We start from the raw sequence: 57,671 nt of genomic DNA, 5'->3' as shown, positions 1-57,671 counted from the left end.
CGTAATTAAAGATATGGCTAATGATAATAATAAACTTTCGGTTTTACTCGTAGATGATGAAGAACGCTTTCGTCAAGGGTTACGTACTCTCCTAAATTTTTATAGTATTAATTCTGCGTTACCTGTAGAAGTTATTGGTGATGCAGATTCTGTTGATCAGGTTTTAAAGTTTACAACTCAGAAATGTCCAGATTTAATTTTGCTGGATATGCAATTGAAAGGATGTGATGGAATTACAGTTCTGGCACGTCTTAAAGAAGCTGCTTACAGTGGCAAAATTTTAGTATTGTCGGCTCATCAAGAAGACGATTGGATTTTTAGAGCAATGCAGGGAGGAGCCGCAGGTTATGTGTTTAAAAATCGTGTGGCAACCCAATTGTGTGAAGCTATTGATACTGTAACTAGGTCAGAAATTTATTTACCTTCAGAAGTTGCTAGTCGATTTTTCCGGTTTTTTCAGGCTTATTCAGACTCTTGTGTAAAAGCATGTCATGAGGTGCATTTAACCGAAAGAGAGCAAGAGGTTTTATACTGGTTAACTCAAGGTGCTTCTAATGAAGAAATCGCTAAACATTTGTATGTAACAGTTGCTACTGTTAAGGCGCATCTCACCAGTATTTTTGAAAAATTGAAGGTTACTAGCCGGACTCAAGCGATTGTGACTGCCCTCAAGCTAGGATTAGTTCATGCTTGAGCGCGACTGAAGTAGTCGGCGCAATTCACGAAACTTTTTGTATATGGCTTCATTTGAATCTTTTTATCAAGAATACCCCTGCTCGTACAATTCTCCCTTAAGTTGCGATCGCCCCTTTCAAACGGCGCAGCAAATCAAGGGTGCTAAGTTTTGCTTGGAATGTGGTTTTCCAGCAACTTTACCACAGGAGGGTGAGATTAAAGGAAGTCAGGGAACTTATCAAATAACTAGTTTTGTTGGCGTGCGCGGTTTAGGCCGTTTATACTCAGGTGTTCAACTTAAAGACAAACAACCTGTAATCATCAAAGAATACCTGCTCCCCAATCGTTCTTTTAATGAAAGTGAGACTCAAAAGCGTCAAGAGACTTTTAAACGTGTGGGTGGGGTAAGTTTAGCCGATAGTCGAATTCAAAACTTTCGTCTGGTGGAAACGAAAGAAGCGATCGCAGATCAAAAAGGAGAGCGCTGTTATTTAATTACTCAAGGCATAGAGTCATCCCAAACTTTAGGTAAATATCTCATAGAAAAGGGAGCAATGACATCTCTTGAGGTGCGTGAAGTACTAAATCAAGGTTTACAAACTCTCCAGTTTATCCACACTCAAAAGCTGCGTTTTCCCTCCAATCAAACACAACTGGGTATCACTCACGGCAATATCAATTTAGATAGTACTTTAATTAAAGTAGAAAATAATCAAAAATTTTCTATATATTTTTGTGATTTAGCTATCTGGGAAAACTTATTTATCCCACCGATTATTCCTCAACCTGCTGCCGCCAGACCTGAGCAAGATTTAGAATCATTAGGATTATTAGCGTTTTATTTATGGGTAGGGCGGACAACTAATTTTTCATCTAACCAGCCTCTCAATCCTAGAGATCATCAACAATGGCCGGATACTGATAGCTATTTAAAGCAATTTATTTATCGTTTAATTGGGCTGGAAACTCCCTTTGAAAGTGCAGAAGCGGCTCGTAAAGCACTACTAGAACTTCCTCAAGAAGATCGTGCTAAAAGTTCAAGTTCAGTGCGATCGCCAGGTTCTCAAGAACTAAAAAAGCCTTTGCCAACGCCCTTAATCTTGTTATTAATCCTATTTCTATTACTACTTGGCGGGGGAATTTGGTATTGGCTTTGGGGTAGGAAGACAGATAATCCTAATCAATATATCCAATGGTCTAGACTTGTGCGGAATTTTTCCGAAGTCCCCAACGTTCCTTCTGGACAATTTACTTATACAGGAGAAAAAGATAGTACATGGAGTTTTGTTTTAACGCAATTAGTAGACAACAGTCGTTTAGGAGATTTATTGACCAGACCAAAGCCAGATGCTACAGCAACATTTGACTATAAATCTGTTTTGTCATCAAATATAAATAATCCGATTAAAAGTATCGAAGAAGTTCAAACAAACAAAAAAGATTTTGCAATTACTAGTTTAGTAGACAATATTACAGATAAACTTGCGAAAAAACCAGTAGCCTATGATGGTTTACTTGTTTTTGTCGCATTTAATAAAAGAGACTCAAATCTTGCCAATGCTCTTGGGGGACAAATCAATCTTGAGCAATTGCGTCAAATTTACACAGGTAAAATTACTAATTGGCAGCAGATTAATCCTAAACTTCCAAATCTGCCTGTGAAACCTTTTGCCCCAACTGAACCGGAAGCAATCAGTAAATTTCAACAAATAGTTCTGCAAAATGCCCCTCAAGACGAAGCTTTATTTGCAGCCAAAGTTACTAAACTTGATACAACAAAAACCCAAAACCTGATACGCAGTGAAACTTTAGATGGGCGAACTACTGGTATTATCAGTTTTGGGATTATCAGTAAAACTTCGAGTCAGTGTACTGGCTATCCTTTAGCGATCGCAGATGCTAAAAAGTCCGCTATTCAACCTCTGTTTCAAAAGCGCGATCGCCGCTCAATTAATCCCTCAGATGATTTGTGTCAACATGATGATTATTATGTTGATGTCACAACCTTCCAAAGCTACCCCTTGGGATACCCTATTTTTGTAGTGTACCCTAAAGACAGCAACCGCCTACCTGGTGGTTCTACATTTGCCCAGATGCTAACTACTCGTCAGGGTCAGTGTTTACTTAGTAAAGTAGGTCTTGTAGCTTTACAACCTATGCCTGATGATATAAAGTCTTATGCCTGCAAATCGGTGCCCTAATCCTAGTTGCGAATATTTTAACCGCGCCCTGCCGAACAATGCTAAGGTTTGTCCCTGGTGTTCTACCCCTGTGGGTAATGTAGTTTCTTCTACACCACAACCACCTAGTCAACCTCCACCTATTCAACAACAGCCTAGTCAACCACCTGTTCAGTATCAGCGGCCGCCTACAGACCAACCTAACTACCAAGCTCCCCAACAAGCCCCAATAGATTATTCAACAGTCTATCAGCCACGAGTTTCCTATCAACCAACACCACCTGTTTATACCCCTCCACCTCAAAGAGCGCCAGCCTTAAAGCTGATTCATAGCACTGGCAGAGAATTTCACCTGATTGGGGAAGGAGGTTATATTGGTCGCCGCAGTCAGAGTCCAGGAATAGCGCCGCCAGAAATTGACTTGACCGGCATTCCCAGTGAGGGAATAGTCTCTCGTCGTCATGCGCGAGTCGATTGGGACTGGTCGCAAAATTCCTACATGATTGTTGATATGAGTACAAATGGTATTTATTTAAACAACAATACTTTGACTCCCGGTATGCAGTATCGCCTACTTAACGGTGATTCACTGCGATTTGGTCAGGATAATCTAGTTAATTTCACTGTATATGTTGTGTAGTAGAAAGCTGAATTTATAACTTTAAATTAATAAGACTTGGGGCTTGACAACAAGCTTAAGCCCTTTGTTAAAGGTAGACAAACTTTTGGGCTAAATAATTTAGTAAACCTGCTGTTGACGACTCATTTTTACCTTCTTACAGCGATTTCAGGTAAATGAACCACAAATAGACCTCACTTCCATTCCTCTCTCCTAAAAGGAGAGAGGCTTTGATTTTCTCCCCAACGCTAGTAGGGAAGGGGCTGGGAGTTAGGTCTCATAATTGTGGTCTAAATACATGAAAACTGCTGTAAATCCATAATTCGGTCATTAGCCATTTTCGGTTATTCACGGACAATGGACAAATGATAGTGGACAAAGGACGAAGGACAAAGGAAAAATGAGCAATGTATTTCGGGAATTTCTGCAAAAAGTAGGCAGTGGAAACCACACATCTAAGAATTTAACTCGTATTGAAGCAGCCACCGCTACTAAAATGATGCTGCTGGGTGAAGCGACACCAGCCCAAATTGGAGCCTTTTTGATTGCTCACCGAATCAAGCGTCCTACGGGAGAAGAGTTAGCCGGAATGTTGGATGCTTATGAGGAACTGGGGCCAAAACTGCAACCCATAGCCTCTGGGCGACCAGCGATCGCTCTTGGCATCCCTTATGATGGTAGGACACGTACAGCACCAATTAGTCCCGTCACAGCTTTACTACTCGCCGCAGTGGGACAACCAGTGGTAATGCATGGTGGCGATCGCCTCCCCACGAAGTACGGCTTACCTCTGATAAATATTTGGCAGGGTTTAGGAGTCGATTGGACTACTTTACCCCTAGCACAAACTCAACAAGTGTTTGAGCAAACGGCAATCGGCTTTATTTATCTACCTCAGCATTTTCCCTTAACTACAAGTCTTTGGGAGTACCGCGACCAACTGGGCAAACGTCCGCCGTTGGCGACAATGGAGCTAATTTGGTGTCCTTATGCTGGGGATGTTCACGTAATTGCTGGGTTTGTCCATCCACCGACAGAAGGGATGTTTCAGATAGCTCTAGGACTGCGAGGAGTGACAAAATTTACATTAGTCAAAGGATTGGAAGGTAGTTGCGACTTACCGCGCGATCGCACTGCAATCATCAGCTTATCTTCATCCGTAGCACCCCAAGAGGTAGAACGATTGCACCTCGTACCGCGCGATTACGGCTTTACTACCAAGAACGTACCCCTTGGAACTACTGAAGAACTGGTGGCGGATATTCAAGAGGTTTTGGCAGGTAAACCAGGTGAATTGATGCAAACAGCCTTGTGGAATGGCGGATTTTATCTATGGCGCAGTGGTATTTGTTCAGATATGGCAGAAGGTTTAGCTAAAGCAGAAGAATTATTAACCAATGGTGCAGTAGCAGCTAAACTCCAAGAACTGAGTCAGGTAGTAAATTCAGTGTCAGCAGATATACCCTTTAGGGTGTCAACGACTTCTCCAAAATAGATTTTTGTTCCAACCAATCTTTACCTACTTGGATACTGATATCCGATGCAAGGTTGCCAGTGCTTTCCACCCGCACTTCTCCAAATCCCAAAGTGCCGCGAATTGACTCGGCACTGTCACCATCTCCCTGTTGGGCGACAATATGAGTTACATCTAGAGGTTCGCCCCATGCCTTGGCCACATAGATATTGCGATATCCAGATTTTTCCAAGGCTCTAATTAACGGTTGCAGGTTAGAGCGATCGCCACCTGTACTATCTTGAATTGCTACACGCAAAGAGCGGGGGTTAGTTGTAGTTGCCAGCTGTTCCTGTTCTGACTCCAAACCAAAGTGTTGAGCCATCAGTTTCGCAATTCCATCTTTGTTGGGCAACCAATAGCTAGCATCAAACTCATTCTTTTCGCTAAAGCGACCTGGCAGCATTAACATTTGCATATTAGAGCGATTTGTCCGCACCCCAAAACCCATTAGCGCTACTAACTCTTCAACCGTCAAGTTAGTATCAATGTGGTCTTTCACGACATCAAGAACTTTCGGTAATTGAGCAACAGTAGCCGGGTTGAGTGTTTGCTCCATCAAAGCACGCATGACCATTTGCTGGCGCTGAATCCGACCAATATCACCGAGTTCGTCATGGCGAAAACGCAGTAATTGCAATGTTTGCTCGCCATTGAGGTGCTGCTTACCAGCCTTCAAATTGATGTACAAATGCTGAGAATCATCTTGATATTTCATATCTTTAGGAACGTAGACAGTCACGCCACCCAAAGCATCAATTAGCTTGGCAACTCCCAAAACGTTAATTCGGACATAGCGATCGATTCCTGCTCCTCCTAAGAGATTACTAACAGTTCTGGCAGTCAAAGCTGGCCCACCGTCAACATTGGCAGCATTAATTTTTTTCACTCCATACCCCTCTATTTCCGTGCGGGTATCTCTGGGAATGGAGAGCATATTTATTTTTTTCGTCTCTGGATCGAATTTGACCAAGAGCATCACATCAGAAAGACCATCAAAAGAGTTGACTTGGGGCAGGTATTTGAGATTTTTGGTATCTTCAGGAGGGTTTTGGATATCTGGGGGAAGTACGCTCATTCCCATCACCAAAAGATTCACTGGACGAGTTAATTCTGAAAATCGCAGCACACCTCCAGAAATGCGATCGCTATCAAAGGCCGCCTCATCCTTTGGAGTTAGCTGCGCTTGTTGCAAAGGCGTACTCGTCAAAGACACTGCTAAAAGCGCCCCCGCAGTTGCTGATACCATCGCAATACCACCCATACCTACCCAAAACCACAGCCACCGCCCTGATGTTGAGCTTTGGGGAATTTTTTTATTGGATTTTGAGGCTTTTCCCGACTGGTTTTCTTCCGCCGAACTTCTTTGAATGGTCACAGACTTCCTCACACTTACTCACTAATCAAATTCAGTAATTTTGCAGACTAAAAACACCTAAACAAATTAACCCATAATAGCTAACTCTTAATTATCGGTGCTAACTTTTTTAATGTAGTGTCAACCACAACACTTATAGCAGCATTTATTCTTTTTTTGGGACAACCTGGAGATGTTTTACTGAAGTATGGCAATAATAAACTGGATTTGACTAGATATATAAAGAAATCAGCCAGAAATTTTCCAAAATTCAGTAAAAACACCGACAATTTATCGCCTTAAAAAATTAAGATAAATACTTGCCAAGCACTCGTTCAGCTAAATTACTAAACCCTGGTAAACGACTAGATTTGCCCTGCATTAGGCGCAAAATCAACCAAATACTTACTAAAAAGTAACCTGACGTGAGAAAGCTATTGAGGATAAATAGACGTAGCGGAAAAAAATCTGAAGTTGCTGCCCCGGTAGCCAATAATAAATAACTCAACAACCAAGTAAGTGCCAAAGTAATAGACAGACGACTAATAGCAAGTTGTTCCCGATTACCCTGGCCTCGATAGAGCGTCCACAAGGATGGAAAAAAGCCGACGATCGGAACTAAATGTAAAAGCAACTGTGTTTTAGGCATTGGGTACTGGGGATTGGGTACTGGGGATTGGGAATTGGAAGAAGACAAAAAAGAGACTTCTGGAATAATTCTTCCTTGTCCTCCTTGTCCCTCTTCTTCCCCCAGTCCCCAGTCCCCAGTCCCCAGTCCCCAGTCCCTATTGTCTTTCGGTTCAAAATTCTTCATTGGGGTTAATCTAACTCCTAAACTAGAAGGATGAATAAGATTCATATAGTTAGAGATAATAAGCTGTAAGGAAAAATTTCATTTAGTTCTATTCCGCAATCAGCTCAAAATGCAGACACGTAAGCTACTCGACTGGTGGCAAACATTTACTCCAATAGCGCGAATCGGGGCGATCGCGCTATTTGCTCCGCTGCTAGTTATCAATGGTTGGGCAATTTCGGTATTTTTCAATTATTTCCATTCTCTCATAGTCATTTTAGTCGGAGCCTCAGTGCTAGCATTTCTGCTCAACTACCCCGTGAGCTGGATGGAGCATCATGGTGCTAAGAGAGAGCAAGTTGCTATTTTAGTATTTCTCTTGGCTTTATCGATTTTATTGGCGTTGGGTGTGACACTTTTTCCCTTGGCTCTTACCCAAGCTGAACAACTGGTGGCTCGTTTGCCAGAGCTGATCGACTCTGGACGCTCTCAGTTAATGATATTAAACGAAAAAGCTGAGACTTTTGGCTTACCGATTAACCTCGATGCTTTGGTGGTGCAAATCAACGATCGCGTCAAAGGACAATTACAAGCGATCGCCGGACAAGTTTTAAATCTAGCTGTACTGACAGTTACTAGTCTGCTAGATATTCTCTTGACGATGGTTTTAACTTTTTATCTTTTACAGCATGGGGGTGAACTCTGGGAAAGTTTAGTGGAGTGGCTACCTAATAAATTTCGCGAGCCTTTCTCTAAAACAGTCCGCCTAAGTTTCCAAAATTTCTTCATCACCCAGTTGATTTTATCTACCTGTATGGCTTCAGCCCTTATTCCTACCTTTTTGTGGCTGAAAGTGCCGTTTGGATTGTTATTCGGACTAACTATTGGCCTGATGGCTCTCGTTCCCTTTGGCGGTTCTGTAGGCATTGCCCTGACTACACTGTTGGTAGCGTTGCAAGATTTTTCAATGGGTGTGAGAGTGTTGATCGCAGCGGTAATTGTACAGCAAATTCTCGAAAATTTAATTGCCCCTCGAATTTTAGGCAGTTTTACCGGTTTAAATCCAGTTTGGATTTTAATTTCGGTCTTAACAGGGGCAAGAATTGGCGGACTGTTAGGTGTAATTGTGGCAGTACCTACAGCTGTTGTGATTAAGACTGCTTTAAGTGCCTTGCGTCCTAGTACCGGAACAAACGACAGCGCCATTGGGGAGATAACTGCATCCGTTCCAGGAAATGAGTCCTCGAAAGCCGACGACAACAAAACTTTGAGCATTTCTGAAGCAACATTGCCTTAATACAAGAAGGCAGGAGCAGGAAGTGTATCATCAGTTATTTATCAGGAACGGTAAGGGACAAGGGAAAGGGTAAAAAGCTATTGCTTCTATGGTGGGAGACTATTATTAACCTTTTTCCCTTTACCCCTCTTATTTCTTAAATTCTGTTGCAAGCGATTGTTTAATATCAAAATTTTCCAAATACTGTGAAAAGTCAGCCTTTGCCACAAGAAATGAATGCCAGTTGGTGTTTCGCTTCAATATTCTAAATAGCTTTTAAGCTTTTAAATAAATCTAACTTTCAGAATCATTATCTAATTTAGAATTTAGGAAAGGAAACTACTTTGCAAGAAGTGCTTTTAAATTGCAGCAGGAGTGAAATTGCTAGGTTCTACACTTGCCGATCGATACCATCTCCCTGAATAATCACCTGGGAACCTGACTGAATTAATTGCCGAATTTGTGGACTTAATTCACGCCTTAAGATTACAGCTTGAAATGAACTCTGCAAGAATTGCTATTTGCTGAGTAAATTGGGATATAGATGCGGAAAATTTTTCTGGGTAAACTTGACCAGCAAATGGTAATGAAAAACTATTATCAAGATTTTTTAATTCGTGATTGGGTGAAAAGCGATCGCACAAGAGCCGCCGAAGTCATCAGTTATGTATTATCAGAATACGGTCTGGCTTGGGAACCCAAGGGTGCTGACCAAGATGTGCTGCGAGTTGAGGAATGTTATTTAGCTACTGGGGGAGAGTTTTGGGTAATTGAACACCAAAGTCAGTTAGTAGGTACTGGAGCATACTACCCCATACACCGAGGTGAAAAAGCTGTAGAAATCCGCAAAATGTATCTTTTACCCAGCATTAGGGGTTTAGGATTAGGGAAATATTTGTTACAACAGCTAGAAGCAGCGATCGCAAAGCGTGGTTTTCAACAAATTTGGATTGAAACCGCCAGTGTTTTGGTGGAAGCAGTCAAGCTGTATGAAAACAATGGCTACACTCCAGCAACAGGAGTGGAAACAACAAGGTGCGATCGCGTGTATGTTAAGTCATTGATCAATAGTCATTAGTCATTAGTCATTAGTCATTAGCTAAAAACAAACGACAAAGGACAAATGACAAAGGATAAATGACAAATGACAAATGACAAAGGACAATTTTAAATGCACGCTTGGATTAAAAATCTCACAGGCTTACTCAATCTTTTTCTTCAATCCCATTGCCCTCTATGTCAACGCGCAACTTCCCAAGAATTCTGTCAAAACTGCACCAGACAACTGCAAAAATGTCAACGTAAAGACCCGATTTCTCTATGGCAAGAGCCTATACCAGTGTTTGGCTGGGGGGAATATGGTGGCCCAGTGAAACGAGCGATCGCAGCGATGAAATATGAAAATCAACCCCAAATAGCTCGTCCTTTGGGTCAATGGTTAGGGGAAGCATGGTTGTTAAATTCACCGAAGCGAGATAGCCAGCCTGTAGTAGTTCCTATCCCACTTCACGCTAGCAAACAAAAACAACGTAAATACAATCAAGCCGCACTGATAGCACAAAGTTTCTGCGAAATAACTGGATTAAAATTGAAACTAAACGGTTTAGCAAGAGTGCGAGAAACTGAAGCGCAGTTTGGTTTGTCGGTATCTAAACGAGAAAAAAACTTGAACCAAGCTTTTGCTATTGGACAAGAATTTCGCCATCGTCCTCCAAATGCCCCAGTGCTGTTAGTGGACGACATTTATACTACTGGTGCTACTGCCAGGTCTGCTGTGCAAACACTTCGTCAGTATGGAATTGTGGTCTTAGGATTAGTAGCTGTAGCCACTGCCGTCAAAGACGGATAAATTAAGAAGCAATAGGCAAGCTTTGACGGATAAGTACATAAATTGACCTAATTACCCTATTTTTGTAGAAAAATTGCTTGAAATGTATGAATAAAGTTTTTGCGGCAGGTTTAAAACAACTCATCATCATTCCTGCCACATTGCTGGCAATAGGCATTAGTACAAGTGCAGTTGCTCAAAATAAATTGTATAGTCCAATTCCTTTATCTAACAGTACTGAAATTGACGATCGCCTTTCAGACAAAGATATTCCCACAGGTCAAGGTGGGTTTGCCCGTGATTACACTGTGAAGTTGCAGAAGGGCGACAATTTAGCAGTTGACCTGTCATCGGAAAACTTTGACAGCATCATCACACTGCTAGCACCTGATGGTTCGACTTTGGCAGAAAATGATGATGGCCCTGATGGGAGTAGCAATTCCTTACTCTTTACTCGCATCGTAGAGACAGGGAATTATGTTATTCGTGTCCGGTCTTTTGGGGAAACTGGGGTTGGGGCTTTTAAACTCAAAGTGACAAAGTTGCAACCGATTAAATAAAGTTAGGAGTTTGGAGTTAGGAGTTTGGAGTTTGATTTTTAACTCCTCACTTTTGACTCCTCACTCCTAACTTCCTACAGTCAGTACGCAGAGAAATAAGGCTTCAGTCCACTCAACGACTGCGCCGTAGGTATCTCCAGTGTGTCCGCCTAGTTTATGGTTGAACCATGCACCAGTTAAAGTGGCGATCGCACTTCCAGCAATTATCATTGCCAGTGCGAGAAATAGTTGCTGTCTATTTATCAGCCAAAGTAAACCACTCAAACTAAACAACAATAATAATCCTGGTAACAAATCTTTGTAAGAACGAATGGCTTGTTTGTGAAATGCGCCTTTACCAGTTGCTTTCAGATAAGGGTATCGGGCGATAGCTAGCTGTTGTCCCCAACGTCCCCAGCCACAAGCAGCCATCAGCAACAACCAACGGTTTTCTGGCATATCTGTCAAAGCTGTTATTTTCAGTAGCACCAAGGCGATCGCAGCCATTGCTCCAAAGGCTCCTGTAGCACTATCTGCCATTACCTCCAGTCGCCGATCTGGGTCGCCCACTGCTAAACCATCGGCAGTATCCATTGCCCCATCTAAGTGCAATCCTCCAGTTATGGCAATCCAAACACTTACTACTAAGGCACTACGAGTTAACACGGGCATCCCCAGATAATCCATCCCCGTATCCAGAAACCCTAAAATTCCCCCAATCATCACTCCAACAAGCGAAGCAAGACGTGCTACTCTTTGAAAGTTCAATCCGTTCAAATACGGTAACGGAATACTTGTGTAAAATATAATACTAGCTGCCAGCTTTAACAGCAGCTTTTTCCACCACTGTTGCTGTTTCGTCATCTGAATTACATTAATTTTTGGTAAATTGCTGGATAATAGTCATAATTTCGGTAGAACCGACATCAGTAGACTTTAAAACTTTAAATAAGATTTACTTCTATTAAACATTCTCGTTGAAAATTTTGTTATGCTGGTCTAAGTGGTAAACAAATATTTTTGAGTATTTTTTTATACAAAAACGACTAACTTAGGAAGTTAAAATTCCATCAAGGAGCAAAATTTCTGTTTTGTATTCGTTAACTAAAAACTTACTCCAAATTATTAGACGATTGCCCCATAAAATTGATATTTTTTTAAATGTAGGGAGTAAAGAAGCTATTCAATTATGACAGTTTAGCTATGTTGTTGCTCTCCTTAGCTCAATCGCAATTTTCCTATGAGTCATCATCTACCCGACACCAGGATACCAGCTCCGTGCATTATTAACACGGGCATCATTGTGAATAAGCTCGACATCCGGCGATTGCTGGCAGATTTAGGTCGAGTCCACTACATCTACACCCAAGAAGATAAGGTACTGAGCGAGGGTGAAGGGGATGTGATGGAAGTTTTTGCCAATCCGCAAAGGTCTACCTTAGTCGCTAACCGCGCGCTATATCTGAATGTTTGTAGTTTTGATTACTTAGAACTAAAACAGTCGTCGCAACAAGAAACCTACTTCGATTTGATGCAAGAAGGATTGTGTCTGCGGTTAATTCCCCGCTCGACACCTTTACAAGAGCGAAGAGAGCGAAGCTTCAATGTCAGCGCTATAGAAGCGATGATGGAACAAGTACTCTCAGCCAAGTGGGATGCAGAAATTGACGATGACTGTTCTGATTCTTTCTAAATAACAATTATTTAGAGTATATACTCGTAAAGTTGGTAACTAGGTTAGTAATGAATGCTTAAGTGTTCGCTAAAACTCAACTACCAATCTTGATGTTTGTCCATAATTTAGCCAAATATTATTAATTTTGCCCTAATACCATTTGATTTTATGGCTGCTAGTACCGCAAGGCAAAAGCCAAAAGTCAAAAAACTTTCATTTTGGGCTTTCTGGCTGTAATGAAATGGTGAGGCAGTCGCTCAGAGGGAGTTCCCGCCATAAGGAACTGCCGTTAGCGTAGCGTTAGCGAGCTTGCGAACGTCACCCGTTAGCGTCGGCGGCAAGCGAGTCATCGAGCGTCAGGGGTGGTTTATTTCTGCTGCGTTGTACTAGTTAGGGATTTTTGAAACTCTTTACCGATTAGTGTTTCACAATCCAAAATCTAAAATCTAAAATTCCAAATGGCATGAGTGCGAATTTTTCTTTTCAATGTCTTGCTTGCTGTAGTCAGACAAAAGCTAGAGCAGGAGTGTTTTTCACCCCTCACGGTCTTGTAGAAACCCCCAGATTTATGCCAGTAGGAACGCTGGCTAATGTCAAAACTATTACTCCATCTCAACTACGAGATACTGGGGCACAAATGATCTTATCCAATACTTATCATCTTCACCTACAACCAGGAGAAGCGATCGTGGCTGGAGGTGGTGGGTTGCATAAATTTATGGGGTGGAACGGGCCAATGCTCACAGATTCAGGTGGGTTTCAGGTCTTTAGCTTAAGCGAGATGCGAAAAATTACTGAAGAAGGCGTAACTTTTCGCTCGCCCCATGATGGACAAATTATTAAATTAACACCAGAGCGCTCCATTGAGATTCAAAATACTTTGGGGGCAGATGTGATTATGGCCTTTGATGAGTGTCCGCCTTACCCAGCGACTCGCCAAGAAGTAGAAACTGCAACTGAGCGCACTTACCGCTGGTTAGAACGCTGCATAACGGCTCATCAACGCAGCGATCAGGCTTTGTTTGGGATTGTGCAAGGGGGCGTATATTTGGATTTGCGTTGCCGTGCAGCGGAAGCTTTGGCTAAGTTGGATTTGCCGGGATATGCCATTGGTGGCGTGAGTGTGGGAGAACCGCCAGAATTGATGGCTGAGATTGTCAAAGTAACAGCACCACTTTTACCCCCCGAAAAGCCGCGTTACTTGATGGGTGTGGGAACTTATCGTGAAATGGCGATCGCGATCGCATCTGGTATAGATTTATTTGATTGCGTCATTCCCACTCGCTGGGCAAGACATGGTACAGCGATAGTCCAAGGCGGACGCTGGAATTTAAAAAATGCTAAGTTTCGTGAAGATTTTACGCCATTAGATGAAACTTGTCCTTGCTACAGTTGTCAAAATTTTAGCCGTGCTTATATATCTCATTTGGTGCGATCGCAGGAAATTTTGGCTTATACCTTGTTGAGCATTCACAACATTACCGAACTAATTCGCTTTACGCAAAAAATTCGAGAAGCAATATTAAGCGATCGCTTTGTCGCAGAATTTGGTCACTGGCTCACCGAAGAAAGCAAAGATGAGAAATAGAGAGTCAAAGAACAGAGGATTAATGACAAATGACAAATGACAAATGACCAATGACCAAACCATGTTAAGATACTTCTCAATTATGAAAGCTGTGTTGGATAGGTGGATTTAAACAAACATGGAAGCAGCACTTTTATTAGCAAAACTGCCAGAAGCTTACCAAATCTTCGATCCTTTGGTAGACGTTCTCCCAGTTATCCCGGTATTCTTCTTGTTGCTTGCTTTCGTTTGGCAAGCAGCTGTGGGATTTAGATAAGTTAATCTATTGTTCAATTTATAGGACAGGTAGACTACCTGTCCTATTTTTTTGCAGTGTCGTATTTGATAAAATTAATATTTATTAATATTTTGCAATAAATTATTATAATAAATAAGATATTAATCAAGCTATGTCAATATGAAGCCTTGAAAGCCAAGCTTACAGTCAAGGAGGAATCAATTATGGGTAATATCAAATTCGTTAAAGAAAATAAAGAAGTAGTGGCAGCAGATGGCGCTAATCTCCGGCTCAAGGCGATACAAAATGGCATTGATATATATACATTGATTGGTAAAATGACCAATTGCGGTGGTAATGGTCAGTGTAGTACTTGTGTTGTTGAAATAGTCGAAGGACTAGAAAATCTTTCCCCGCGCACAGACGTAGAAAACCGGAAATTCAAGAAAAAGCCAGAAAATTACCGCCTTGCCTGTCAAACTTTAGTGAATGGCTCAGTCAGCGTAGTCACGAAGCCTTAAGTTCTCAAATCTGTCATTATATCCAGTCAGTAGTCAAAATACTTACCAAAATTGAGTTTCCTCTCTACGAGACGCTACGCGGACATTTTGAATACTTCGACAAGCTCAGTACAAGTTTTGAATTTTGAATTGGTATAACTCTGTCATCGATAATGCTATCCTAATGTTGTTGACTGGAAATTTAAGAGAGGCTTTCTTGCCATGCAAGTTAATGACCTGGGGTTCATAGCGAGCATTTTGTTCGTACTAGTCCCCGCCGTGTTTTTACTAATTCTTTACATCCAAACTGCTAGCCGCGAAGGTGGAAAAGATAGTTAAGAGTTTGTGTATAAAATAAATAACCCCTGCGCCAATAGTGTAGGGGTTTTTATTTATCAACTATCCATTTAGTGCTGTTAGCGTAGCCTATGCTGAGTGCCCAATAGTAAAGACAAGAAAAATCTTACTTCTTTACTATTTTATTACAACAATTATTATACTCAGCACTGTTTACTTTAAGAAGCGATTGTCCGCGCCAACAATACCGGACAAGTGGCATTGACTCGAACATAGTCAGACAAGGAAGATCCGATGAGCCGATCTATATCAACAAAACTCTTAGCGATCGATGGCCGACGATCTGGAGAACCGAGCAATAATAAGTCTATATTCAACTCTTCAGCCAACCGACAAATTTCTTCACCAGGTTTGCCACTGCTGATATAAGAACGAGATTGGATGCCTTGTTTTTCAGCTTCTGCAACAGCGGCTGCTAAAACTGGATTTTGAGCTGGGTTAACCTTGGTTATTTCCGATTTTTTACCGCCGAAATCTGTACTAATATTTGCCAAAATTAATTCGCCACCTGGAATATCTCGCAGTAAAAACAATGCCAATTTCAAGCAATTTTTTGCTGAATCAGAGTTATCTATTGCCACCATAATTCGCTTAATTCTTTTAACATAAATGTCATCTTTTACCAGCAACATGGGGCGAGAAGATAACTGGAAAACATACTGACTGACTGAGTTTGATAAAATCGATTGCAGCCGCTTCAGTCCGCGCGAACCCATAATAATCAAGTCAGCATCGATTTCATCAGCGACCTGGCAAACTACATCTTTGGGATCGCCTTCACGTAAAATTGAAGAAACTTGGCTAGGATCTAAGTTCAAGGTTTGAATGGCATTCGCCAGAATTTTACCCCCATTTTCCCATTTAGTTGTCATGGTAGCAGCAGCATTTTGTGCTTGAACAACATGCAAAATTGTAACTTTTGCAGATTGAATTGAAGGGATTTCTTTCAGGGTTTTGAGCATTTCTTCTGCGTGTCCCAATCCCGATACAGCCAGCAAAATTCTTCTGATCATTTTACGTAATTTTTGTGAAGTTTACTTTTGTTTTCGCTGTTGGTACTTGGCTCTGGTCGGATTTTCACCACTTTGCTTGACAACCTAGTTAGGAAGTTGGCACAAATAAACTTTGTTTTTTAGTATTTAACACTCAAATAAATGACAAAGGAGAAAAAACTAAACAAATATTTAACTTTATTTGCACTTAGTACTTCAACTCTAAACTAGGCTTCAACTATTCAGTATACTCTTAATTTAGTCTAATGAACTTAATAAATTATGATGTTAGTTATTATTTTTAATCTATGTTTACTTTTATTAATTATAGATAAGTTAAGTATTGCAAATAAATGCCAAAATAACTCTATAGGAAAATTGATTTAGTATAACCTTTAACAGGCGATCGCTTCCCACTTAATATAGTCTACGCTCCTTTTGAGTTTCCCATATTCTCTAGCTTTTTAAGCCTTTTGCAGTTTTAGTAACTCAGATAAGATTGCTATATCGGAACACCCGCAAAATGTGGGATAACAAGCTCCGAATTCAGATATTCTAATAGTCGAAATTATATTTAATACTATATTGAAACCCCCCAGATTCTATTTGGAGGGTTTGTTTGATTACTTGTGAGATTTGCTTAACTTGGATGTGCCCCTGGTTGTCCGTTTTGGACTATAAACGAAGCTAAGGTTTTGACTGAAGCATTCAAGTCAACGATGCTTGATACAACACGATAGTCGCTTTGCCAGCGTTTTGGAGTCAGGTTGCAGCGGACGTATCCTCGGTAAGCACCATCAAAGAACTTAGTATGGGGATTATTAGTTAGGGCAGCTTGAGATGGAGCGATGAATGAGGTGGGAAAGTCAGAGGTGATTGAAGTTCCTACGAACTCAGTGCCTACAGTCGGCGAGTTTGGGTTATTAAAGTCAAGCTTTAGGTCGTGTACCCAACTAGAATGAATATCTCCAGTAATTACCACTGGATTAGAGGGTTGGCGCTGGTTGAGAAAACTCAAAAGCCGATTACGCGCAGCCACGTAACCGTCCCACTGATCCACATTGAAGACACCAACACCTGGATTACTATTGAAATTGTACTCGGCTAGCATGGTCTGTTGAGCAATCACATTCCAGCGCGATCGCGATTGGTCTAACCCTTTTCGTAGCCACTGTTCTTGCTCTGAGCCGGTCATCGTAGCATTTGTATCAAAAGCTTGGGGACAGCGAGGCTTAAGTCCATCATCACAAGGTTGGTTAGTGCGATACTGCCTAGTGTCTAGCACATTGAACTCAGCTAAATTACCGAAAGTTAATCGCCGATAAAGCAGCGTGTCTGCTCCCTTGGGCAATGAAGACTGACGTAAGGGCATGTGTTCGTAGTAAGCCTGGTAAGCATTAGCTCGCCGTTTTCTAAAAGCCTCTTGGGTTTGGTTGTCTTCAGGGGTTAAGTTGGCGTAGTTGTTGTCAACTTCATGATCGTCCCAAGTGACAATCCAGGGAAAAGCCGCATGAGCAGCTTGCAGATTCGGGTCAGTTTTGTACAAAGCGTGGCGATCGCGATAGTCTTTAAGAGTGATAATTTCTGGACTATTATGCTGGCGGGGCCCACCAGACTGTGGCCCGTATTCGTAGATGTAATCACCCAGATGAACCACAAGGTCGAGATTTTCCTCAGCTAAATGCCGATAAGCTGTATAGTAGCCATTTTGCCAATCTTGACAGGAGACAAAAGCAAAGTTCAGTTGTTGGGTATAGCTATAAAAAGCTGGTGCTGTACGAGTCCGCCCAATAGGACTAACTTCCTTACCTGCTTGAAATTGATACCAATACCAATGGTCAGGGTTTAGCCCACGGACATCAACGTGGACTGAGTGTGCTAACTCTGGTGTTGCTAGTACTGTTCCTCGCCGCACAACCTGTTTCATGTTTTCATCAAGGGCGACTTGCCACCGCACTGGAACATTTACCAGTGGCATTCCGCCTCCAGAGAGTGGATTGGGAGCCAGTCGTGTCCAGATAACAACACCATCCGGCAAAGGATCGCCAGAGGCAACACCAAGACTGAACGGATAGCTAGAAAACCTTGATTTAGCCAATACCGGATACCATTGGCTAGCGATTGTTAACCCTGTTAAGAATCCTGCACCCAACAAAAAATTCCGCCGTTTGCACTGATTTGCTAGCAGGCGTGTACCATCCATAAGTTCCATATTCACCCCTTCCCAGATGTAAATACAGTTGGCATTCAGGAGGGTCAATTGCCAAAAGCACAAATAATGGCTTGATTTGACTTGTTTCCTAATTGCTGCTCAACCAAACACAAGCAACCTACCAAACCAGGATCAAGTAGAAATTAAGATTTTGTTAAGTTTAAAATTGAATTAGGGGATTGGGCATTGAAACTGGGAGAAATTTGTGGCAGATTTAAACCCACCATCAAAATAGTAAAGAATTTATGACAGTTAACGATGCAGTTTTGGGAGGAATTGAAAGAGTTAAGCAATTGCTGGCGCATGGAAAGGTTGAACAAAAAATTGATGCCCTTCTAGATGCTTTTGAGTATGGGGAAGCTGGCTTAGACTTGATTATTGAAGCTTTACAGAACTCAGAGGTTGATGTTCAAGAGGCAGCTTATTGGCTACTTCAGGAAAGTACAGAGCCAAGAGCTAAACTGGCATTACAGCTATACAATCCATATTTATTTTTTGAGTATCTTTTTACTATTGAGAGGTATACAGATGAAGTTCCTGGGATTGATCGTATTTTTATTAATAATGTAGATAAAGAAGTCTCAGTAACTGTTGCTGATGATGGAATAGTGAAAATATGGAATATTCAGACACAACAAGTAACTAACACATGGAAGCAGGAAAACCCAACGAAATTTACTCAAGTTATCTTCGCTCCAGATGACCTAATATTAGGACTTTCGCATTCTAATGATTGTGCTGAGGTGTGGGATCTAAAAATAGGGTAGAAAATCTTCACCACCGGTCATCATGCAGAAAACTTTTGGACTGTTTCTTTTAGTCCAGATGGTCAAAAACTTGTAAGTACTGGTGATGCTAATATTTTTGTATTATGGAATATTCATCAAATAGAGGAAAATTCCTCTATTGAGATACCTGAATATCTTCATCGCCGTATTTCCATATACTCAAACTCACAAACCTTGGTCACTTATACCAGTGACACAAACTATAATATTACTCTGGAATTGTGGGATTGGCAGACAGAACAGGTATTTTGCACAATTAATACCCAATCAAGGTTTATTCCTGATGTTGATATCAGCCCAGATAGACGGTTATTAATTAGTAGTAGTCGAGAAAATGGAACTATTAAAGTGTGGAACATTCAGACAGGACATGAACTTTGTCGCCTCATAACTAATTTATCATTCATTGATTGTCATGCAATTAGCTCAGACGGACAGAGACTATTTGTTTGGATTGGAGGCAGTACATTTACAGCTCAGGTATGGGGATACCCCAGCAGTTCTGGTAGGGCGGACACGGACGAGCTACGTGAAAAATGGGACAAAGCGCAAAACTTTGTTAAGATGCTTGCAATAATTTAGATTTTATAATCTTCTACAAGCAAGTATCCGCGTCACCACTCTCGGAATCCACAGTGATTTGAGATAGTTTTACTTCAAAATTCCGAATTATACTTTACAAATTACGAATTATTTAAAATCTGCCATTTCCCTGAACAATGTGCTTAACGGTAGTCAAAGTTTCCAGGCTGATAAATCCCCGGCGATGACCTTTTTGATTAGACATACCGAGAAATACTGAATCTCCCCGCGAAGGGTTGCGGGAAAAACGCGGGGAAGTGTTGATGTAGGTAGAGGCACTGTTAACTCCCAACGCAAACTGCCGACTTTCCTGGTAAGATTCAGTCACGATGGAGTCAGCATGACCACTGCTGTATTCATTAATCCAGGCGATCGCACCCTCTAAGCTATCCACCAGTTTAAAAGCTACTGTCCTCGTTAAATAAGGGTTTCCCCATTCGCCTTCTTTTACCAGCTGCAACTGAGGAAAGGATTGGACTAGTTCTGCATCTCCTTTAATTTCAAAGCCTTTTTCCATCAAGCTGTTCCACAAGACTGCTAAAGATGATGGCAAGGCTTGACGATGAATTAGTACTTTTTCAATGGCGTTGACTTGATCGGGTTCACTTTGATGACTATTAAGAATCATCCAGCGCACCATTTCTAAGCTGCTATTGAGCGACCAATAAAGGTAACAGTTACCCATCGCCGACTTTAAAACTGGGCAAGTTGCCTGTCGGACTACCTGCTGCACTAAGCTAGTACGTCCGTAGGGAATAACTAAATTCACGTACTGGTCTTGGGTGACTAGATCCCGAACAGAAGCCCCATGTTCTGCTGTGATCAGTTCTAGACAGCCAGGAGCTAGGCCAACTTCTGCGATCGCATTTTGCAGTACCTCAGCGATGACCGCGTTGGAATGGCTAGCTTCGGTACTGCCTTTGAGAATTATACAATTACCAGTTTTGATACAAAAACCCGCTGCGATCGCCCCTAAATCGGGAAACGCCTCATAAATAAATCCAATCACTCCCAAAGGCATTAATTGGGTATAACTCTGGGAATCTTCCAGTTGATAATCAGCGGTTCTGACGCGTCGCAGCGGATCTGATAATTCCCCCAACCGTTGTAAAATGTCCACTGTCATCTCTAGCCTTGTGGGAGTCAGCTTCAGCCAGTCCAATATCAATTCAGGCACTGCCATTTCCCGACTAGCCTCTAAATCCAAGGTATTGGCTTCTAGAATGTCGTCAAATGAGCGCTCAATCGCCTTTGCCATTGCCAATACTGCACGACTTCGGTCTGCTCCCTTTGTGAGCGCCAACTTTAGGGAAGCTTGATAGGCTCGTTGGGCACTAGTAATCGGTTCGGGGTGGTCATACAATTCAACAGTCATTGAGTTAACGTCTGTAGGTAAGCCAAACCATTAGTGCTGGTAAGATAGCCAATAGCACCGCCACCATTGCCCAAGCAATAATGCTGGAACCATTTGCCAATCGCAGTGCTAATGGCAGCCATATAATCACTAGCACGAAAATAATCCCCAGCGCTATAGGCAAATAGCTTTCTCCCAAGCGGGGATGGACAACATGCCAACTATTTCCCATCCAACGCCAAGCCCGTTTGTAGGGATAGGTGGTGGAAAGCTGTTCTAGGACATGACCATTATCTTCTACAACAAAGATTTGCTGACAGCGATCGCAACCAAATGCTTCTGTCAGCGTAATCGGAATTAACTGACCCCGGCGACGACAGGGACAGGGGTATTCGGTATTGAAATCGATTTTTTCGGGTTTTTGAGATTGCACAAGCGTTCTAATAACTTGAGCGTGTTTTACACGAACTACGAGAATATAATGCCTTGGTAAACACCTTAAAGGCTTCTGTCTTTATATACATAAAAAGGTGATGCAAATATTGCCCTGATTACCAACAGTAGATGCAGCTAACTTTAAGTATCCTACTAATTGCCACAGTACGGAGTTATCTATTTTTAATCTTTCCCCGTAGTTGGCGATCTTGTTTAAAAATTTCCTTCTCTTCATCTGTCGCTTTCAAGGTAATGTGGTTGCGTTTTTGGGGATTTATTATGCGCATAGGTGGCGACCACTCCTAAAGCCAATCCTTTGGGAAGGCTAGGCTCGTAACAACACGCATTAACAAACCCGCTAATTTCCCTTTGGGTCACTATATATTACAATCAGTTATCAAGGTTAGATCGGGATTGTCTCCAATCTCTATGCCTTGGAGTTCACAGGCGTTTCCAGAGCAGAAACTGCTAAAACATATTTAGTGTCTAACTCTTTGTCCAAATATATAGATTGTGGCTAATTTTAACCGATCTGTCCACATTTGGAGCAGTTTACAAGAGTGCAGAGGTAATCTACGAACACTTCAACGCACCCTAAAAACACTAAACCTCTTGGAATTGTTAAATTCAAGAGGTTTTAGTTGGAAGCGGGTAACGCGATTCGAACGCGCGACATTCACCTTGGCAAGGTGACGCTCTACCACTGAGCTATACCCGCGATCATCACCCAAATACCAATATCTCAGATTTATCTGTAATTGTCAACCCCTTAATTTAGTCATTGGTCATTGGTCATTGGTCATTAGTCATTGGTCATTGGTCATTGGTCATTAGTCATTGGTCATTCGTCATTAATGAATAACAAAGGACAAATGACTAATGACGGACTAGCTGAGTTCTTCTGACTCGACAGTTAAATTGCTAACGCTGGCACTTGGAAAAGAAGGTGGCAGAGACTGGCTACTACGAGAATATGGCTCTGCTAGGTTAGAACGCAGTTGTCGCATCAGGCTAGCCATTTCTAAAGCATTCAGGGCGTAATCCCAGCCATGATTACCTTTTATGCCTGCCCGTTCTAGGGCTTGCTGCATAGTATCTACTGTCAAAATGCCAAAAATTACTGGCACTCCAGTTTGAAAGCTAGCGGCAGCAATGCCTTTAGAAACCTCTGAGGATACGTAATCAAAATGGGGTGTTTGTCCTCGAATCACTGCGCCAAGACAAATTACAGCATCATAACGATGGGAAAGTGCTAATTGGCGAGCTACTAAAGGTACCTCAAAACTTCCCGGAACCCAAACATAGTCCACCTGATTACCTTGGGGATTAGGGTCTACACCGTGGCGTTTTAAACAATCTTGACATCCCTCTAGCAGCTTTCCGGTAACGAGGTCATTGAATCGACCAATCACCACTGCAAACCGCAAAGGCTCCGTTTGGGTAAAAGTTCCCTCGAAAACTGCCATGACTGCCTCTTTATCAACTATACTTCTGGCCAATATACATTTCTTATTTAAATGTAGAGGAGCAGGAAAGCGCGGTCCAAATTAAGTTAGTAGGAAAAAGAAAAAATCCCTTGTTTCCCTTAACCTTTGACCTAGGCTTTTCTGCCCCTCTATTTCTTATATTATGTGCCTGCGCCAGAGCGAAGCCGTCGCCTACACGACAAAAAAGTTTAACAAACCAACTAAAAACACCAAACCAATCCAGACCCCAGAACCAAGCCAGAGCAGTTTTTTAGATTCATTCCAGTTTTGGGGAGTGGCATAAGCAACCGGAACGCCTACAACGAGGACAAAAGACAACACTACTAGACCGATCAAGGCAAATTGGAATATTATGGTCATTTTTGCTTCTCCCAATACAGCGAAATACTAAGGATAGAATATCCTAAAGGGCGACACTGACACTTTCTTATTATTTTTAAGCTAGCAGAAATTGCAACATTTTTGTCATTTGTCCTTTGTCTAAACACCAATGACTAATGACTAATGACTCTTAACTATGGATTTAATTCTTTGCCACACAACAGCAGATTTTGACGCATTAGGAGCAGCAGTAGGGTTGACGCGCCTACTATCGGGAAGCAAGATTGTGCTACCTGGCGGCTCTCATCCTACTGTACGGGATTTTTTAGCATTACATCGGGATGAATATCCACTGATTGAACGCCGTTCGGTGAATCCAGAAAAAATTCGCTCTCTGACCGTGGTGGATACACAGCAACGCGATCGCTTGGGTAAAGCTGCCCAGTGGTTTGATTTACCTACTGTAAGAGAGATTATAGTTTATGACCATCACTTAGGACAAGAATCAGATATTCCCGCCACGCGATCGCATATTGACTCAGTAGGAGCCACCACAACTTTAATCGTCGAGCAATTGCAACAACAAGAAATTTCCTTGACTTCTGCTGAAGCAACTGTGATGGCTTTGGGTATCCACGTTGACACTGGCTCTTTAACATATGACCAGTCCACAGCACGGGATGCTTTAGCTTTGGCTTGGTTGATGCAACAAGGGGCTAGTTTATCAGTAATTTCCACCTACCGTGACCCTGGATTATCTCCGCAATTGCAGCAGCTATTAACTGAATCTCTGGAAAGTTTAGAATATCTCTGTCTACATGGATATACGGTTGCTTGGGTAACTTTGAAAACTGAGGTTTTTGTGCCGGGGCTATCGAGTCTAGCTTCGGAACTTGTGGAATTAACCGAAATTGATGCCCTACTGCTGGCTAATGAGTATCCTTTAGGTGAAGAGGATTCACGGTTAACGGTAATTGGGCGATCGCAAATTCCCAAAACGAATCTTAACCTATTATTTCAACTCTTGGGTGGCGGCGGTCATTCGCAAGCTGCATCCTTAAATCTAAGGGGAGTTAATTCGCAGGCAATATTAAAACAGCTTCTTGACGGGATAAAAGCACAAATTCCCCATCCCCTCACTGCTAGAGATTTGATGTCTTCTCCTGTCCGCACGATTCTGCCTGAAACCACAATTGCCGAAGCCCAGCGCATTTTATTACGCTACGGACACTCTGGTTTATTCGTAGTCGATACTCAAGGGCAACTAGTAGGTATTATTTCACGGCGGGATATTGATATTGCCTTACACCACGGATTTAGTCATGCGCCAGTCAAGGGCTACATGACCAAGAATCTCAAAACGATTACACCAGATACGACATTGCCACAAATTGAGTCGCTGATGGTGACTTATGATATTGGACGCTTACCAGTATTGGAAAATGAGCAGTTAATGGGCATTGTGACGCGTACTGATGTCTTGCGAGAATTACATCAAGAAAGGGATGAAGACGAAGAGGACGAGCAAAAATTCAAAATTCAAAATGACGCTCACAGACTCGCTAACGCTGCGCTAACAAAATCTAAAATTCCTCTCAGGACTGAATTGCAAAATCGCCTCGCTCCCCAACTGTGGCAATTACTCACTACAGCATCGCAAGAGGCAGAAAAACGGGGTTGGCATCTTTATTTAGTGGGCGGTGCGGTGCGGGATTTGCTATTAACAGAAGCAGTAGCGGGCACTTTGATGATTAAAGATATCGATCTTGTAGTTGATGGCTTTCATAAATCAGCAGATGTCGGTGCTGGTGTGGAATTAGCCAAGGCACTCCAACAACTTTACCCTATGGCTCGCTTAGAAATCCACGGGGCTTTTCAAACTGCGGCTTTGCTGTGGCACAAAGACCCAGAATTAGATTCTTTATGGGTAGATATTGCCACCGCTAGAACAGAATTCTATCCTTATCCAGCCGCAAATCCAGAAGTTGAGGCGAGTTCTATTCGTCAAGACTTGTATCGTCGAGATTTTACCATCAATGCGATCGCCTTGCGCCTGACTTCTCCTCGGACTGGTGAATTACTCGATTTTTTTGGTGGATTACTAGATTTACAAGCTAAACAAATTCGGGTTTTACACGCCAACAGCTTTATCGAAGACCCCACCCGCATTTTTCGTGGCGTGCGCTTTGCCGTGCGCTTCGGATTTCAGATAGAATCGCAAACTGAAGAGTTTATCCGCTATGCCATCAACAGTGGTGTTTACGATCGCACTGCTCAAGAGAATAGCAGAACTCCAGCCCTGCAAACTCGACTGAAAACAGAACTAAAACACATCCTAGAAGCCCCCTACTGGAAATCGGCTTTGCAGTTGCTAGATAACTTAGAGGCATTGCAATGCATCCATCCTAGCCTGAAGCTAGATGTGGAAGTCCTACGACAATTACGTTTGCTAGAACGCTGTTTGCGGCGATTTGACCCACAACCAACCCTCATTCATTGGGAAATGCGTTTAGAAACGTTAATCGCCCATCTAACACCAGAATATCGGGCAAAAGTGGCAAAAAATCTGCAATTGCAAGAAGATGGCATTAAACGCTTGCAAAACTTGGTTTGTGCTCAAACTGAAGTAATGGAATCTTTGCCTAAGTGCCAAAGTCCTAGTCAAGTAGTACAGTTATTGCGACAGTATGATTTACCAATGCTGATTTTAATTGCTGTGCAAAGTTTGCGATCGCTTAGACATCAGATTTGGGAATATTTAACTGTTTGGGCTAATGTGCAGCCACTACTGAATGGCAATGATTTAAAGAAACTGGGTTACAAACCAGGGCCTCAATATCGACAAATATTAGATGATATGCTTGCAGCTACCTTGGATGGAGTAATTAAAGATAAGACTGAAGCTAAGGAGTTTTTAGCACAACACTATCCTAAATGAAATAGCTCTGGTCTAAATTGTATCTGGATTGATATTTAACTCCCGCAGTTTTGCTGCTAAACGTTCAGCTTTTTGTTCGGCTTGTTCAGCTTTTTGTTCAGCTTGTTCAGCCTTTTGTTCGGCTTGTTCAGCTTTTTGCTGTACCTGTTCTGCCGTTTCTTCTGGCGTTGGTACTAGTTGTCCATCTCGTGTAAAAAACCGCAATAAACCTTCATAAACTCCTAAGTATAACCCTAGCTGATGACTCCACAAATACCCTTCTTCACTTGCTTGTAGAGGTTGATATTCTCCATCTACTAAATGAAATCCCGCAAATTCTTGTGTGTAAGGGTCGAACCAAAAATAGTCGGGTGTGCGGAAAGTGTCTTGATAAATTGTTTTCTTTAAACCTTTGTCAGTATTAGCTGTTGAGTTAGATAAAATTTCTAGAATTACATTCGGATATTTACCATCTTCTTCCCAGACTACCCAACTTTTGCGGGTTTTACGTTCAGTTCCCAGCACAACAAAAAAGTCTGGCCCCCGGAAGTATTCTGATTTGCGTTGGCGCGGACTGTAGTAGATAGTCAGATTTCCCGCCGCATAGAAATCATTTCTATCTCGCCACAACCATTCCAGACAGGTTAAAAGTAAAATTATTTGCCGTAAATGCAGTTCGCTTTCCAAGGGAGGTTCGTCACTATATAAATCACCAGGGGGAAATATAATATCTTGGCAGATGCCTTCTTGAGAATCTAATTCTTGAGCAATGGTCATAGAATGGATATGGCATCAAGTAGTTATCAATTTACTTTAGCAGTTTTGTAGTTAGCGATCGCCTAGCGTACCGTAGGTAATCGCCTATTTGTAGGGTAAGGGTAAATAAACTATTCTGTCTTGATATTCATCGTCTTCTGATGCCAAAGCAACTATTATGAGTTCTTCTATATTTTCACCAATACTTAAATTTTGATTGAGGATAAAAATTCCTGGTACGTGACGATTAACAGCAATATGTTCAGCTAAATGTACTGGCATAGAAGTTCAGTTGTTTGTCACTAATATAAAATTATTCTCCTCACACCAACACAGAATTTAGAGACCATTTATAAAGTAAATCTTTAGACAACAAGACGACGCAACATAACACGAGTCATAACAGCGTATATGGCAGCTTCACTCATTTCTGGAAGACGTTCATAATCCTTACTAAGACGATGATATTGGTTAAACCATCCAAATGTTCTTTCCACAACAAGCGCGTTTGGGTAAAATCTCAAATTCTTTTCCTGTACGCTGCATTACCTCAACATGAGCTTGAATCATCAACCACACTGCGAGGGCAAACTTATCACCGTTATAGCCGGAATCAACCCACATTACCTCGACTTTTTCCAAGACTTCAGGATGTTCTTCTAGCAGCTCCATCAAAGCATAAGCTGCAAGCACTCAATAGGGGAGCGTTTCCTTCACTTACAACAACTTTGAGCAATAGCCCAAGACTATCAACTATCGTGATTGCGTTTCCTCCCCTTAACTAATTTGCCACCATCAAAGCCGTACACATCCCCCTTTTTTCCGTCGTTTTGACCGACTGGCTATCTGCTGCGATGCCTACGGCGAGCTTCGCTAACGCTGTAGGTTGAGTTGACTTGCCCATTTTTTGACGAACTTGATCGCGCAAAGTATGATTCATTTGCTCCCAAATACCTCGTTTTTGCCATTTGCGATAGTAACTGTAAACAGTTGTACTGGGAGGAAAGTCCCCTGGAAGCATATCCCATTGGCAACCTGTCTTTAGATGGTAGTAGATAGCATTGCATACTTCTCGCATATCCGTTGTTCGCGGATGCCCACCATGTTTAGCTGGTGGAATCAAAGGCGCTAAGATTGCCCATTCTGAGTCGCTAAGGTCTGTAGAATAAAGCTTTCGCTTCATTACTTTCTATGTAGATATACTGCATAAACAGTATCCTATCGTTGCCTTTCTACTTGATAACTCTTCTTTAGATTTACTTTATAAATAGTCTCTTATGGATCGAGTGTACTTTTTGGTGGAGTTCCTGATTCTCCTACCACTTTGATCGCAATATCAGGTTCTCGTAGTCTAATTTGATTTGGATATACAGGATTGACATTTTCATCAATCAGATATTGCAGTGTTATGCTTGCTGTTTAGCTTGTCTTTTAATTCGGAGTTGGCGCAGTTTTTCTGACACTGGCGGGGGATTAAGCCTCTGTTGTTCTCGCATTCTATGACCGTGTTCTATCCAGTTTTTGATGTAAGCACTGACAGTTTCTTTGTTTTGCAGATAATAAAGAATTGTTGCATATACTTGTTCTAAAGATATTGTTTGATAAATTTGGGCAATTTCTTCTGGAGAACGTCCACAATCAATGTATTCATAAAGAATTGTTTCAATACCAATTCTTGAGTCTTTCAGTCTAATGTCTTCAGAAGAGAGAAAGTTGAAATACTCTGCGATATGTTTGGTAGACATAGATTGACCTATATTCATAGTTAGTTATTATATATAGTAATCTTTTTGTTCAAGCGATAAGCTTGACGGCATAGCGATCGCTTACAGCACTACATTAACGCTTTGCAAAAAAAGGCTTCGCATTCTTAAATTAGCCAAAAAAAAAGAGACTGTGGCTTATCTTCCTCACAAACAAGACCAGATCCCCGACTTCTCAAAGAAGTCGGGGATCTATTTCATTACGGTTTGATTAAAGATTCTTCAGACTGGCGATATTTAGCAATTAACCTACGTTTTTTTAGGGGTGAATAAAGCAGCATGGAAAGTGCAGGTAAACTAGTTGCGGTTAGTGCTAACAAAATAAATGGATTTAAAAAACCTGCTATTATTCCAGTTCCTACACTAGCTCCAAATCCTAATATTAGTAATATCAGCACAGTTGTAAATGAGTCTTCAGCCAAATCTATAACCCATTTCACAGCCCAACCCACAGCCCAACCCACAGGCAAAAGCACAGCCCAAACCACAGCCCCAACCACAGCCCAACCCACAGTCCCACCCCCAACCCAACCCGCAATCCCACCCACAGCCCCACCTACAGCCCCACTCACAAAGGCTCCTGACTTTAGTTTGGAATAATCTTTCCCAAACCCATACATAAGTGAGTAAATACCGAAAAGAAGCAGAATCCTCCCCGACTCATTTCCAATCATTTGTAACAACCAACTTGCAAAAGCACTTCCCGCATAAGGAAAGCAAGTCGTAGCCATAGCTACCACCACAGTCATTAAAAACAGCCCAATTAAACTACCAAAGGGTATCTTTCGCTTTTCAATCGGGAAAGCAGCCGTCTGCACCTTCACCGTTAAAGTATGAGTCTGTGGATATGCATTACTGTGCAATATCAGTTGACGTTTATACTGCCTATCCGCCATCAATTTACTCGTATCCACCTGAACTCGACACTGAGTATGATTCCCGATAAACCGAGCAGGTGTCACCGCAATCCAAGCATGATCATCTGGCGTATGCGGTGGGTCATGAGGATGGGGTGCAATTTCCCATCTACCTTGTAGTAAAGTATCTGCTATAGGATTTTCAATAGTAATACTTTGTGTTAGTTTTTCCCCTAATCGGTTCGCTTTGAACTCCAGCACTGTTTCACTGAAATCAACTCCCGCTACACGAATAACATCAAGAGGCTTGAGTGCTTCTAAAGCTGATTGTGCATTAGCGAAACGGTTTTTCTGTAGTGGTTGTACCATCTTTTCCAACCAACCCAGAAACCTTAGACTTAACCGAGGTAAAAGATGGTGAAACTTGATTAAATATGGATCATCTTGATCTTGCAATTGATCTATTTTGGTTGATTTGATTCCTGTCAGTAAGCAAATCAAGGTTACACCCAAACTATACAAGTCTGTAGCGTCTGTTGGTTTAAACATTTGCTCTGGCGGAATAAAGCCAGGAGTACCTCTAAATACACTACTCGCTGCAACTTCCTGGCTACCAACACGAGCAAAACCAAAGTCAATTATATAGACGTTGAGTTGCTGATCTACCAAAATATTTTCCGGTTTAATATCTCGATGAATTATCGGCGGAATCCGATTTTGCAGATATACAAGAATTTCTAAAGCTTTAACTGCAATTTGTTTAATTTCCTCTGGTGCAAAGCTGCGGGTTTCTGCTAAAGATGGGGCATTGATATATTCTTGAACTAGACAAAAGCCATCAGGTCGCTCAAAAGAACTCAGATAGTGGGGAATACCAGAATGATTAAGTTTCTCTAAAAATTGAATTTCTTGTTCGCAAGCTCTAAACCCCGACCAACTAGAACCAGCTTGAGCAAAGCAAAACTGCTTGATTACTACTTGTTCCCCTGTATTAACTTTTGATGCTAGCCAAGTAATCCTTCCTCCTTCCCGATTACGTCCTAATTCTCGCAAAACTTGATAGCCGTGTTCGCTGAAATCTGGATAGCTCATAGTTCAAGGGAAACAAGTAAAATCTGCCAAATTTGCTCTGTATTACGCAAATACACTTAAATTAGCAGGGGTGATTCAATTAATCAACCTTTTTAACAATAGTTATTTCTTCTTGTGGGATGGGCGTCTCGCCCGTCCTGGGGCAGGCAAGATGCCCACCCCACAAGAGTATTTAAGACAGAAAAAAACTGCTGTAAGTCTTTCTAGTAGGGCTGGGGAGTGTGGAAATAGAAAAAGCGATCGCATTCTCACTTTCCGAAATACCTTAGTGCTACACTGTAGTCAATATCAAACCTCATCACAACTCCAATGAGATAGCACAAATGAAGTAGTACCAAACACCTGTTGCACTAAAGCAACAAATGTCAACGAAGAATAAACGCAACTAGTTTGACAGGGTTACTTCACATAGTCATGCACTAAAAATATTGTCATCATTCCTATCTATATAGAACCGTTTGACGATTGTCTGCGGCTGAGTTTTTTTTGTGTCTAATTTACCCGTAAATTTTGGAAATATGCGGGTGGAAGTTTGCGAATTGAGGTTTGAGAATAATGCCGAAAAAATCAATATTGTTAGCTGAGAATTTAGCCTATGACCTCAGCGTAGATAGAACTTTGTTTCAAGGAGTTCATGTGAATATCGACGCGGGCGATCGCATTGCTTTGGTTGGTCGCAACGGGGTAGGAAAATCAACACTTTTCAAGAAACTTGCAGGCCAAATTAACCGATATACAGGTTCAGTTTGCTGTAATGGTATTGTCTATTATTTGCCACAAATCAGCACTATCAGACAAGAAATTACAGCAGATACAGTACTTAATTTTTTGATTTCTATCTCTGATGAATGGTGGAAGATTGAGGATATTTTGCAAACACAATTCCACACCAAAGTTGACTTATCTTTACCAATTGCTAACTTGAGTGGTGGAGAACTTACTAAACTGTTTTTGGCGATCGGTTTAGCTCAAAAGCCAAACTTGTTATTGCTTGATGAGCCAACTAATCACATGGATTTGCAAGCATTAGAAAGCTTAAGACAGTTTCTTTTGAATTTCCCAGGTGCGTATGTAATTGTCTCTCACAAGCCTTTTTTCTTAGACCAAGTAACAGAAGTTACGTGGGAACTTACACCTGTTGGCTTGAAAATATATGGCGGTAATTTCTCGTACTATCGAGAACAGAAAGAAATAGAGTTAGAGGCAGCATTGCGATCGCACGAAGTTGCCAGAAAGGAACTCAAACGTACCCAAATCACAGCGATGCAAGAACAGCAACGCGCAGCCCAATCTAGTCGCAACGGTCGCGCCAAGTTTCTGAATGGTAGTATTGATAGAATGGCAGCAGGACTGATTAAAACCAAAGCTGAGGTGTCTACCGGAACTGCGAAAAAGAAACATGAAGCAGCAGTAGCAAAGGCTAATCAAAAGGTTACACAGACGAAGGTCAAAACTACCAAAGTAACCAGTATTCAGCTAGAAGAAAAAAATCAAAAACGCCGAAATCTAATTAATATCCAGGGTGCAAATCTTAGGATATCAGAGCGTCTATTGATTCAAAATATTCAACTGCATATATCATCTGGCGATCGCATAGCCATTATCGGTGCAAACGGTTCTGGTAAATCGAGTCTGGTAAAGGCAATTTTGGGAATGGAAAACCAAACAGCGGTTTTAGAATCAGGTGAGGTTTTGCTCACACCAGCGATGAAAGCTGTATATCTCGATCAAACCTACGAATTGGTAAATCGCCAATACACAATTCTAGAAAATATGCAAGCTGCCAATCCCGATCTCAGCTATCAGCATTTACGTCAACAACTGGGACACTTTCTCTTTAAATATGATGACGTTCACAAAAGCGCCTCTGTACTGAGTGGAGGTGAATTAGCAAGATTAGCGATCGCTATGATTAGTATCTCAGAAATCGATCTACTGATTCTCGATGAACCAACTAATAACCTAGATATTGAAACTGTTGAACAAATAGTAATAGGTATCAATGATTACCAAGGAGCGCTTTGGGTAATTTCCCACGATATAGATTTTCTCAGCCAGATTAACATTACCCAAGGTTTCAAGTTGAGGGAACAAACTTTGCAAATGACAACTTATTTACCAAGTACACCAGAGCAATATTATCGAGAGTTGCTGGAATACAATCAATAAAGCGATCGCCTTATGTAAATTTCTAGTAAATTTCTACCTCAACAACAGAAGCCGTAAAGCATACAGGCAAGTTATAATTCTCTTGCGGTGCAACGTAACAAAAATTTATGAGTAACCCCCTTGTACAAGCCTTTTTCGTAGGCAGAGCGGTAGCAGAAGTAGTTAATGAGCGTTTAGAGGTCGCCTTGACCGATGCTTTGAGCGATCTGGGCAAATTTGATGCAGAAGCTAGAGAGCAGCTGCGCCAATTTACAGAAGAAGTTTTAGAGCGAGCAAATCGGGCAGCAGAAACAGCTAATGCCAGTCAACCTACCCCAGGTACTGGGGTAGCCAGTTCTGATTCAGGTGACTTGCAAGCAGAGATTGATGAATTACGAGCTGAAATTGCCCTGTTACGAACAGAATTGCAACATTATCGTAGAACTTCTGCATAAATTTTAGTCATTGGTCATTGGTCATTAGTCATTAGGCTAAGAATTATGCACAAATGACAAAGGACAAAGGACAAATGACACTTAAGAAAGAATAGTTTAGGAATCAGAGTGTCTTTTCTTCCAAGTGATTCGGTCGCAAACCAACGGTAAACAAAGTATATGGAACAAGGTTATTCAGAGAAGGCATACCGTTGGAATCGGGAAAAATACTCTAGCAAACGGCGTTTTGTGGACATTTGGTCTTTTGTCTTGACCTTACTGTTCAAACTTTGGCTATACAACAAATCTTGGAGTTATCCGGGAGGTGTGACTGATGTCAAGCAAGCTGCAAGACGCAAAACCCAAGCAGTCTGGATTCGCAATACTCTATTGGATTTAGGGCCAACCTTCATCAAAGTTGGGCAACTGTTTTCTACCCGTGCTGATATATTCCCTGGTGAATATGTAGAAGAACTAGCCAAATTACAAGACAAAGTACCGGCATTTAGTTATGAGCAAGTAGAAGCGATCGTTGAGAAAGAACTAGGCAAGAAAATTCCTGAACTTTTCCATAATTTTGAACCTATTCCCTTAGCTGCTGCTAGCTTGGGGCAAGTACACAAAGCTATACTACATACTGGAGAATCAGTTGTTGTTAAGGTGCAACGTCCTGGGCTAAAGAAGTTATTTGAAATAGATTTACAGATTCTCAAAGGAATTACCCGCTACTTTCAAAACCATCCCAAATGGGGACGTGGACGAGATTGGTTGGGTATTTACGAAGAATGTTGTCGCATTCTTTGGGAAGAAATTGATTATCTTAACGAAGGTCGTAACGCCGATACTTTTCGCCGGAACTTTCGCGGCTATGATTGGGTGAGCGTCCCCAGAATATACTGGCGTTACGCTACTTCCAGAGTTTTGACTTTGGAATATCTCCCTGGAATTAAAATTAGCCAATACGAAGCTTTAGAAGCAGCAGGTTTGGATCGAAAAGCGATCGCTCGTCAAGGTGCTCAAGCCTACTTACTACAATTGCTCAATAGTGGCTTTTTCCACGCCGATCCTCATCCAGGCAATATTGCCGTTAGTGCAAATGGCGCTCTGATATTCTATGATTTCGGCATGATGGGGCGGATTAAGTCCAACATCCGCGAAGGATTGATGGAAACACTTTTTGGCATTGCTCAAAAAAATGGCGATCGCGTTGTGCAATCTTTAATAAATTTAGGTGCGATCGCCCCAACTGATGATATGGGCCCAGTACGACGTTCCGTCCAGTATATGCTGGATCATTTTATGGATAAGCCCTTTGAAAATCAATCAGTTGCAGCAATCAGTGACGACCTTTACGAAATAGCTTATAATCAGCCATTTAGATTTCCAGCAACTTTCACTTTCGTGATGCGAGCCTTTTCTACTTTAGAAGGGGTAGGCAAAGGCTTAGATCCAGAGTTTAACTTTATGGAAGTTGCCAAACCTTATGCAATGCAACTTATGACCGATATGAATGGTTCTGAGGGGAATAGCTTTCTTAACGAATTAAGTCGTCAAGCAGCTCAGGTAAGTAGTACCGCCTTTGGTCTACCACGTAGATTAGAGGATACACTAGAGAAGCTAGAGCAAGGAGATATGCGCTTGCGCGTTCGGTCTATAGAAACTGAACGCCTGCTGCGACGACAGAGCAGTATTCAGCTCTCAATAAGCTATGCTCTGTTAATCAGCGGTTTCACGCTTTCAGCTACTATTTTAGTGGTTAAGGATTATGTATGGTTAGCACTGCTGCCTGCTTTAATTGCAGCTGCGCTTTCAGCGATCACGATCCGATTACTTTTACGCCTCGACCGTTACGATCGTATGTATTAATTGTTGCAAAAAATTTATGAAACTTAATTTCACGGGTTTTAGCGATCCGGGACTTATTCGTTCTAATAATCAGGATGCTTACTATATAGACCCAGAAGGACGATTTTTCGTTGTTGCCGATGGTATGGGTGGTCATGCCGGAGGTGAAGAGGCAAGTCGGATTGCTACTGAAGAAATTCAGGCGTATTTGGTAGCAAATTGGGAAACTTCTAAGTCTTCTCAAGAATTACTAGAGCAAGCTTTGTGGGGTGCCAATGAAGCGATTTTGCAGGATCAGCAAAATCATCCCGAACGCGCCGATATGGGGACAACTGTTGTAGCAGTAATTTTTCGCTCCCCAGAGTCGCCTTGGTGCGCTCATGTTGGCGATTCGCGCCTGTATCGCTTCCGCGAGTCGCACTTAGAACAGGTGACGGAAGACCACACTTGGGTAGCACGAGCAATCAAAATCGGTGATATCACCTTAGATGAAGCACGATTACATCCTTTTCGCCATGTATTATCGCGTTGTTTAGGGCGTGAAGACTTGCATCAAATTGATGTACAACCACTAGATGTAAAAGTTGGCGATCGCTTGCTGTTATGTAGTGATGGTCTTACAGAAGAACTTGTCGAGCAGAAGATTGCTAACTGCCTCCAAAATAGTCCTTGGCTTGATAAAGCCGCCATCTCTCTTGTTGAGGCTGCCAAAGAGCATGGAGGGCACGATAACATCACAGTTGTCATCGTCTCGCTTGAAGAAAATAGTCATTAGTCATTAGTCATTAGTCATTGGTCATTGGTCATTGGTCGATGCTTAGTAACTTTAAACAAATGACAAAGGACAACTAACATAGACGCTTCTGCGGCTTCCCGCAGGGTAGGACAAATGACAAATCCGGTAAATATACTCAGTAATTTGTTCAGCGTGAGCATTTTTCCTTTTTACAATTTGATACAAATATTTTTAGCCTCTAAAATCACCCAAAGAGGATAAATTTGTATAAGTTAGGAAATTGACATCTTGCACGTAATAAGGTAGAGCGACTATAATTCACGCTTATTACCATTAATTCCCCAACCTCCTTACAATTTCCCTCCTCCGAAGCTTCTTCTACCCTTGCGGAGACAGCATCTTAGGCTTTTTAAACACAAAGACTAAGACGGGTTTTACATAGCACCAAATATTCTCTTTAAAAGATATTTGTGCAAAGCAGGAAGGAATGAGGGAGGTAGTTATACCTATCTAAGACCAAATAGAGCTTATTTTCCGGAATATGGTTCAGCTGACTTGGGTGGTATATCAGTAGGATTAGGTGCAAGATATCAAAACAGAAAAAAGTCCACACTTTGGATGTGGGCAATCTGTCAAACAATTGTTATCTTTCGTAATACGGAGGAACAAATGTTGGACAGATATAAGTCCAAATATTATCCCATTTGGACTTCTGTGAGCGATATCACCTTTACGCGTTGTTTTTTCGGAGTAATTATGAATCAACCAATGAAACTATCCTTGGAACAGCAATTCAGCATCTGCTCATTTGCTACTCAGGTGCAAAATATGAGCCACGATCAAGCTAAAGATTTTTTAGTCAAGCTCTATGAGCAAATGGTCGTGCGCGAGGCAACTTATCAAGAGCTTCTTAAACACCAGTGGGGCTTAGATTCCGGTTCCACTATGGCATAGAGTCGTTCTAATGTCGCAGTGGGCGACCTCCTTCTCTTGCTTGGTTCCAAGGAGGAAAAGAGCTGGGGATGCCGGGGCGTCAACTTCGATAAGTAATTCCACAATATGGCGCAAAAGTTCAATTCACGAAATTAACTAAGAATAAGTAAACATTGTCTACGGCATATCTGATGAAGTCTAGACTAACTTTAGCGTTGCATGCTAAAACTGTTGTTTGCTTTAGCCAAACTTTTTGTTGTTTCGTCTAGTGAGGTAATGACACCTGCACAAATTGACAATCCACTGGAATATTTGCAGAGGAAAATTCAGAGATAATTTATATATTACTGCTTTAGCAGCTAGTGATTTCACTCTTTATACATATAACTAGAAGTTACATCTTTATATATATTTTGTTTATAAAACGTTACATTCTGAGAGCGACCACCTATGAAACATGTAACATTAAGAAATTATGCCTAGCTGGAAAGATCGTATGGAGAATCTGTATCTATACTTTCCAGTTTTGTTATAATCTGAGGCTTAATCTTTTCGTACTCGTTTTTGAGTAAACTTTTACTAATTTGCGGGTCGGCAGAGGACATCAAGGTATTGCTGATTGCGACCCACTCTTGCAGTCGTTGCCGCTGGGCAGAAGCAACGCTGGAAAGTAAAATGTGGGTACAGGGATTTGGTGCTTCTCGTGCAAATAATAAGAGGCGGTAGTAACCTGTGTGCTGTAGTAACCGAGCAATTTCTTGACCAAGGCTGGTTTTGAGATCGAGATAATAAGGCAACCATTTAGCGCCATGCTTGCGATTGTAGATGACAGTAATCCATAGCAGCATGGGATGGGGGATAGAGATGAACAGAAATTGGTTATAGCGTGTACAGAGTAAGCGTTTTTGAATTTCTTCTTGCGGTAGCATCACCCACAAAGCTGGTAAAACCTCCCCATTGGTATGAATGGGCTGGGGAAACACAATATCGGCAATTGGTTTATTTTTGGGCCAGGAAATGGCACGAGCGATTTCATCGTTTGACCAGGATACCCGCAAATCGGCTTTGGTCTTTTGTTCAAGCTCAGTGCTAGCTGTAGTAGTAGGAACGAGGGAATGGCTGGCTTGCTGAATTTTGCGTGTATGCTCAGGCTTTTCTAAAGATGCTAAAACTCTGAGGATTTCAGTAATATTTTGGGGGCGATCGCGTGCTACTTTAGCTAGACAACTCATCACCAAATTTTCAATTTCTTTTGGTAGTTCTAATCCAGGCACAGCCTCAGAAAAAGAACGTGGTTTTTGATAGTGATGTGTTTTATACCACGCACCAAAAGAGTGAGTTGGTGCCACCAGTGGCATTTTGCCTGTGAGCATCTCAAACATCATGACGCCCAAACTATAAATATCAGCACGGTTGTCTAATTCTTTACCCTCCATCTGTTCGGGAGAAGAATAAGCCAATGTCCCCAAATAAAATTTTGTATGGTCGCCATCTGACTGTAATAACTTAGCAATACCAAAATCTAGAACCTTGACCAATTCTCCAAAACTGGGATCTTGAATCACCAGCATATTGCTTGGCTTGACATCGCGATGGATAATTGGGCAAATAGCGCCATCAACCGGGATGCCATCATGGGCGCACTGTAACCCCAGGCTGAGTTGACGCGCCATACTGAGGAATCTAGCTAAAGGTAGTCGTTGCTTGCGAATAATATTGTTCAGGCTTTGTCCTTGTAAGTATTCCATAACGTAGAACGGGGTGTTATTGTCATCTACGCCGTAGTCCATAACTCGGACAATATGGATACTTTTTTGCCCTAGTAAAGCACAGGTTTTTGCTTCTCGCTCAAAACGGTCTTGCAATCGCATCTTTTCATTTTGGATTGATAGAGCCAGAAACTTAACTGCAACAGGTACACCTCCCAACAATGTATCTTTAGCACGATAAACCCGACCCATTGCTCCAGTACCGATTAACTCTTGGAGTTGGTAGCGTTTGCTGAGTAAGCGACCAATGTTGGGGTCTGACATAGAAAATTCGACTCCAAAAGCAGGTTGTAAATGTTTGGGAGGACAAGTGCATTCAAAAATTGTGGTGTAGTTTTAGTTTGCCCAATTTTGACTAATGCGCTATCACTCTTGGCATCTCCTTTTCTCTACGAGACGTTGCTTTGTGTTGGGAGAAGACGGCATTAGTTTGGCTACACCAGGACTTACGCAACTGATTAAGCAATGGCGTGCGGAGCGCGCCGACTGCCTAAAAACTAAGCCATTGACATAGCAATATCTGGACGTTTTAACTGCCCAATTAAATAATTTGACAACTAGCCATGTTTAATTTGATAAACCTGTCTTTGTAGGTTAACAAACCCTTAAATTCGCATTAGTTCACGAAATAGACTTAGTTTATGTAATAACGAATTATATTCACCCAATACTTTTAAAAAATTTTCTGATTACCTAACAATCTTTTTAATTTTAAAGCTAATTATTACTATGTAATAATGCATTATTCATTGGTAAACTATAATATTTAAGTGTTATTTTTTCGTTTTTTCTGTTGATTAGGATATATATCAAAACTTGATTTATTATTCATTATATAATATTGAATTCGACGCTCGACAATACTATTAAATCTGGACATAAAATCATAAAAGAAACCCGGATATTTCCTGACTCCTGTGAATGCTGTTAACCATTTTCTTTGTTTTATAGGTTCTACAACTTGAAGATAAGCTAGATTTTTCTTATAGACTGAGAGATTATAAGATAGAGCACGCATTAGAGTAGGATTATTTTTCACAATGTCTTGTTGCATGAAAGAAGTAGTAGTTTTGCAGTATTGATTTAGACGTGGTAATTGGCTTTGATATACAAGAGAACCAGGGCGTGAACGGTAGAAATAATAGGGTTTTGGCTCAATAAAAAACCTAGCTCCTTTGATTAAGCATTTCATGTCAATCCAAAAATCTTGACCCATTCTAATTTCTTCATCGTACTCGATGCCGTTCTTAATCAGGAATTCTCGTTTGAATAGAGGCTTGCTTAAGCCAAGATGCAACCCTGGTTGCCCATAGACATCAGTTTCTACAAAATAAACGATATCAATTTGGAAGATTTTATCTATACGTTCTCCACTTTCTTGAATCAATGTACTCCAAGGAGATGTTGTACCGTCTTCGATCAAATAAACATCATCAGCAATCATGTCTGCATTTGTTTGATTTGCCAGAGACACAAGATTTTCTAATCTTTTGGGAGCATACCAATCATCTGAATCAAGTACAGCAATCCATTCTCCTTGGGCTGCTCTGAAGGCGCGATTACGTGCCGCTGCCGCTCCAACATTTTGCTGATTAACTATCACTTTGAGACGTCGATCGGTGAAACTTTTAGCGACTTCTACAGTTTTATCACTTGAGCCATCATCGACCATGATAACTTCAATGTCAGTGAGTGTTTGCTTTAAGGCTGACTCTATTGCCTTTCCAATATAAGTTTCAGTATTGTAAGCAGGGATAATAATGGAGACTTTAGGATTCACGAAACTGAACTCCTGACTACATGGTTAGGTAAAATACTAAAATCCTGACCATAATTTGATCGTTTCTTTTTTACTATACAACTCAGTAGGTCGGTAAGAATATACGATGAGTGGTTAAAGTCGGGTAGGAGATATTAGGCGTTGGTAAACCAGTGCGTTGCCAGAGTTCTTTGAACGGCAGTTTTTGGCTTAGAAGAACAGCAAAGCGGTGAGGTAGGGCTGCTTTTAAGCTGACTGACGCTCTAGGCTAGCTTCCATTGTGCTAGTTAAAAAATGACCAGCCAAGATACCACTACTGAGGTAATATGTATCTTGCGAAATCCGGTGTAGGGTTTCAAAACCACTACGACGCTGACGATCGCCTAGTACCCAGTAACGCTGTACGATAGTATCCAGACCAATCCAGCCTTCGCCTTCAACCTGCCCCAAAATATTATGTTGTAGTAAAAAAGTATACTGACGCTCTCCATCATGCAACCGCCCCTTATATTGCAAAGAGATTTCAGAGCGATCGCTACCTGGGAAAATCAGTTTTGTGGCCATAGTAAACCAATTATCTCGATTCCAAGCGACCAAGGTCATACCCTTGACGCTGATTGGCATACCGTTACGTTCCAGCCAATTTCCTTCCATTGCCCAGCGTCCTGGTTCCAATAAAAAAGTATGAGCCACCTTTTATTCCCTGTCTTGCTCGATTGCCGCCAAAACTACAGTTATAGCAGTGCTAAGTTGTCAGTGATGAGTTGCGAGAAAAGAATGAAGAAATTTTTTATCTTGTTTATTGTTCTTGACTCAAGACTGACCGTGGTGAATTTCTCCCAAAAGTACTTCTTGAGGTGCACCTGTGGCTGTAGGTAAGTTGCCAGGAATACCCAAATGTCGCCAGTAGGCTAAAACTGCAAAAGCGATCGCTTCTTTAAAATCTGCACTCAAGCCGACTTCATCTGTTGCCGAGACTGGTATCGATCCTAACAACAACTGTAACCTTTGTTTCAAATAAAGATTGCGACTACCACCACCACATAATAGTACCCGTTGTGGCATTTCTGGCAAAAAAGTGCGGTAACTATGAAAAATTGAAGCAGCTGTAAGTTCTGTGAGAGTTGCTAGTACGTCAGCAGGATTGAGTTGGTATGCTTGAGCATCTTTTAAACACTGATGCAAGTAAGTCACACCAAATAATTCGCGTCCAGTGGATTTGGGCGGCGGTAGATGAAAGTAGTCTTGGTTAAGCCATTGTTCTACTAATTGATAGCAAGGAGTACCACTTGCTGCCCAATTGCCATCTTCATCATAAGTTTTAGCACCACCGCTTAAATGCTCCACCGCTAGATCCAACAGACTATTTCCAGGGCCAGTATCCCAACCACGAATTTTTGAGAGCCAGTCTCCATGCCGAGGTGGAATATAAGCAACATTGCCAATACCACCAATGTTTTGAATACAACGCCCCTCCTGGGGATGACTGAGTAAATAAGCATCGACTCTAGGCACGAGAGGCGCACCATGACCACCAATAGCAATATCAGCAACGCGGAAGTTACTCACAGTCGTAATGTTCGTAAGATGTGCAATTAATGCACCTCGCCCTAGTTGAAGACTATAACCCAAAGGACTGCCCCATGCTGTTAACGGATAGCTAGGGTTTAGCCCGTGGGTAGCGATCATTTCTCTCCCCCTGCTCCCCTGCTCCTCTGGTCCCTGTGCTCCCTCTTTGGGTGGTCGATGATAAACCGTTTGACCGTGGGAACCAATGAGAGTGGCGCGCTGATGACCAATTTGAATATTTTGGGCGGCTTGGGCAAAGACTTGGGCGATCGCATCATCTATTTCCGCTAATTCTGCCATTGAGATGGCAACGCCTGCACCAACTGCTAATATTTTTTCTCTGAGTTGGGCTGGATAAGGATATGTTGCCCCGGCTAGCAACTCAACTTTGAGATCCAATTCTGTACCGGCAATCTCTACCAACGCAGCGTCTATGCCATCTACGGATGTGCCACTAATTAAACCAATAACGTGAGTAGGGACAACAGCTTTTTCAGTTGAATGCATCGGTCGAAATTCTTTTGTTGATTGCAAGAGTTTAGTTTAATTCATGTTAATAGCTATGTCAAAACACTCAGGTTGCATAGTTAATTACAGAAGAAAAAGTAAATATAGCGACGGAAGAATCTCAAAACCAATAGCAACACCACGAATCTATTTATATTTATCAGCAAACAAAGAATTTAAAACAATTTTGTTTGTTATCTTAATTGCTCCTTAATCAGGACAACATCCGAAGATACAAATTCTTAATATATGCAGGCTAACTTTACAACTTTTTTAATTTCAGATAAATAACAGATATACTATCCACTTTTTCTGCAAGTGAAACTACTGATTTCTGTTCAAGAATAGGGCAAATTGTTGGCTAAATATAGGAATTTTTCAATAAATACAAATCCAGTAGTTTCATCCTATTGTTTCTTCTAGAAGACACTACATAATGAATCCAAGTCGCAAACGAACTTTTCAACAATTAAAAATACAAAATTTCAAGATTATGTCTCTTACAAAAATTGCTTGTATCGCTGCTTTATCCTTATCTGCAATCTCCTCATTTATCTATGCAGGTTCTGCCCAGGCTATTTCCTTCCAAATAACCACTGGCATTGCAGGCCCTAATGGAGAAACTGACCAAGGTGCTTTTTCTGAGTTTACTCAACTTCCTGGTACGACAACTGTTAACTTCAATAATGGTCAAGCACCAACCACTGGTTTTGCTAAATACTCATTTGAGAATAACAGTGGAACCAGCAGTGTGAGGTCAGATGTATGGGCACCTGCTGGGGCAAATGGTGAGGTCAATAATGGTAAGTATTTGGCAGTTTTCAACGGCGATAAAGTCACAATTAACCTTGCAAGTTCCCTCAATTATTTCGGTATTGACTGGGGAGCTATTAGTTCTGGTAACGTTTTTTCCTTCTACAATGGCGATAATCTAATCAAATCATTTACAACTGAGGATGTGAACCCAGTTGCTCCAATTCGTGCATCACAGCATGGCGGTGAAGGAAATGGCTACCTTCACTTCTACTCAGATAGTAGCAACGATATTTTCAACAAGATTGTCATTACCCAAACAGGTGGTGGTGGATTTGAAAGCGACAACCATTCTTTCCATCTAGGAACTGACAAATTTACAGGTTTTGACCCTAAGTCTGTTCCTGAGCCTAGTATTACATTAGGTATGCTGGCTGTAGGTGGTATGTTTCTACGCAAGCGCAAGAACGAAAAGTTACAAACTGTAAGACAATCTCATTAAACATATCAATCTGAACTCAGTAAGATTTTCTCTATAGTCTAACCTTAGCCTGTAGAAGGATTTCAAAACTTAGTTAATATTAAATGCAACTCAGGGTGAGTTTACTTAGGTAAACTCGCCCTAATCCATTTGCCATTTATAATCGGGGCTTCTTCTACGGTCAATGCTACGCGCAGCAAGCTAAGAAAATTTTCTTTAACTAGACTTTTTATTCATGCAAAATTGGGAGAAGGGGTTGAGGGATGTAGCAAGATCCCGTAAGGTGGGCAAATTTTACATTTCATTTGTGCAAGAGGTCTACTCAATACTGCTTAGAGCTTAACCAGACCGTATTGAGAGTGAACCGTAATTTTGACTCCTATAGGTTATTGCATGAATAAAATATACGTGGATTAGTTTAGATATAATAATGACTCATTCTTTGTTGTCCTAACTGGAGAAATTAATGGGTCGCGCCAAAAAGGTTGTCCTGGCATATTCTGGCGGAGTGGATACCTCAGTTTGCATCCCCTACCTTAAGCAAGAGTGGGGTGTGGAAGAGGTGATTACCCTAGCAGCAGATTTAGGTCAGGGAGATGAATTAGAGCCAATCAGAGAAAAAGCTCTGAAATCGGGTGCAAGTGAATCCCTAGTGGCGGATGTCAAAGACAGCTTCGTTAAAGATTACGCCTTTGGAGCGATTCAAGCCAACGCCCTTTATGAAAATCGTTATCCTCTAGGAACCGCTCTTGCTCGTCCACTGATTGCCAAAATATTAGTAGAAACAGCCGAAAAATATGGTGCTGATGCGATCGCTCACGGTTGCACTGGCAAAGGCAACGATCAGGTTCGCTTTGATGTCTCTGTCACCGCCTTAAACCCCAACCTGAAGATCCTCGCACCAGCCAGAGAATGGGGAATGAGTCGTGAGGAAACGATCGCTTATGGGGAAAAGTTTGGTATTCCCTCACCAGTTAAAAAATCTTCTCCCTATAGTATTGACAAAAATTTGCTTGGTCGTAGTATTGAAGCTGGTTTACTCGAAGATCCTTCATTTGAGCCACCAGAAGAAATTTATGAGATGACCAAAGCGATCGCTCACACTCCCAACGAGCCAGAGTACATTGAAATTGGTTTCCAGGGTGGTATTCCTACAACTCTCAACGGTATAGCCAAAAAGCCAGTTGAGCTAATTGAAGAACTCAATCAGGCGGTGGGAAATCATGGCATCGGACGGATCGATATGATTGAAAACCGTCTGGTGGGGATCAAATCGCGGGAAATCTACGAATCACCTGCAATGTTGGTGCTAATTCAAGCACATAGAGATTTAGAAAGCTTGACATTAACGGCAGATGTCACCCATTACAAGCGTGGGATTGAAGAAACTTACAGCCAAATTGTTTACAACGGTTTGTGGTACAGTCCACTAAAAGTTGCACTCGATGCTTTTATCCAAAAGACACAAGAGCAAGTCTCTGGAACTGTGCGAGTGAAGTTGTTCAAGGGCAACTCTACGATAGTTGGGCGTTCGAGCGATAATTCTCTCTATACTCCTGATTTGGCAACCTACGGAGCCGAAGACAAATTTGACCACAAAGCTGCTGAAGGCTTTATCTATGTTTGGGGACTACCGACTCGCATATGGTCAAAGCAGATTAGGGGTTAGAAGTAGAGACGCGATTAATCGCGTCTCTACAGGAGTTAGGAGTTAAAAAAGCAAAATACAAAAGTAAAAGTAAAAAAAACTCACTTTTTACTTTACTTTTCACTCCTCACTCCTCACTTAGTTTATGCTTGACTTACTCTTCTGCTGCACCTTTAACCTGGCGAGATTCCAGCCATAGGGGCACAATAATTAAGGCAGCGAGGATTAGTAACGCTGCGATCGCAAATTGACCCACCCAAGCAACCAATTGTTCTAAAGAGACTATTTTGCCAGCAAAAAAAGCTAATGTCACCATCAAACTAGCCCAAGCAACTGCTCCTAAAAAGTTATATAAAAAGAATTTTCTAAAGGGCATTTCAGCTATACCAGCTAGTGGTGCAGCAAAAACTCGTAACAATGCCAAAAAACGCCCAAAAAACACTCCTTTAGCAGCGTTTTGACTAAATTGATCTTTAATACTCAGCAGCCGCACTTCAGAAATCCGAAATATACTGCCAACTTTTACTAGAAAAGCCCAACCGCTAACTCTACCAATCCAATAGCCACAAGTACCACCAATGACAGCACCCATAATTGCGTCACCGAGAACCAGCCAGAAATTTAGTTCATCGCTGCCAGCTAAAAACCCGCCTACTAAGGTCACGGTTTCACCAGGAAGGGGAATGCCTAAATTTTCTAGCAAAATTCCGAAAAAAATTGCCCAATACCCGTAATTATGAGCAACTTCCTGGATATTTTCTAGTGAAATCAGCTCTAAAGACATTCCACACCGCCGTCTTTACAAATTTTTACTTTTACTATATTTTTACATTTTTGCTTGTTTTTGGGTGGGGTGTCAATCAAACTAATACATAACTTCTACTCTATGGGAACTATTAATTTATGACTATTAAATATACAAATTTTGGGATTGGTACCACATGTTCATAATTTATTAAAAAAAGATTAAAAATTTTATAGAAAATTTATAAATATCCGTTTAAATTGTGAAAATCTTGTAAAAGATACGGTTGATACCGAAATTGTTAGGCGCTTATGCCTATATTGATGAAAGTTATCACAAATTATACGACATGAATACTGAAATAATCTCTCTCAACTGTAGGACTAAAATTGCCCAAATATTTGGGTAAAAGGTCATTTTACCGTTGAAAGAGAAGAAGTATTGATGTCTTTTTCAATTTTTTGTCAAGTGTTCCAATTACCCTGTTAAATTCATGGCTTTCACACAAGAACTTCAAGTGATTTTGTTTAAACCCCAAGGAAGCATAGATTTGCAAGGCGGTAAGGCTTTGAGCGAACAAATGGCTGGAGTAGTCCCTCAAGCTTATCAACTCTGGGTTATCGACCTAGCAGAAGTTAACTTCATGGACAGCTCTGGGTTAGTTCCTTTAGTAAAAGGCTTAAAAGCTGCACGTCAGAGTGGTTGCCGCTTAGTTCTATGCAATGTACAAGCTCCTGTACGGTTGATTTTGGAACTTACCCAACTCGATACAGTGTTTGAAATTTTTGACACTTACCAAGATATTTTTACCAACGTTAAAGATAACAGTCTGATGCTAGCAGACTAACTAATAAATCTACCTACAGAAGGATGGCGGAGTCAAGCGATATTTGCATTTGTTCATATTCTTTCATATTCTCTTTAAAATAACAGTCTGGTGCTAGCAGGCTGATTTTCTTTATTGTCTAGAGAAGAATGTTGAGGGAAACTTATATCTTTGAGCTAGGTAGTATAAATTGCATTATTGTAAGTCATCTACCTAAAGCAGTAAAGTCAGAAATTGCCAAAATCGATCAAAGCAAATGCAACTGTTTGTGATACTCCCCAGCCTTTTAAATCCAGGGTTGTGCAAATTACTCTAAGCTAATTGTTTTATATGGGACGTAACTAGTGAAAGGAAGCAGGAGGTAAGAAAGGTTAAAATCTCAGCTTTTAGGTTATTTCTAACTTTATAGTTATTTTTGCCTCGATCTACTACTTGGATGCCTCCAAGATGTTTTGATGCACCAATTTCTTACCTCTTAGATTCCACCATTATGATAATTTTAGGCATTCTGGGGAGTCGAAATATTAGTTTGTTCGGATGCTGGGCGGGGAAAATTTGGTAAATCAATACCGCTGTGACTAGCATTGCGAGTTTTGAGTGCTAAACGGTAACTCACACTTTGCAGTTCTGCTTGCAGTTGGCGGTTTTCCCGTTGTAGCGTTGCTACCTTTTCTCTCACTGGTGTCATCCGCTCCTCAAACTTCCGACGGTAAATTTGAGGCAACTCTTGTACTACTTGCTCCAACATCCGAGTGCGATCGGTAAGTTCTTGAACTGACTGTCGCAATTGATAAATTTCGGAGTCACGAGTTGTAATTTGCTCTTGGTAGAACGCCACCTGCTGTTCCACAGCTTGAAGTTGTTCTTGTAAAGCGTGTAACTGGGTCAGATCGCGCTCAAATTCCGGCTGCTGTGGCATAAAACTAGTGTTTCCCTTTACCAGCCGGAAAAGTTCTTGAGATAGTTGTTGCACTAATTGATCGCGAAGTTGCAACTCCTGGCGTAGCTGCGATACTTCCGTCGAGAGAACTTGAATATTAGGTGTATCAGATTGGCTCACAGTAGCTTAAAGCTCCCATTCAGAATCTTGTCCACTCTTAGGTATAACTGCGGGAGTACTACCTTTGGCAAGTATTTGTTAATTTAGCATTCCCAAACAAGTGACGAAAAAAGAAAAAGACAAAATTTTATTGAATGGGAGTGGGGATTGGGGAGTGGAGAGTTAGGAGTTAGGAGTTAGGAATTCTTCCCCTGCTTCCCCTACTCCCTCATCTCCCTCATCCACCTCACCTTCCTACACTGTTGCAGGTGCAGCTACTTTAGTAGGCTTTTCTTTTTCCTCTTTAGGGGGTTTTTCTTCTTCAATGTCCTGCTTAATTGTCAAGTAGCGAATCACTTCTTCACTCAAACGCATAGCGCGTTCAAAAGGAGCGATCGCAGTTGCAGGCGCGCTGTAGTTTAATTGGATGTAGATGCCATCCCGGTGTTTTTTGATTTCGTAAGCTAGACGGCGCTTACCACGATTTTGAATTTGGATCTCTTCAGCACCCTGTTCGCGAAGCAAATTCTGATATTTAGTAACTGCTTGCTCTACCTGTTCCTCTCCCAAGTCAGGACGGAGGATGTACATTGTTTCGTAATTTGTAGTCATATTTTTCAGTTTCCTCATGGACAAAAGTGGCTGCTGACATTAATTTATACCTGACTTTTATTTAAAATGCCAGTATTAATCAACATCTGAAGCAACAAGGAACTATAATCTTACCAGTTTTCAATTTTGTTTCATTAGCCAAATCGCCAAAGTTTGGATTTTTTGCATGTCCCTAATGAAAACTAGGTTGAGAGGCAATCCTGATATTTCTTTCACAAGATCGATCGAGCTATCAGCTTCGCTAAGGGGTATCTTTCTTTAAAGGGCATCTTATAGCGATCGCTTTTTTGCTCAAGGCTCAATCAGTTGGCTAAACAGCTAACTGACGATTGCTAGGTACTCACAGCAACTAAAAAGCAGAAAAAAGGTATTTATCAAGGTTATGGCGCAGCGCTACGTGCGAATTCAAAATCCAGAAGGACAGATTTACTATGGGTTACTACAGCTATCCCTGAATGTACAGGTGCTAGATGCTCCACCCTGGTTACAAGGACAACCCACTGATTTAACTTTGACACCAGAAAATTACCAAATTCTGGCTCCCTGCGCTCCCTCAAAAATTGTGGCCGTGGGTAAGAATTATGCAGATCATGCGGCCGAAATGGGAACTCCAGTACCTTCTGAGCCATTAATCTTTCTTAAGCCACCTACGTCGATCATTCCATCTGAAAGGGAAATTAAGTATCCTCCCCAGTCACATAGAGTTGACTATGAAGGAGAGTTGGCTCTAGTGATTGGCGATTACGCTTTTGAATGTACGCCAGAGGTAGCCCAAACCAAAATTTGGGGCTACACCATCGCCAATGACGTAACAGCGCGGGATTTACAAAAACAGGATGGTCAGTGGACGCGAGCCAAAGGTTTTGATACTTTCTGTCCTTTGGGGCCTTGGATTGTGCGGGAATTAAATCCAGGAGCGAGATTGCAGACTTTTGTGAATGACGATGCTAATCCAGTCCAATCTGCCTGTATCGATCGGATGGTGTTTTCCCCCGATGTTTTAGTTTCCTATATCAGTCAGGTGATGACGCTACTTCCTGGTGATTTGGTGCTTACAGGTACGCCGGAGGGTGTAAGTGCTTTGCATCCAGGCGATCGCGTCCGCGTAGAAATTGAAGGTATCGGTCGCCTGGAAAACACCGTAGCGTCCCGTTAACTTCTAACGCACTTGCATATACACTGCATCAGAAATCGCTGGAATTTCTGCATAACGTCCGCTCACAGACTGGATGACTGAATATGCTGCTGCTCCCACTATGCCGATAAAAATGGTTGTGGATAGAGTTTGGATTGCAAAACCACCGGAAGGAACTAGTCCCACAACATCAGTTAGGATGCTAAACAAAAAGATAATGATATCCAAAAGGATTGCTTGCATGGTGTTGAAACGAATAAAGTGACTAATTTTTTCATTTCTTACTACCAGCAAAAATAAAGCAAAGAAAATAATCATTCCTGCATAACGCACGCCGTAGTAAATTCTTAATAATGGCAGAAGCGGTAAAAACAGTAGTTGTAACGGTGGAAACTCTGATAGTAAATATCTACCAAATACAAAAACTTCAATTAGAGGAAGCAAATAAGGCAAGGAAGCAAAAATCCGATCTGAAACTGTTGTAGACCCGCGCCAAGACATTATGCGTTCTCCTGTGGTTAAATTTTAATAGTTACTTGAGCATAGGATAACGCAATTGCTGGTCTTGCTGAGAAATTCAACTATTCTATATGGGCGATACGAAAGCCCATCATACATTCATATTGGTCTGGCTGCTGTTGAGTAAGTTTGCGAATGGCTTGACCACAGCGCAGTTGACCCCCACGCCAACGAGGTTGACCGCTCCCGTCAGCGAGTAAACAAGACTGGCAAACTTGCTCAGGGGCAAGGATTTGCTCGTCCATTAAAATGACTAGCATCGAATCCCTCCTGTAAATTCTCATTGTCAACCCACATTTCACTTAAGGGAAGACGTGTTTTGTAGCGGTTCAAAGAGCCACTTCAGATAGATTGGATGCGTTTTGCGTGGTTAAGTGTTGTGATTTGCGATCTCGCTTTGCGCCTAACTTGGGCGATCGCAGAGGACACTTAAGAACCGCATCCTACCTCTTTGTAGCAAAAATGTGGGCAATTACGATTCAATAACAATTCTCAAGCGAATTTTAATTTATTGTACGTTGTGTCTATTGCAAAGTGGAAATTCTAGTAAAAAATAATACAAAAATTTTTGCATTAAGTTGAGCAAAGACAACTAACGCTATCCATTGTATCCCTGTTAATTTAGCACTAGAATCTGTCAAACTTAATATTTAGAAAACAACAAAAGCTTTACGCACAAGCAACACGGCGACTTATCGAAATTCCCTTGAGGTGAGTAGTTAAAGTGTGAGAAGTCAAGTCAGTAAAATTGAGTTAACTTGATAGGCATTTAAGTGAGGCATTTCTAAAATACTGAGGTAAACTTGCAAGCAAGTTAATACACAATATTACTCAGCGGCTCGTCGGTCTGGGCATCACTTACAATGGAACACTGGCAATTTCTGATACAGAAACAAGGCGCTCGCTCGTGGCATATCCTAGAATCGCCAAATTTGGAAATTTTGGAAGGGCAGTATAGAGTTTTGGCTCGTTCTAACCTTCTTAATACAGACGTGGAAGTGCGGGTAACTCACTCTTCAACCGAGGAAGTTCAACCAACGCGGCGAATTTTCAAGCGATCGCGTCGCACTAATTCAGAAGGCATAATGGCGGTAATTCCTTTTACCTACTTCCAACCGGGAGTTTGGGAGTTGCGGTGTTCCGGCGATTTGATGTCGGATCTGCTCGGTAAATCTTGGCAATACAGCGTGCAAGTACAAGTCTTCTCGCTATTAGCAGAGAGAGAGCCGAGGAAAAATTTAGGATCGAGTTCACCCGACGATGGCGTAGATACTGTTTCTGAAAACTTGGAATCTAATGCCCCAGCAGAAACTGCAATTACGTTATTTACGTTTGAGAAAGCGATCGCAGTTTCTGAAGAATTGGCAATTACTACAGATGGCAACCTCACTGTTCCACCAGATGAAGAGAACTTGGAATATAGTGCCCCAGCAGAAACTGCAATTGAGCCAGATCGAGCGATCGCAGTTTCTGAAGGACTGGCAATTACTACAGATAGCAACCTCACTGTTGCACCAGATGAAGAGAACTTGGAATCTCATGCCCCAGCAGAAACTGCAATTGAACCAGAGCAAGCGATCGCAGTTTCTGAAGGACTGGCAATTACTACAGATGGCAACCTCATTGTTGCGCCAGATGAAGAGAACTTGGAATATAGTGCCCCAGCAGAAACTGCAATTGAGCCAGATCGAGCGATCGCAGTTTCTGAAGGACTGGCAATTACTACAGATGGCAACCTCATTGTTGCGCCAGATGAAGAGAACTTGGAATATAGTGCCCCAGCAGAAACTGCAATTGAGCCAGATCGAGCGATCGCAGTTTCTGAAGGACTGGCAATTACTACAGATAGCAACCTCACTGTTGCACCAGATGAAGAGAACTTGGAATCTCATGCCCCAGCAGAAACTGCAATTGAGCCAGATCGAGCGATCGCAGTTTCTGAAGAATTGGCAAATATTACAGATAGCAACCTTGTTACCACTGTTGCCTCAGATGAAACGGAAGAAGATGAAGATATAGTTATCGATCTACCTGTAAGTCCTGTATGGCTCAAAGGAGAGACGGCAGAGCAGATTTTACAAAATTTAATAGATTTAGCTTTACCCACCTCTGAACTGCTGCCGCAAGATGAAAAAGTTACAGATTCTTCAGCAACACAACTACCGCCACTATTACTGCTAATTTTAAGTCAGGATAATTATATTGCTCGTTGGGGACAAGCTCTTATAATCAACGGGTATATAGAATTCCAAGAAAAGACAAATCTAGATTGGGATGAAACATCATCTTCAAAAAGCTTGCGGGCGCTTGAGGTAGAAATTGAACTGCGATCGCCCAAGAACTCGAAAATATTGACCAAAGTACGGCAACCCTTATCAGATAAGGAGTTGCCCTTTACCATCAATACCTCAATTGATATTCCTGCTGATTGTGAATCTAAGCTAATTTTGGCAGATATCAGTTTGTATGGGAAATTCGCCGATGCTGGCGAAGTCATGCCGTTAGCTACCCAGTCCTTCACCATTACAGCAGATGTAACAGAATTACTGGCAATCACAGCCGCAGCAAAATCTAGTACATCTTTAAATCACCTCATAGCAACATCGGACTCATCTGCTGCTTTCACAGAAACAGAGACACCTGTTAGGCTCGATTTAAAACTATTAAATCTGGTCAAAACTCCAAAAACAGACCAGTCTCAGATAGTTAATCCATCCCCAAACACACCTTTACCACCGCAAATTAACCTGCAAGTTCTGCGAGAAGCTAACCTGCGGACATCTAAGTTCAAGAATTCAAGCATTTCGTTGCCTCAATTACCGAAACTGCCCCCTATTCAAAGTGATGCCAACCTTCCCACAGATGTTGTTGCAGAACCACAGACACCGGAGGAGCTAAAAAAGGATGCTACTATAGCCACCATAAATTTAGAGCAGTTGGTCATCAAGCAACGTCGAATGCCAATAATCGAGACTACTTTGCCATACTTGAAACGGCTACAAGCTTCACTAAATGATGCCGAAGAAAAAGTAGAAAATAATGTTCCTCCAAATACATTGGAAGTTAAAGCGGCTGAAGACTTACCAAAATTGGACGCAACTGTGGCTGAAGATGAAAATATACTTGAATTAGGAGTAGGTGACGCACAATTCCAGGAAGAATCTGTTGCTGAAATCGAAGCCCCGCAAAATTCACAATTCCAGGAAGAATCTGTTGCTGAAATCGAAGTCCCGCAAAATTCACAATTTCAGGAAGAATCTGTTGCTGAAATCGAAGCCCCGCAAAATTCACAATTCCAGGAAGAATCTGTTGCTGAAATCGAAGTCCCGCAAAATTCACAATTTCAGGAAGAATCTGTTGCTGAAATCGAAGCCCCGCAAAATGCACAATTAATTACAACCGGAAACCTTTATTCATCTCCCCTGCTTAGGAAGTGGATGCAGAGCCAAGGATACTCCTTGCCTGAATATATCAACGATCTGCAACCTCAAGATTACAATCACTATGTTCCACCGCAGCAGATACCCCTTCCTCCTAGTACAGAAAATGCGAATGTTGATGTTAACTTGCCATTAGACCTAAATGCCAACACGGAGAATAATCTGAACGAAAATTGGAGCCGTTCACAACTTATGTTGGCTGAAATGCCCAACGGACAAGAGACATGGGAAGAAGTCGAAGGATTGGCTCCTGAACTGGAGAACTTAGGGAAAGATATAGACACAGCGCAGGAAGTGGAACTAGGGATTGGAGAAAATACGGAAATAGAAAAAGTACTAGAAGAACCAACAATCTCATCGGCTCTGCTAACACAAGTACCGCCCCCTCCCCCTCCAATAAAAATAAATATAGCGTCAGCTTGGTTAGCGCAAGAAATCGTTGTAGATGATACAGATAGCGAACTGGAAGGCGATGCAAAGGAGAGTGACACCTTTGAAGAAAAGGAGCAATCACTGTTATATTCATCTTCTTCCTTACCTCTAATTGCAGCAGCCACTGAGCCTTTGCCAACTCCACATTTGTATGTGCCAGAAGGCGAATTAATTGCTGGCAAGTCTGTCATAGTGCGCGTAGTACTGCCGGAAGTACCTCTGCAAGTTGTTGTCAAGTTATGGCTTGAAGATTATCAAACTCGCTACTTACTAGATGGGCCGCATTTATTGACAAATTTACTTCCTAATGCATCGGGAGATTTGGAAGTGATGACACAATTAAACATTCCTTTTGGCTGTTTGGAAATTCGCTTAGGAGCGATCGCACTCGATCTAACAACCCAACAGGAGAGTCACAAAGTCACAATAGTGCGAACCGTGATTCCTCCAGACTTGCCAAGCTTGCAACTAGATGAACTCCTGGGTATGTAACTCAGGTATGAGGGGCATTGGGCATTGGGCATGGACGAGAGACAAGGTAAACAAGGAAGAGGGCAAAGACAAAGAAGAGACTTGTTCTAATAATTCCCTCTTGTCCCCTTGTCCCCTTGTCCCCCACCTCCCAATTTCCTCTGTGTTAAAAATATGAAAGAATTTCAAAAATTTGGCAGAATTTGCAGTAAGCTCATCTTGAATTGTAGTGTGATTTCATAGGAACCTTTAACTATGGCAGCATCTTTTTTACCTACTGTCTTGGCTAGTACTTCGTACTTGTCTGCGATCTTCGTGCCCATAATTGGTTGGGTTTTGCCAGGTGTGGTCTTTGCGTTTCTGTTTTTATACATTGAAAACGACGATATCAGCGATATCAACTGATACTGATGTAGTCATTAGTCATTAGTCATTTGCAAAAAACAAAAGACAAAGGACAATTGACCAAAATTAATACCGCCCATCTCATAGAGACAGGCGGTTTTTTTAACGTTGATTTCTCAACAAATGCTAGAAAGTTCTAACTTATAGTATTCGGTTCAAACTAACTAATGTTAAATCGAAGAACCGAGTCCGGCGTAGGCACCATAAAAGAAAATGCCCAAGACTGTAATTATACCTAAACCTGCGATCGTAGCGACGACCCACAGGGGAATTCTCCCACTTCCAGACACAGCTTCTCTCCTCCCTTAACAACAAATCAACACACGTTCATAAACCAAGATTAACAACAGTACTTCTAATTAGTTAAAGAAGTAACTAGAAAACAGAATACCCAGAACGAAAATCATTAGTAATCCCAGGTATAGAGAAGTCCGGTTTAGTTCAACCGGCTGATTATTGGGATTAGGCGATCTTTCTACCATAATTGCTCCTAACGTTGAATAAATTGCATTGCGGCGATCGCGCCTAAAAAGAATACAGTTGGTACACCTAAGGTGTGTACTGCCAGCCATCTAACGGTAAAAATTGGATAGGTAACTGGTTGATTGATGTTGTTTCCGCTAGTCATGATCTCAAACTACTTTCCAATAAATTCTTCAACTTGTTTTTTAGCTTCAAAACGGTTCTTCACAATGGGCACTTCCTGCCGCGCTGGTGTGAAATACTCGTTGGGACGGGGTGTACCAAAAGCATCATAAGCCAGTCCGGTGCTGACAAATAGCCAACCAGCAATAAATAATGCCGGGATGGTGATGCTGTGGATTACCCAGTAACGAACGCTAGTAATAATGTCCGAAAACGGACGTTCTCCAGTGGTACCTGACATTTAGATCCCTACCTTATACATAGAGTGTTATTGAGTTTATTATCCTACAAAGTTAAGAAAGAGTTACAAGTTGCAAAGTTCTTCTCAGAAATAGGTATTGGGGATTGGGTACTGGGTATTGGGTATTGGGTACTGGGCATTGAGAAAACTCTTACCTAGTCCCTAATCCCCAGTCCCTAGTCCCTAGTCCCCAGTCCCCATTAAGCTGCTTCTGGGGAAGTTGTTTCAGGATTTGGTAGATATTTGAGCAAAACGCCGCGATCGCCAATTATAAATCCCCGCTCTGGCTCTAAAAACACAATCTTGTACAAATTAGCTGCAACTTCTTCAACCTCACGGTCTTTTTCCCAGGTTTTGCCACCGTCGGCACTGCGTAGCAAATTACCACTACCGCCACCGACCCAAATTTCATTGGGTGTGCGATATGCCAAATCCAGTAAACCCCAACTGGTGGATAACTCTGGATATTTTGCTTCTTGCCATTCTTCAGGTTTAGTTGGGTCACTAAACTGAACTTGACCTCCTCTAGCTAGCAACCACAATTGCCCATTGTCACCAAAGCCCATGTTTTCTACGCGCCGAGAACTATTGCGGTTATGGGGAACCCAAGCATCTTGGCCTGGTTCCCAAGTCGAGTAGAAACTCCCCTTAGCGGAAACAGCAACATACTTACCATCAGCAGAACGCTCTAAGTTACGCACCACACCCACTGCTGATTCCACTTGGGCTTTCCAGTTTTTGCCGCCGTCTGTGGTCTTATATATGGCTCCAACATTAGTAGCCATTTCCGCTGTATTGCCTGCTAGCGCCTTAACTGCGATCGGACTACCTGGTAGCTTTTCGCTCAGAGGGATACGCGACCAAGAAGCACCTTCATCGGTTGTGTGTAGTAAAAGTCCAGGCTCTCCGGCAATCCAGCCTTCTTTACCTACAAAACTTACTGAGTCAAAGCGATACTTCTGCTCATCTAGTTGCAGTGTTATTGGTTTCCAGGTATTACCACCGTCATTGGTTTCCAATAGGGTGGCATTGCTACCGACTAAATAGCCATGCTCAAGGTTATCAGTAAAAGCAATATCCAATAAATTTGAGTCTGTTGGCACAGAAATGACTTTCCAAGGATTGTAGCTAACAGAGGGAACTTGGCTACAACCTATGCACATCACGACTACTATTAACAAGGCAAATATTCGTTGCCAACCTTTCACAATTGAATGCATCAGTATTTCTTAGTTATTTCTAAATTTTGGTAGCAGTTGGCAGCCAGGATGCTGTAAAGTCCTGGCTTTTTCATTTTGAATTTTGTTAGCGCAGTGTAAAGCCTCTGGTAGAGAGCGTTATTTGGAATTGCTTAAAGGCTGTCATTGTAAGCCGTAAAGACTGATAAAAAACAAGAAGCCAAGAGCCAAAGCACCAAAAATTAGGATATTCTTTTGGGTTGGCGTTAGGTTGTTAACACCCAAACCATAACCGAGATTTTCTTTAAAGCCGGATGCAGTACCGGCAGGGCCGATGTTGGCAAAAGCAGTCTTTTTAGCAGAACAAACTGGACAGCGCCAATTTATAGGCAGTTCTGCAAAGCTTGTCCCTGAAGCAATATCATCTTTGTCGTCTCCCTTTTCGGGTTCGTAAACATAACCGCAGGCGCGACACTCGTAGCGGTCTAACACCGTAGTCTCAACAGCTGGTTCGCTCATGGCTAAGGCCTCGCAAAGGAGAAATCTTAAATATACGTTAAAAATTATGACATAATTGTTAGGCTTTTCTATCACTAGCAAAAGCGAATCAAATACCTAAAGTGCGTCTGTTTCCCAGATTTCAGAAAAACCAAACAGATATAATGTAAAAGAAAGTGTGCGATTCGATGTCGCACGTAATGAGTCGAATATTCCAACTGGATAAGGTT

General features: G+C 41.7%; 57 protein-coding genes, 1 tRNA gene and 2 pseudogenes. 29 read left to right on the top strand and 31 right to left on the bottom strand.

What is annotated here, in order from left to right; all coding sequences use genetic code 11:
- The first annotated feature begins 13 nt into the window (after window positions 1-13).
- From RM049_RS23375 to RM049_RS23360, 4 genes are all read left to right on the top strand, one after another.
- A complete protein-coding gene (locus RM049_RS23375; RefSeq protein WP_322705854.1) occupies window positions 14-694 on the top strand; it encodes a response regulator transcription factor in 681 nt (226 codons plus the stop codon).
- A 43-nt stretch (window positions 695-737) separates the two neighbouring features.
- Window positions 738-2,876 carry a substrate-binding domain-containing protein gene (locus RM049_RS23370; RefSeq protein WP_322705853.1) on the top strand — a complete coding sequence of 713 codons (2,139 nt, stop codon included), beginning with the start codon at window positions 738-740 and terminating at the stop codon, window positions 2,874-2,876.
- Entirely contained in the window at window positions 2,854-3,495 is a 642-nt protein-coding gene (locus RM049_RS23365; RefSeq protein ID WP_322705852.1) for an FHA domain-containing protein, read from the top strand. Before RM049_RS23370 ends, RM049_RS23365 begins: the two co-directional genes overlap by 23 nt.
- A 379-nt stretch (window positions 3,496-3,874) precedes the next feature.
- The gene (locus RM049_RS23360; protein WP_322705851.1) at window positions 3,875-4,969 is read left to right on the top strand and encodes an anthranilate phosphoribosyltransferase family protein; all 1,095 of its coding nucleotides are present in this window, start codon (window positions 3,875-3,877) and stop codon (window positions 4,967-4,969) included.
- On the opposite strand, the gene RM049_RS23355 is transcribed toward RM049_RS23360, so the two are convergent.
- Together RM049_RS23355 and RM049_RS23350 are read right to left on the bottom strand one after the other, a co-directional pair.
- Entirely contained in the window at window positions 4,941-6,365 is a 1,425-nt protein-coding gene (locus tag RM049_RS23355) for an LCP family protein (protein ID WP_322670320.1), read from the bottom strand. The two genes, RM049_RS23360 and RM049_RS23355, sit on opposite strands and share 29 nt — an antisense overlap.
- Before the next feature lie 286 nt (window positions 6,366-6,651).
- Window positions 6,652-6,993, bottom strand: coding sequence for a hypothetical protein (locus tag RM049_RS23350; protein ID WP_322686624.1), 342 nt, complete (start codon window positions 6,991-6,993; stop codon window positions 6,652-6,654).
- A 274-nt stretch (window positions 6,994-7,267) separates the two neighbouring features.
- Between RM049_RS23350 and RM049_RS23345 the strand changes: the two genes are divergently transcribed.
- From RM049_RS23345 to RM049_RS23330, 4 genes are all read left to right on the top strand, one after another.
- Entirely contained in the window at window positions 7,268-8,434 is a 1,167-nt protein-coding gene (locus tag RM049_RS23345) for an AI-2E family transporter (RefSeq protein WP_322705850.1), read from the top strand.
- A gap of 565 nt (window positions 8,435-8,999) precedes the next feature.
- Entirely contained in the window at window positions 9,000-9,491 is a 492-nt protein-coding gene (locus RM049_RS23340) for a GNAT family N-acetyltransferase (protein WP_322670368.1), read from the top strand.
- A 93-nt stretch (window positions 9,492-9,584) separates the two neighbouring features.
- Entirely contained in the window at window positions 9,585-10,262 is a 678-nt protein-coding gene (locus RM049_RS23335; RefSeq protein ID WP_322705849.1) for a ComF family protein, read from the top strand.
- A gap of 86 nt (window positions 10,263-10,348) precedes the next feature.
- Window positions 10,349-10,801, top strand: a complete 453-nt coding sequence (locus RM049_RS23330; protein WP_322705848.1) for a PPC domain-containing protein — start codon at window positions 10,349-10,351, stop codon at window positions 10,799-10,801.
- 66 nt (window positions 10,802-10,867) lie between these two features.
- On the opposite strand, the gene cobS is transcribed toward RM049_RS23330, so the two are convergent.
- A complete protein-coding gene (gene cobS / locus RM049_RS23325) occupies window positions 10,868-11,644 on the bottom strand; it encodes an adenosylcobinamide-GDP ribazoletransferase (RefSeq protein ID WP_322705847.1) in 777 nt (258 codons plus the stop codon).
- 376 nt (window positions 11,645-12,020) lie between these two features.
- On the opposite strand from cobS, the gene RM049_RS23320 reads away from it, so the two are divergent.
- From RM049_RS23320 to psbM, 5 genes are all read left to right on the top strand, one after another.
- Window positions 12,021-12,473: a hypothetical protein gene (locus RM049_RS23320; RefSeq protein ID WP_322662022.1), complete on the top strand. Its 453-nt coding sequence runs from the start codon at window positions 12,021-12,023 to the stop codon at window positions 12,471-12,473.
- A gap of 445 nt (window positions 12,474-12,918) precedes the next feature.
- Window positions 12,919-14,043: a tRNA guanosine(34) transglycosylase Tgt gene (gene tgt, locus RM049_RS23315; RefSeq protein ID WP_322705846.1), complete on the top strand. Its 1,125-nt coding sequence runs from the start codon at window positions 12,919-12,921 to the stop codon at window positions 14,041-14,043.
- Window positions 14,044-14,161: 118 nt separating this feature from the next.
- The gene (locus RM049_RS23310; protein WP_006195022.1) at window positions 14,162-14,299 is read left to right on the top strand and encodes a photosystem II reaction center protein K; all 138 of its coding nucleotides are present in this window, start codon (window positions 14,162-14,164) and stop codon (window positions 14,297-14,299) included.
- A 185-nt stretch (window positions 14,300-14,484) separates the two neighbouring features.
- Complete coding sequence (locus tag RM049_RS23305; RefSeq protein WP_322700633.1) at window positions 14,485-14,781, top strand: 2Fe-2S iron-sulfur cluster-binding protein; 297 nt, start codon at window positions 14,485-14,487, stop codon at window positions 14,779-14,781.
- Between the two features lie 201 nt (window positions 14,782-14,982).
- Window positions 14,983-15,099, top strand: coding sequence for a photosystem II reaction center protein PsbM (psbM, locus tag RM049_RS23300; RefSeq protein WP_084227279.1), 117 nt, complete (start codon window positions 14,983-14,985; stop codon window positions 15,097-15,099).
- A 176-nt stretch (window positions 15,100-15,275) separates the two neighbouring features.
- Here psbM and RM049_RS23295 read toward each other — a convergent pair whose 3' ends face one another.
- Complete coding sequence (locus tag RM049_RS23295; protein WP_322670314.1) at window positions 15,276-16,130, bottom strand: universal stress protein; 855 nt, start codon at window positions 16,128-16,130, stop codon at window positions 15,276-15,278.
- Window positions 16,131-16,749: 619 nt separating this feature from the next.
- Window positions 16,750-18,321 carry an alkaline phosphatase gene (locus RM049_RS23290; RefSeq protein ID WP_322705845.1) on the bottom strand — a complete coding sequence of 524 codons (1,572 nt, stop codon included), beginning with the start codon at window positions 18,319-18,321 and terminating at the stop codon, window positions 16,750-16,752.
- 245 nt (window positions 18,322-18,566) lie between these two features.
- On the opposite strand from RM049_RS23290, the gene RM049_RS23285 reads away from it, so the two are divergent.
- The 3 genes and pseudogenes from RM049_RS23285 (at window position 18,567) to RM049_RS23280 (ending at window position 19,691) form a co-directional block, all read left to right on the top strand.
- The gene (locus tag RM049_RS23285) at window positions 18,567-19,088 is read left to right on the top strand and encodes a hypothetical protein (protein ID WP_322705844.1); all 522 of its coding nucleotides are present in this window, start codon (window positions 18,567-18,569) and stop codon (window positions 19,086-19,088) included.
- Window positions 19,089-19,091: 3 nt separating this feature from the next.
- Window positions 19,092-19,178: pseudogene (locus RM049_RS39360) on the top strand (hypothetical protein); the annotation flags it as partial.
- Between the two features lie 105 nt (window positions 19,179-19,283).
- Window positions 19,284-19,691 carry a hypothetical protein gene (locus RM049_RS23280; RefSeq protein ID WP_322705843.1) on the top strand — a complete coding sequence of 136 codons (408 nt, stop codon included), beginning with the start codon at window positions 19,284-19,286 and terminating at the stop codon, window positions 19,689-19,691.
- A gap of 112 nt (window positions 19,692-19,803) precedes the next feature.
- On the opposite strand, the gene RM049_RS23275 is transcribed toward RM049_RS23280, so the two are convergent.
- The 5 genes from RM049_RS23275 to psbZ all read right to left on the bottom strand — a co-directional run bounded on the left by RM049_RS23275 (window position 19,804) and on the right by psbZ (window position 23,327).
- A complete protein-coding gene (locus RM049_RS23275) occupies window positions 19,804-21,066 on the bottom strand; it encodes a glutamate-5-semialdehyde dehydrogenase (protein ID WP_322670311.1) in 1,263 nt (420 codons plus the stop codon).
- Between the two features lie 4 nt (window positions 21,067-21,070).
- Window positions 21,071-21,478, bottom strand: coding sequence for a hypothetical protein (locus RM049_RS23270; protein WP_094348002.1), 408 nt, complete (start codon window positions 21,476-21,478; stop codon window positions 21,071-21,073).
- Between the two features lie 648 nt (window positions 21,479-22,126).
- A tRNA-Gly gene (locus RM049_RS23265) sits at window positions 22,127-22,198 on the bottom strand.
- A 169-nt stretch (window positions 22,199-22,367) separates the two neighbouring features.
- Window positions 22,368-22,946 (bottom strand): 6,7-dimethyl-8-ribityllumazine synthase, encoded by a 579-nt coding sequence (gene ribH / locus RM049_RS23260; RefSeq protein ID WP_322670310.1) that lies wholly within the window; start codon window positions 22,944-22,946, stop codon window positions 22,368-22,370.
- Window positions 22,947-23,138: 192 nt separating this feature from the next.
- A complete protein-coding gene (gene psbZ / locus RM049_RS23255) occupies window positions 23,139-23,327 on the bottom strand; it encodes a photosystem II reaction center protein PsbZ (protein WP_322670309.1) in 189 nt (62 codons plus the stop codon).
- A 157-nt stretch (window positions 23,328-23,484) separates the two neighbouring features.
- Between psbZ and RM049_RS23250 the strand changes: the two genes are divergently transcribed.
- Window positions 23,485-26,226 carry a CBS domain-containing protein gene (locus tag RM049_RS23250; protein WP_322705842.1) on the top strand — a complete coding sequence of 914 codons (2,742 nt, stop codon included), beginning with the start codon at window positions 23,485-23,487 and terminating at the stop codon, window positions 26,224-26,226.
- A 12-nt stretch (window positions 26,227-26,238) separates the two neighbouring features.
- On the opposite strand, the gene RM049_RS23245 is transcribed toward RM049_RS23250, so the two are convergent.
- From RM049_RS23245 to RM049_RS23225, 5 genes and pseudogenes are all read right to left on the bottom strand, one after another.
- Entirely contained in the window at window positions 26,239-26,982 is a 744-nt protein-coding gene (locus tag RM049_RS23245) for a Uma2 family endonuclease (protein WP_322705841.1), read from the bottom strand.
- Window positions 26,983-27,066: 84 nt separating this feature from the next.
- The gene (locus RM049_RS23240; RefSeq protein ID WP_322670306.1) at window positions 27,067-27,243 is read right to left on the bottom strand and encodes a hypothetical protein; all 177 of its coding nucleotides are present in this window, start codon (window positions 27,241-27,243) and stop codon (window positions 27,067-27,069) included.
- Between the two features lie 83 nt (window positions 27,244-27,326).
- Window positions 27,327-28,144, bottom strand: a pseudogene (locus RM049_RS23235) (IS5 family transposase).
- A 223-nt stretch (window positions 28,145-28,367) separates the two neighbouring features.
- Window positions 28,368-28,706 carry a DUF433 domain-containing protein gene (locus RM049_RS23230; protein ID WP_322705840.1) on the bottom strand — a complete coding sequence of 113 codons (339 nt, stop codon included), beginning with the start codon at window positions 28,704-28,706 and terminating at the stop codon, window positions 28,368-28,370.
- 218 nt (window positions 28,707-28,924) lie between these two features.
- Window positions 28,925-30,673, bottom strand: a complete 1,749-nt coding sequence (locus RM049_RS23225) for a serine/threonine-protein kinase (protein ID WP_322705839.1) — start codon at window positions 30,671-30,673, stop codon at window positions 28,925-28,927.
- A 70-nt stretch (window positions 30,674-30,743) separates the two neighbouring features.
- Between RM049_RS23225 and RM049_RS23220 the strand changes: the two genes are divergently transcribed.
- The 5 genes from RM049_RS23220 (at window position 30,744) to RM049_RS23200 (ending at window position 35,875) form a co-directional block, all read left to right on the top strand.
- Entirely contained in the window at window positions 30,744-30,986 is a 243-nt protein-coding gene (locus tag RM049_RS23220) for a hypothetical protein (RefSeq protein WP_322705838.1), read from the top strand.
- A 242-nt stretch (window positions 30,987-31,228) separates the two neighbouring features.
- Complete coding sequence (gene abc-f / locus RM049_RS23215; protein WP_322705837.1) at window positions 31,229-32,842, top strand: ribosomal protection-like ABC-F family protein; 1,614 nt, start codon at window positions 31,229-31,231, stop codon at window positions 32,840-32,842.
- A 107-nt stretch (window positions 32,843-32,949) separates the two neighbouring features.
- The gene (locus tag RM049_RS23210; RefSeq protein ID WP_322705836.1) at window positions 32,950-33,276 is read left to right on the top strand and encodes a DUF6825 family protein; all 327 of its coding nucleotides are present in this window, start codon (window positions 32,950-32,952) and stop codon (window positions 33,274-33,276) included.
- 159 nt (window positions 33,277-33,435) lie between these two features.
- The gene (locus RM049_RS23205; protein WP_322705835.1) at window positions 33,436-35,121 is read left to right on the top strand and encodes an AarF/ABC1/UbiB kinase family protein; all 1,686 of its coding nucleotides are present in this window, start codon (window positions 33,436-33,438) and stop codon (window positions 35,119-35,121) included.
- Between the two features lie 16 nt (window positions 35,122-35,137).
- Window positions 35,138-35,875 (top strand): Stp1/IreP family PP2C-type Ser/Thr phosphatase, encoded by a 738-nt coding sequence (locus tag RM049_RS23200; protein ID WP_322688396.1) that lies wholly within the window; start codon window positions 35,138-35,140, stop codon window positions 35,873-35,875.
- Between the two features lie 14 nt (window positions 35,876-35,889).
- Here the strand turns inward: RM049_RS23200 and RM049_RS23195 are convergent, their stop codons facing one another.
- Window positions 35,890-36,036: a hypothetical protein gene (locus RM049_RS23195; protein WP_322705834.1), complete on the bottom strand. Its 147-nt coding sequence runs from the start codon at window positions 36,034-36,036 to the stop codon at window positions 35,890-35,892.
- 556 nt (window positions 36,037-36,592) lie between these two features.
- Between RM049_RS23195 and RM049_RS23190 the strand changes: the two genes are divergently transcribed.
- The gene (locus RM049_RS23190; protein WP_041565841.1) at window positions 36,593-36,790 is read left to right on the top strand and encodes an NblA/ycf18 family protein; all 198 of its coding nucleotides are present in this window, start codon (window positions 36,593-36,595) and stop codon (window positions 36,788-36,790) included.
- A 458-nt stretch (window positions 36,791-37,248) separates the two neighbouring features.
- On the opposite strand, the gene RM049_RS23185 is transcribed toward RM049_RS23190, so the two are convergent.
- From RM049_RS23185 to RM049_RS23170, 4 genes are all read right to left on the bottom strand, one after another.
- Entirely contained in the window at window positions 37,249-38,802 is a 1,554-nt protein-coding gene (locus RM049_RS23185) for a serine/threonine-protein kinase (protein WP_322705833.1), read from the bottom strand.
- A gap of 502 nt (window positions 38,803-39,304) precedes the next feature.
- Entirely contained in the window at window positions 39,305-40,318 is a 1,014-nt protein-coding gene (locus RM049_RS23180; RefSeq protein WP_322705832.1) for a glycosyltransferase family 2 protein, read from the bottom strand.
- Window positions 40,319-40,543: 225 nt separating this feature from the next.
- Complete coding sequence (locus tag RM049_RS23175) at window positions 40,544-40,990, bottom strand: hypothetical protein (RefSeq protein WP_322705831.1); 447 nt, start codon at window positions 40,988-40,990, stop codon at window positions 40,544-40,546.
- Window positions 40,991-41,110: 120 nt separating this feature from the next.
- A complete protein-coding gene (locus RM049_RS23170; RefSeq protein ID WP_322705830.1) occupies window positions 41,111-42,373 on the bottom strand; it encodes an anhydro-N-acetylmuramic acid kinase in 1,263 nt (420 codons plus the stop codon).
- Window positions 42,374-42,866: 493 nt separating this feature from the next.
- Between RM049_RS23170 and RM049_RS23165 the strand changes: the two genes are divergently transcribed.
- Window positions 42,867-43,628, top strand: a complete 762-nt coding sequence (locus RM049_RS23165; protein WP_322688400.1) for a PEP-CTERM sorting domain-containing protein — start codon at window positions 42,867-42,869, stop codon at window positions 43,626-43,628.
- A gap of 445 nt (window positions 43,629-44,073) precedes the next feature.
- Complete coding sequence (locus tag RM049_RS23160) at window positions 44,074-45,276, top strand: argininosuccinate synthase (protein WP_322670293.1); 1,203 nt, start codon at window positions 44,074-44,076, stop codon at window positions 45,274-45,276.
- Between the two features lie 133 nt (window positions 45,277-45,409).
- Here RM049_RS23160 and RM049_RS23155 read toward each other — a convergent pair whose 3' ends face one another.
- Entirely contained in the window at window positions 45,410-46,039 is a 630-nt protein-coding gene (locus RM049_RS23155) for a DedA family protein (RefSeq protein ID WP_322670292.1), read from the bottom strand.
- A gap of 454 nt (window positions 46,040-46,493) precedes the next feature.
- Between RM049_RS23155 and RM049_RS23150 the strand changes: the two genes are divergently transcribed.
- Complete coding sequence (locus RM049_RS23150) at window positions 46,494-46,847, top strand: STAS domain-containing protein (protein WP_322670291.1); 354 nt, start codon at window positions 46,494-46,496, stop codon at window positions 46,845-46,847.
- A 478-nt stretch (window positions 46,848-47,325) separates the two neighbouring features.
- Here the strand turns inward: RM049_RS23150 and RM049_RS23145 are convergent, their stop codons facing one another.
- Together RM049_RS23145 and rpsF are read right to left on the bottom strand one after the other, a co-directional pair.
- Window positions 47,326-47,886, bottom strand: a complete 561-nt coding sequence (locus RM049_RS23145; protein WP_094348024.1) for an Npun_F5560 family protein — start codon at window positions 47,884-47,886, stop codon at window positions 47,326-47,328.
- A 234-nt stretch (window positions 47,887-48,120) separates the two neighbouring features.
- Window positions 48,121-48,477: a 30S ribosomal protein S6 gene (rpsF, locus tag RM049_RS23140; RefSeq protein WP_322670290.1), complete on the bottom strand. Its 357-nt coding sequence runs from the start codon at window positions 48,475-48,477 to the stop codon at window positions 48,121-48,123.
- 382 nt (window positions 48,478-48,859) lie between these two features.
- Here rpsF and RM049_RS23135 point away from each other — a divergent pair, with 382 nt between their 5' ends.
- The gene (locus tag RM049_RS23135; RefSeq protein ID WP_322670289.1) at window positions 48,860-49,633 is read left to right on the top strand and encodes a fumarylacetoacetate hydrolase family protein; all 774 of its coding nucleotides are present in this window, start codon (window positions 48,860-48,862) and stop codon (window positions 49,631-49,633) included.
- A gap of 3 nt (window positions 49,634-49,636) precedes the next feature.
- Here the strand turns inward: RM049_RS23135 and RM049_RS23130 are convergent, their stop codons facing one another.
- Together RM049_RS23130 and RM049_RS23125 are read right to left on the bottom strand one after the other, a co-directional pair.
- A complete protein-coding gene (locus RM049_RS23130; protein WP_322670288.1) occupies window positions 49,637-50,113 on the bottom strand; it encodes a Tic20 family protein in 477 nt (158 codons plus the stop codon).
- 80 nt (window positions 50,114-50,193) lie between these two features.
- A complete protein-coding gene (locus RM049_RS23125; protein WP_094348028.1) occupies window positions 50,194-50,391 on the bottom strand; it encodes a hypothetical protein in 198 nt (65 codons plus the stop codon).
- A gap of 603 nt (window positions 50,392-50,994) precedes the next feature.
- Between RM049_RS23125 and RM049_RS23115 the strand changes: the two genes are divergently transcribed.
- On the top strand, window positions 50,995-54,495 hold the full coding sequence (locus RM049_RS23115; protein ID WP_416212657.1) for a hypothetical protein: 3,501 nt from the start codon (window positions 50,995-50,997) through the stop codon (window positions 54,493-54,495).
- Between the two features lie 234 nt (window positions 54,496-54,729).
- Window positions 54,730-54,879 carry a photosystem I reaction center subunit VIII gene (gene psaI / locus RM049_RS23110; RefSeq protein WP_322670286.1) on the top strand — a complete coding sequence of 50 codons (150 nt, stop codon included), beginning with the start codon at window positions 54,730-54,732 and terminating at the stop codon, window positions 54,877-54,879.
- A gap of 170 nt (window positions 54,880-55,049) precedes the next feature.
- Here the strand turns inward: psaI and RM049_RS23105 are convergent, their stop codons facing one another.
- The 6 genes from RM049_RS23105 to RM049_RS23080 form a co-directional block, all read right to left on the bottom strand.
- On the bottom strand, window positions 55,050-55,169 hold the full coding sequence (locus RM049_RS23105) for a photosystem II reaction center protein J (protein WP_012411803.1): 120 nt from the start codon (window positions 55,167-55,169) through the stop codon (window positions 55,050-55,052).
- Between the two features lie 69 nt (window positions 55,170-55,238).
- Window positions 55,239-55,361 carry a photosystem II reaction center protein L gene (locus tag RM049_RS23100; protein WP_322670285.1) on the bottom strand — a complete coding sequence of 41 codons (123 nt, stop codon included), beginning with the start codon at window positions 55,359-55,361 and terminating at the stop codon, window positions 55,239-55,241.
- Between the two features lie 8 nt (window positions 55,362-55,369).
- Window positions 55,370-55,507 carry a cytochrome b559 subunit beta gene (gene psbF, locus RM049_RS23095; RefSeq protein ID WP_015115279.1) on the bottom strand — a complete coding sequence of 46 codons (138 nt, stop codon included), beginning with the start codon at window positions 55,505-55,507 and terminating at the stop codon, window positions 55,370-55,372.
- 9 nt (window positions 55,508-55,516) lie between these two features.
- Entirely contained in the window at window positions 55,517-55,765 is a 249-nt protein-coding gene (gene psbE / locus RM049_RS23090; RefSeq protein ID WP_094348030.1) for a cytochrome b559 subunit alpha, read from the bottom strand.
- A gap of 200 nt (window positions 55,766-55,965) precedes the next feature.
- Window positions 55,966-56,985 (bottom strand): photosynthesis system II assembly factor Ycf48, encoded by a 1,020-nt coding sequence (locus tag RM049_RS23085; protein WP_322705829.1) that lies wholly within the window; start codon window positions 56,983-56,985, stop codon window positions 55,966-55,968.
- A gap of 141 nt (window positions 56,986-57,126) precedes the next feature.
- On the bottom strand, window positions 57,127-57,462 hold the full coding sequence (locus RM049_RS23080) for a rubredoxin (protein ID WP_094348032.1): 336 nt from the start codon (window positions 57,460-57,462) through the stop codon (window positions 57,127-57,129).
- Between the last annotated feature and the right edge of the window lie 209 nt (window positions 57,463-57,671).

Source organism: Nostoc sp. DedQUE04 (assembly GCF_034530995.1).
In the GTDB taxonomy this organism is placed as follows: Bacteria; Cyanobacteriota; Cyanobacteriia; order Cyanobacteriales; family Nostocaceae; genus Nostoc.
The sequence above is the reverse complement of the archived record's forward strand: the minus strand, read 5'-3'. Positions and strand labels throughout refer to the sequence as shown.

Excerpts from the sequence above, each read along its gene's own strand:
- cobS (WP_322705847.1), bottom strand. The coding sequence starts at position 11,644 with ATGACGAAACAGCAACAGTGGTGGAAAAAGCTGCTGTTAAAGCTGGCA.
- RM049_RS23165 (WP_322688400.1), top strand. The coding sequence starts at position 42,867 with ATGTCTCTTACAAAAATTGCTTGTATCGCTGCTTTATCCTTATCTGCA.
- psbM (WP_084227279.1), top strand. The coding sequence starts at position 14,983 with ATGCAAGTTAATGACCTGGGGTTCATAGCGAGCATTTTGTTCGTACTA.
- RM049_RS23320 (WP_322662022.1), top strand. The coding sequence starts at position 12,021 with ATGAGTCATCATCTACCCGACACCAGGATACCAGCTCCGTGCATTATT.
- RM049_RS23225 (WP_322705839.1), bottom strand. The coding sequence starts at position 30,673 with ATGAGCTATCCAGATTTCAGCGAACACGGCTATCAAGTTTTGCGAGAA.
- psaI (WP_322670286.1), top strand. The coding sequence starts at position 54,730 with ATGGCAGCATCTTTTTTACCTACTGTCTTGGCTAGTACTTCGTACTTG.
- RM049_RS23375 (WP_322705854.1), top strand. The coding sequence starts at position 14 with ATGGCTAATGATAATAATAAACTTTCGGTTTTACTCGTAGATGATGAA.
- RM049_RS23200 (WP_322688396.1), top strand. The coding sequence starts at position 35,138 with ATGAAACTTAATTTCACGGGTTTTAGCGATCCGGGACTTATTCGTTCT.
- RM049_RS23340 (WP_322670368.1), top strand. The coding sequence starts at position 9,000 with ATGAAAAACTATTATCAAGATTTTTTAATTCGTGATTGGGTGAAAAGC.
- abc-f (WP_322705837.1), top strand. The coding sequence starts at position 31,229 with ATGCCGAAAAAATCAATATTGTTAGCTGAGAATTTAGCCTATGACCTC.
- RM049_RS23100 (WP_322670285.1), bottom strand. The coding sequence starts at position 55,361 with ATGGTAGAAAGATCGCCTAATCCCAATAATCAGCCGGTTGAACTAAAC.
- RM049_RS23125 (WP_094348028.1), bottom strand. The coding sequence starts at position 50,391 with ATGCTAGTCATTTTAATGGACGAGCAAATCCTTGCCCCTGAGCAAGTT.
- RM049_RS23130 (WP_322670288.1), bottom strand. The coding sequence starts at position 50,113 with ATGTCTTGGCGCGGGTCTACAACAGTTTCAGATCGGATTTTTGCTTCC.
- RM049_RS23205 (WP_322705835.1), top strand. The coding sequence starts at position 33,436 with ATGGAACAAGGTTATTCAGAGAAGGCATACCGTTGGAATCGGGAAAAA.
- RM049_RS23210 (WP_322705836.1), top strand. The coding sequence starts at position 32,950 with ATGAGTAACCCCCTTGTACAAGCCTTTTTCGTAGGCAGAGCGGTAGCA.
- RM049_RS23185 (WP_322705833.1), bottom strand. The coding sequence starts at position 38,802 with ATGTCAGACCCCAACATTGGTCGCTTACTCAGCAAACGCTACCAACTC.
- RM049_RS23230 (WP_322705840.1), bottom strand. The coding sequence starts at position 28,706 with ATGTCTACCAAACATATCGCAGAGTATTTCAACTTTCTCTCTTCTGAA.
- RM049_RS23290 (WP_322705845.1), bottom strand. The coding sequence starts at position 18,321 with ATGGAACTTATGGATGGTACACGCCTGCTAGCAAATCAGTGCAAACGG.
- RM049_RS23305 (WP_322700633.1), top strand. The coding sequence starts at position 14,485 with ATGGGTAATATCAAATTCGTTAAAGAAAATAAAGAAGTAGTGGCAGCA.
- RM049_RS23370 (WP_322705853.1), top strand. The coding sequence starts at position 738 with ATGGCTTCATTTGAATCTTTTTATCAAGAATACCCCTGCTCGTACAAT.
- rpsF (WP_322670290.1), bottom strand. The coding sequence starts at position 48,477 with ATGACTACAAATTACGAAACAATGTACATCCTCCGTCCTGACTTGGGA.
- RM049_RS23275 (WP_322670311.1), bottom strand. The coding sequence starts at position 21,066 with ATGACTGTTGAATTGTATGACCACCCCGAACCGATTACTAGTGCCCAA.
- RM049_RS23250 (WP_322705842.1), top strand. The coding sequence starts at position 23,485 with ATGGATTTAATTCTTTGCCACACAACAGCAGATTTTGACGCATTAGGA.
- psbZ (WP_322670309.1), bottom strand. The coding sequence starts at position 23,327 with ATGACCATAATATTCCAATTTGCCTTGATCGGTCTAGTAGTGTTGTCT.
- RM049_RS23135 (WP_322670289.1), top strand. The coding sequence starts at position 48,860 with ATGGCGCAGCGCTACGTGCGAATTCAAAATCCAGAAGGACAGATTTAC.
- RM049_RS23115 (WP_416212657.1), top strand. The coding sequence starts at position 50,995 with ATGGAACACTGGCAATTTCTGATACAGAAACAAGGCGCTCGCTCGTGG.
- RM049_RS23160 (WP_322670293.1), top strand. The coding sequence starts at position 44,074 with ATGGGTCGCGCCAAAAAGGTTGTCCTGGCATATTCTGGCGGAGTGGAT.
- psbE (WP_094348030.1), bottom strand. The coding sequence starts at position 55,765 with ATGTCAGGTACCACTGGAGAACGTCCGTTTTCGGACATTATTACTAGC.
- RM049_RS23345 (WP_322705850.1), top strand. The coding sequence starts at position 7,268 with ATGCAGACACGTAAGCTACTCGACTGGTGGCAAACATTTACTCCAATA.
- RM049_RS23245 (WP_322705841.1), bottom strand. The coding sequence starts at position 26,982 with ATGACCATTGCTCAAGAATTAGATTCTCAAGAAGGCATCTGCCAAGAT.
- ribH (WP_322670310.1), bottom strand. The coding sequence starts at position 22,946 with ATGGCAGTTTTCGAGGGAACTTTTACCCAAACGGAGCCTTTGCGGTTT.
- RM049_RS23360 (WP_322705851.1), top strand. The coding sequence starts at position 3,875 with ATGAGCAATGTATTTCGGGAATTTCTGCAAAAAGTAGGCAGTGGAAAC.
- RM049_RS23080 (WP_094348032.1), bottom strand. The coding sequence starts at position 57,462 with ATGAGCGAACCAGCTGTTGAGACTACGGTGTTAGACCGCTACGAGTGT.
- RM049_RS23350 (WP_322686624.1), bottom strand. The coding sequence starts at position 6,993 with ATGCCTAAAACACAGTTGCTTTTACATTTAGTTCCGATCGTCGGCTTT.
- RM049_RS23365 (WP_322705852.1), top strand. The coding sequence starts at position 2,854 with ATGCCTGCAAATCGGTGCCCTAATCCTAGTTGCGAATATTTTAACCGC.
- RM049_RS23195 (WP_322705834.1), bottom strand. The coding sequence starts at position 36,036 with ATGCTCACGCTGAACAAATTACTGAGTATATTTACCGGATTTGTCATT.
- RM049_RS23170 (WP_322705830.1), bottom strand. The coding sequence starts at position 42,373 with ATGCATTCAACTGAAAAAGCTGTTGTCCCTACTCACGTTATTGGTTTA.
- RM049_RS23335 (WP_322705849.1), top strand. The coding sequence starts at position 9,585 with ATGCACGCTTGGATTAAAAATCTCACAGGCTTACTCAATCTTTTTCTT.
- RM049_RS23310 (WP_006195022.1), top strand. The coding sequence starts at position 14,162 with ATGGAAGCAGCACTTTTATTAGCAAAACTGCCAGAAGCTTACCAAATC.
- RM049_RS23190 (WP_041565841.1), top strand. The coding sequence starts at position 36,593 with ATGAATCAACCAATGAAACTATCCTTGGAACAGCAATTCAGCATCTGC.
- RM049_RS23240 (WP_322670306.1), bottom strand. The coding sequence starts at position 27,243 with ATGCCAGTACATTTAGCTGAACATATTGCTGTTAATCGTCACGTACCA.
- RM049_RS23295 (WP_322670314.1), bottom strand. The coding sequence starts at position 16,130 with ATGATCAGAAGAATTTTGCTGGCTGTATCGGGATTGGGACACGCAGAA.
- RM049_RS23285 (WP_322705844.1), top strand. The coding sequence starts at position 18,567 with ATGACAGTTAACGATGCAGTTTTGGGAGGAATTGAAAGAGTTAAGCAA.
- RM049_RS23155 (WP_322670292.1), bottom strand. The coding sequence starts at position 46,039 with ATGTCTTTAGAGCTGATTTCACTAGAAAATATCCAGGAAGTTGCTCAT.
- RM049_RS23150 (WP_322670291.1), top strand. The coding sequence starts at position 46,494 with ATGGCTTTCACACAAGAACTTCAAGTGATTTTGTTTAAACCCCAAGGA.
- psbF (WP_015115279.1), bottom strand. The coding sequence starts at position 55,507 with ATGACTAGCGGAAACAACATCAATCAACCAGTTACCTATCCAATTTTT.
- RM049_RS23085 (WP_322705829.1), bottom strand. The coding sequence starts at position 56,985 with ATGCATTCAATTGTGAAAGGTTGGCAACGAATATTTGCCTTGTTAATA.
- RM049_RS23330 (WP_322705848.1), top strand. The coding sequence starts at position 10,349 with ATGAATAAAGTTTTTGCGGCAGGTTTAAAACAACTCATCATCATTCCT.
- tgt (WP_322705846.1), top strand. The coding sequence starts at position 12,919 with ATGAGTGCGAATTTTTCTTTTCAATGTCTTGCTTGCTGTAGTCAGACA.